The 54596-nt window shown below is 73.8% G+C and carries 57 protein-coding genes and 1 pseudogene (2 of these 58 only partly in view); 28 read left to right on the top strand and 30 right to left on the bottom strand.

Annotation, left to right across the window (positions count from 1 at the left end; all coding sequences use genetic code 11):
- On the bottom strand, window positions 1-903 hold the 5' portion of the coding sequence (locus E5083_RS28260) for a mycothione reductase (protein WP_135788507.1). 465 nt of this gene lie to the left of the window's left edge; 903 of the gene's 1368 nt are visible here — the first part of the coding sequence; it begins with the start codon at window positions 901-903; the stop codon falls past the left edge of the window.
- A gap of 37 nt (window positions 904-940) precedes the next feature.
- Entirely contained in the window at window positions 941-2314 is a 1374-nt protein-coding gene (locus tag E5083_RS28255; protein ID WP_135788506.1) for an NAD-dependent succinate-semialdehyde dehydrogenase, read from the bottom strand.
- A gap of 171 nt (window positions 2315-2485) precedes the next feature.
- Between E5083_RS28255 and E5083_RS28250 the strand changes: the two genes are divergently transcribed.
- Window positions 2486-3703, top strand: a complete 1218-nt coding sequence (locus tag E5083_RS28250) for a PP2C family protein-serine/threonine phosphatase (protein WP_135788505.1) — start codon at window positions 2486-2488, stop codon at window positions 3701-3703.
- Window positions 3704-3780: 77 nt separating this feature from the next.
- Window positions 3781-4068, top strand: a complete 288-nt coding sequence (locus E5083_RS28245; protein ID WP_135788504.1) for a hypothetical protein — start codon at window positions 3781-3783, stop codon at window positions 4066-4068.
- Between the two features lie 36 nt (window positions 4069-4104).
- Here E5083_RS28245 and E5083_RS28240 read toward each other — a convergent pair whose 3' ends face one another.
- Complete coding sequence (locus E5083_RS28240; protein ID WP_135788503.1) at window positions 4105-5259, bottom strand: glutathione-independent formaldehyde dehydrogenase; 1155 nt, start codon at window positions 5257-5259, stop codon at window positions 4105-4107.
- A 435-nt stretch (window positions 5260-5694) separates the two neighbouring features.
- Between E5083_RS28240 and asnB the strand changes: the two genes are divergently transcribed.
- The 12 genes from asnB (at window position 5695) to E5083_RS28185 (ending at window position 15584) form a co-directional block, all read left to right on the top strand.
- Window positions 5695-7536, top strand: coding sequence for an asparagine synthase (glutamine-hydrolyzing) (gene asnB / locus E5083_RS28235; protein WP_135788502.1), 1842 nt, complete (start codon window positions 5695-5697; stop codon window positions 7534-7536).
- 286 nt (window positions 7537-7822) lie between these two features.
- Complete coding sequence (locus tag E5083_RS28230; protein WP_135788501.1) at window positions 7823-8719, top strand: glycoside hydrolase family 19 protein; 897 nt, start codon at window positions 7823-7825, stop codon at window positions 8717-8719.
- 173 nt (window positions 8720-8892) lie between these two features.
- On the top strand, window positions 8893-9558 hold the full coding sequence (locus E5083_RS28225; RefSeq protein ID WP_135788500.1) for a HemK2/MTQ2 family protein methyltransferase: 666 nt from the start codon (window positions 8893-8895) through the stop codon (window positions 9556-9558).
- Window positions 9559-9673: 115 nt separating this feature from the next.
- On the top strand, window positions 9674-9859 hold the full coding sequence (locus E5083_RS28220) for a CDGSH iron-sulfur domain-containing protein (RefSeq protein WP_244317677.1): 186 nt from the start codon (window positions 9674-9676) through the stop codon (window positions 9857-9859).
- Entirely contained in the window at window positions 9856-10866 is a 1011-nt protein-coding gene (locus tag E5083_RS28215; RefSeq protein ID WP_135788499.1) for an iron-containing redox enzyme family protein, read from the top strand. Before E5083_RS28220 ends, E5083_RS28215 begins: the two co-directional genes overlap by 4 nt.
- The gene (locus tag E5083_RS28210) at window positions 10863-11735 is read left to right on the top strand and encodes an SDR family oxidoreductase (RefSeq protein WP_135788498.1); all 873 of its coding nucleotides are present in this window, start codon (window positions 10863-10865) and stop codon (window positions 11733-11735) included. Before E5083_RS28215 ends, E5083_RS28210 begins: the two co-directional genes overlap by 4 nt.
- 91 nt (window positions 11736-11826) lie before the next feature.
- Window positions 11827-12003, top strand: coding sequence for a hypothetical protein (locus E5083_RS31890; protein WP_244317676.1), 177 nt, complete (start codon window positions 11827-11829; stop codon window positions 12001-12003).
- Window positions 12000-12461 (top strand): MrpF/PhaF family protein, encoded by a 462-nt coding sequence (locus E5083_RS28205; RefSeq protein ID WP_425276758.1) that lies wholly within the window; start codon window positions 12000-12002, stop codon window positions 12459-12461. Before E5083_RS31890 ends, E5083_RS28205 begins: the two co-directional genes overlap by 4 nt.
- Entirely contained in the window at window positions 12454-12708 is a 255-nt protein-coding gene (locus tag E5083_RS28200) for a DUF4040 domain-containing protein (protein ID WP_135788496.1), read from the top strand. Before E5083_RS28205 ends, E5083_RS28200 begins: the two co-directional genes overlap by 8 nt.
- On the top strand, window positions 12705-13445 hold the full coding sequence (locus tag E5083_RS28195) for an MnhB domain-containing protein (RefSeq protein WP_135788495.1): 741 nt from the start codon (window positions 12705-12707) through the stop codon (window positions 13443-13445). Before E5083_RS28200 ends, E5083_RS28195 begins: the two co-directional genes overlap by 4 nt.
- Window positions 13446-13479: 34 nt before the next feature.
- Window positions 13480-13827, top strand: coding sequence for a sodium:proton antiporter (locus tag E5083_RS28190; protein ID WP_135788494.1), 348 nt, complete (start codon window positions 13480-13482; stop codon window positions 13825-13827).
- Entirely contained in the window at window positions 13824-15584 is a 1761-nt protein-coding gene (locus E5083_RS28185; protein ID WP_135788493.1) for a complex I subunit 5 family protein, read from the top strand. Before E5083_RS28190 ends, E5083_RS28185 begins: the two co-directional genes overlap by 4 nt.
- Window positions 15585-15591: 7 nt before the next feature.
- Here E5083_RS28185 and E5083_RS31885 read toward each other — a convergent pair whose 3' ends face one another.
- Together E5083_RS31885 and E5083_RS28175 are read right to left on the bottom strand one after the other, a co-directional pair.
- Window positions 15592-16302: a hypothetical protein gene (locus E5083_RS31885; protein WP_244317675.1), complete on the bottom strand. Its 711-nt coding sequence runs from the start codon at window positions 16300-16302 to the stop codon at window positions 15592-15594.
- A 45-nt stretch (window positions 16303-16347) separates the two neighbouring features.
- The gene (locus tag E5083_RS28175; protein ID WP_135788492.1) at window positions 16348-16926 is read right to left on the bottom strand and encodes a hypothetical protein; all 579 of its coding nucleotides are present in this window, start codon (window positions 16924-16926) and stop codon (window positions 16348-16350) included.
- Between the two features lie 247 nt (window positions 16927-17173).
- On the opposite strand from E5083_RS28175, the gene E5083_RS28170 reads away from it, so the two are divergent.
- Window positions 17174-17509 (top strand): DUF6343 family protein, encoded by a 336-nt coding sequence (locus E5083_RS28170; protein WP_135788491.1) that lies wholly within the window; start codon window positions 17174-17176, stop codon window positions 17507-17509.
- A 12-nt stretch (window positions 17510-17521) separates the two neighbouring features.
- Window positions 17522-17632 (top strand): annotated as a pseudogene (locus E5083_RS31880) (UdgX family uracil-DNA binding protein); the annotation flags it as partial.
- A gap of 9 nt (window positions 17633-17641) precedes the next feature.
- Here E5083_RS31880 and E5083_RS28160 read toward each other — a convergent pair.
- Complete coding sequence (locus E5083_RS28160; protein WP_135788490.1) at window positions 17642-18829, bottom strand: zinc-dependent alcohol dehydrogenase; 1188 nt, start codon at window positions 18827-18829, stop codon at window positions 17642-17644.
- Between the two features lie 134 nt (window positions 18830-18963).
- Here E5083_RS28160 and E5083_RS28155 point away from each other — a divergent pair, with 134 nt between their 5' ends.
- Both E5083_RS28155 and E5083_RS28150 read left to right on the top strand, forming a co-directional pair.
- The gene (locus tag E5083_RS28155; RefSeq protein WP_135788489.1) at window positions 18964-19986 is read left to right on the top strand and encodes an NAD-dependent epimerase/dehydratase family protein; all 1023 of its coding nucleotides are present in this window, start codon (window positions 18964-18966) and stop codon (window positions 19984-19986) included.
- Between the two features lie 25 nt (window positions 19987-20011).
- Window positions 20012-20794, top strand: coding sequence for an Fpg/Nei family DNA glycosylase (locus E5083_RS28150; protein WP_135788488.1), 783 nt, complete (start codon window positions 20012-20014; stop codon window positions 20792-20794).
- 33 nt (window positions 20795-20827) lie between these two features.
- On the opposite strand, the gene E5083_RS28145 is transcribed toward E5083_RS28150, so the two are convergent.
- Window positions 20828-21040: a hypothetical protein gene (locus E5083_RS28145; protein ID WP_135788487.1), complete on the bottom strand. Its 213-nt coding sequence runs from the start codon at window positions 21038-21040 to the stop codon at window positions 20828-20830.
- Between the two features lie 180 nt (window positions 21041-21220).
- Here E5083_RS28145 and E5083_RS28140 point away from each other — a divergent pair, with 180 nt between their 5' ends.
- Genes E5083_RS28140 through fdh form a run of 3 tightly spaced genes read left to right on the top strand, consistent with a single transcriptional unit; the run spans window position 21221 to window position 26405 of the window.
- Window positions 21221-22183 carry a 4Fe-4S dicluster domain-containing protein gene (locus tag E5083_RS28140; RefSeq protein WP_135788542.1) on the top strand — a complete coding sequence of 321 codons (963 nt, stop codon included), beginning with the start codon at window positions 21221-21223 and terminating at the stop codon, window positions 22181-22183.
- Window positions 22180-23142 carry an NrfD/PsrC family molybdoenzyme membrane anchor subunit gene (nrfD, locus tag E5083_RS28135; protein WP_135788486.1) on the top strand — a complete coding sequence of 321 codons (963 nt, stop codon included), beginning with the start codon at window positions 22180-22182 and terminating at the stop codon, window positions 23140-23142. The genes E5083_RS28140 and nrfD overlap by 4 nt, the downstream gene beginning before the upstream one ends.
- Window positions 23143-23144: 2 nt before the next feature.
- Window positions 23145-26405 (top strand): formate dehydrogenase, encoded by a 3261-nt coding sequence (gene fdh / locus E5083_RS28130; RefSeq protein WP_135788485.1) that lies wholly within the window; start codon window positions 23145-23147, stop codon window positions 26403-26405.
- Window positions 26406-26421: 16 nt separating this feature from the next.
- Here the strand turns inward: fdh and E5083_RS28125 are convergent, their stop codons facing one another.
- The 13 genes from E5083_RS28125 to E5083_RS28065 form a co-directional block, all read right to left on the bottom strand.
- The gene (locus tag E5083_RS28125) at window positions 26422-27330 is read right to left on the bottom strand and encodes a glycosyltransferase family 2 protein (protein WP_135788484.1); all 909 of its coding nucleotides are present in this window, start codon (window positions 27328-27330) and stop codon (window positions 26422-26424) included.
- The gene (locus E5083_RS28120) at window positions 27327-28268 is read right to left on the bottom strand and encodes a glycosyltransferase family 2 protein (RefSeq protein WP_135788483.1); all 942 of its coding nucleotides are present in this window, start codon (window positions 28266-28268) and stop codon (window positions 27327-27329) included. The genes E5083_RS28125 and E5083_RS28120 overlap by 4 nt, the downstream gene beginning before the upstream one ends.
- The gene (locus E5083_RS28115) at window positions 28246-29262 is read right to left on the bottom strand and encodes a glycosyltransferase family 9 protein (protein WP_135788482.1); all 1017 of its coding nucleotides are present in this window, start codon (window positions 29260-29262) and stop codon (window positions 28246-28248) included. The genes E5083_RS28120 and E5083_RS28115 overlap by 23 nt, the downstream gene beginning before the upstream one ends.
- Window positions 29259-30686 (bottom strand): PfkB family carbohydrate kinase, encoded by a 1428-nt coding sequence (locus tag E5083_RS28110; protein WP_135788481.1) that lies wholly within the window; start codon window positions 30684-30686, stop codon window positions 29259-29261. Before E5083_RS28110 ends, E5083_RS28115 begins: the two co-directional genes overlap by 4 nt.
- Window positions 30683-31318 carry a D-sedoheptulose-7-phosphate isomerase gene (locus E5083_RS28105; protein ID WP_135788480.1) on the bottom strand — a complete coding sequence of 212 codons (636 nt, stop codon included), beginning with the start codon at window positions 31316-31318 and terminating at the stop codon, window positions 30683-30685. Before E5083_RS28105 ends, E5083_RS28110 begins: the two co-directional genes overlap by 4 nt.
- The gene (locus E5083_RS28100) at window positions 31315-32547 is read right to left on the bottom strand and encodes a glycosyltransferase (protein ID WP_135788479.1); all 1233 of its coding nucleotides are present in this window, start codon (window positions 32545-32547) and stop codon (window positions 31315-31317) included. Before E5083_RS28100 ends, E5083_RS28105 begins: the two co-directional genes overlap by 4 nt.
- Window positions 32544-33506 (bottom strand): glycosyltransferase, encoded by a 963-nt coding sequence (locus E5083_RS28095; protein WP_135788478.1) that lies wholly within the window; start codon window positions 33504-33506, stop codon window positions 32544-32546. Before E5083_RS28095 ends, E5083_RS28100 begins: the two co-directional genes overlap by 4 nt.
- Before the next feature lie 12 nt (window positions 33507-33518).
- A complete protein-coding gene (locus tag E5083_RS28090; RefSeq protein WP_135788477.1) occupies window positions 33519-34526 on the bottom strand; it encodes a glycosyltransferase family 9 protein in 1008 nt (335 codons plus the stop codon).
- The gene (locus E5083_RS28085) at window positions 34523-35068 is read right to left on the bottom strand and encodes a D-glycero-alpha-D-manno-heptose-1,7-bisphosphate 7-phosphatase (RefSeq protein ID WP_135788476.1); all 546 of its coding nucleotides are present in this window, start codon (window positions 35066-35068) and stop codon (window positions 34523-34525) included. The genes E5083_RS28090 and E5083_RS28085 overlap by 4 nt, the downstream gene beginning before the upstream one ends.
- Window positions 35065-36060 (bottom strand): glycosyltransferase family 2 protein, encoded by a 996-nt coding sequence (locus tag E5083_RS28080; protein WP_135788475.1) that lies wholly within the window; start codon window positions 36058-36060, stop codon window positions 35065-35067. The genes E5083_RS28085 and E5083_RS28080 overlap by 4 nt, the downstream gene beginning before the upstream one ends.
- Entirely contained in the window at window positions 36057-37691 is a 1635-nt protein-coding gene (locus E5083_RS28075) for a carbamoyltransferase family protein (RefSeq protein ID WP_135788474.1), read from the bottom strand. The genes E5083_RS28080 and E5083_RS28075 overlap by 4 nt, the downstream gene beginning before the upstream one ends.
- Before the next feature lie 39 nt (window positions 37692-37730).
- On the bottom strand, window positions 37731-38792 hold the full coding sequence (locus E5083_RS28070) for an NAD-dependent epimerase/dehydratase family protein (RefSeq protein WP_135788473.1): 1062 nt from the start codon (window positions 38790-38792) through the stop codon (window positions 37731-37733).
- A 383-nt stretch (window positions 38793-39175) separates the two neighbouring features.
- On the bottom strand, window positions 39176-39358 hold the full coding sequence (locus E5083_RS28065; protein WP_135788472.1) for a hypothetical protein: 183 nt from the start codon (window positions 39356-39358) through the stop codon (window positions 39176-39178).
- 120 nt (window positions 39359-39478) lie between these two features.
- Between E5083_RS28065 and E5083_RS28060 the strand changes: the two genes are divergently transcribed.
- The 3 genes from E5083_RS28060 to E5083_RS28050 all read left to right on the top strand — a co-directional run bounded on the left by E5083_RS28060 (window position 39479) and on the right by E5083_RS28050 (window position 41628).
- Complete coding sequence (locus E5083_RS28060; RefSeq protein ID WP_135788541.1) at window positions 39479-40963, top strand: aminotransferase class I/II-fold pyridoxal phosphate-dependent enzyme; 1485 nt, start codon at window positions 39479-39481, stop codon at window positions 40961-40963.
- A gap of 75 nt (window positions 40964-41038) precedes the next feature.
- Window positions 41039-41410 (top strand): DUF3040 domain-containing protein, encoded by a 372-nt coding sequence (locus tag E5083_RS28055; protein WP_167513647.1) that lies wholly within the window; start codon window positions 41039-41041, stop codon window positions 41408-41410.
- Window positions 41411-41424: 14 nt separating this feature from the next.
- Complete coding sequence (locus E5083_RS28050) at window positions 41425-41628, top strand: hypothetical protein (RefSeq protein ID WP_135788470.1); 204 nt, start codon at window positions 41425-41427, stop codon at window positions 41626-41628.
- Window positions 41629-41681: 53 nt separating this feature from the next.
- Here E5083_RS28050 and E5083_RS28045 read toward each other — a convergent pair whose 3' ends face one another.
- Window positions 41682-42101: a CBS domain-containing protein gene (locus E5083_RS28045; RefSeq protein WP_135788469.1), complete on the bottom strand. Its 420-nt coding sequence runs from the start codon at window positions 42099-42101 to the stop codon at window positions 41682-41684.
- Window positions 42102-42217: 116 nt separating this feature from the next.
- Here E5083_RS28045 and E5083_RS28040 point away from each other — a divergent pair, with 116 nt between their 5' ends.
- The gene (locus E5083_RS28040; protein WP_135788468.1) at window positions 42218-42754 is read left to right on the top strand and encodes a cysteine hydrolase family protein; all 537 of its coding nucleotides are present in this window, start codon (window positions 42218-42220) and stop codon (window positions 42752-42754) included.
- 82 nt (window positions 42755-42836) lie between these two features.
- Window positions 42837-43883: a PucR family transcriptional regulator gene (locus tag E5083_RS28035; protein WP_135788540.1), complete on the top strand. Its 1047-nt coding sequence runs from the start codon at window positions 42837-42839 to the stop codon at window positions 43881-43883.
- Window positions 43884-43925: 42 nt separating this feature from the next.
- Here E5083_RS28035 and E5083_RS28030 read toward each other — a convergent pair whose 3' ends face one another.
- A complete protein-coding gene (locus E5083_RS28030; RefSeq protein WP_135788467.1) occupies window positions 43926-45449 on the bottom strand; it encodes a flotillin family protein in 1524 nt (507 codons plus the stop codon).
- 75 nt (window positions 45450-45524) lie between these two features.
- Entirely contained in the window at window positions 45525-46034 is a 510-nt protein-coding gene (locus E5083_RS28025; protein ID WP_135788466.1) for an NfeD family protein, read from the bottom strand.
- A gap of 261 nt (window positions 46035-46295) precedes the next feature.
- Here E5083_RS28025 and E5083_RS28020 point away from each other — a divergent pair, with 261 nt between their 5' ends.
- Both E5083_RS28020 and E5083_RS28015 read left to right on the top strand, forming a co-directional pair.
- The gene (locus tag E5083_RS28020; protein ID WP_135788465.1) at window positions 46296-46763 is read left to right on the top strand and encodes an SRPBCC family protein; all 468 of its coding nucleotides are present in this window, start codon (window positions 46296-46298) and stop codon (window positions 46761-46763) included.
- Window positions 46756-48387: a phytoene desaturase family protein gene (locus E5083_RS28015; protein WP_135788464.1), complete on the top strand. Its 1632-nt coding sequence runs from the start codon at window positions 46756-46758 to the stop codon at window positions 48385-48387. The genes E5083_RS28020 and E5083_RS28015 overlap by 8 nt, the downstream gene beginning before the upstream one ends.
- 30 nt (window positions 48388-48417) lie before the next feature.
- On the opposite strand, the gene E5083_RS28010 is transcribed toward E5083_RS28015, so the two are convergent.
- From E5083_RS28010 to E5083_RS27980, 7 genes are all read right to left on the bottom strand, one after another.
- Window positions 48418-48969 carry a type 1 glutamine amidotransferase domain-containing protein gene (locus tag E5083_RS28010; RefSeq protein ID WP_135788463.1) on the bottom strand — a complete coding sequence of 184 codons (552 nt, stop codon included), beginning with the start codon at window positions 48967-48969 and terminating at the stop codon, window positions 48418-48420.
- A gap of 104 nt (window positions 48970-49073) precedes the next feature.
- Window positions 49074-49922 carry an STM4011 family radical SAM protein gene (locus E5083_RS28005; RefSeq protein ID WP_135788462.1) on the bottom strand — a complete coding sequence of 283 codons (849 nt, stop codon included), beginning with the start codon at window positions 49920-49922 and terminating at the stop codon, window positions 49074-49076.
- 10 nt (window positions 49923-49932) lie between these two features.
- Window positions 49933-51273 (bottom strand): STM4012 family radical SAM protein, encoded by a 1341-nt coding sequence (locus E5083_RS28000; RefSeq protein ID WP_135788461.1) that lies wholly within the window; start codon window positions 51271-51273, stop codon window positions 49933-49935.
- Window positions 51270-52082, bottom strand: coding sequence for an STM4013/SEN3800 family hydrolase (locus E5083_RS27995; RefSeq protein WP_208754176.1), 813 nt, complete (start codon window positions 52080-52082; stop codon window positions 51270-51272). The genes E5083_RS28000 and E5083_RS27995 overlap by 4 nt, the downstream gene beginning before the upstream one ends.
- 46 nt (window positions 52083-52128) lie before the next feature.
- Complete coding sequence (locus tag E5083_RS27990) at window positions 52129-53274, bottom strand: STM4014 family protein (protein ID WP_135788459.1); 1146 nt, start codon at window positions 53272-53274, stop codon at window positions 52129-52131.
- 10 nt (window positions 53275-53284) lie between these two features.
- Window positions 53285-54241 carry an STM4015 family protein gene (locus tag E5083_RS27985; RefSeq protein ID WP_135788458.1) on the bottom strand — a complete coding sequence of 319 codons (957 nt, stop codon included), beginning with the start codon at window positions 54239-54241 and terminating at the stop codon, window positions 53285-53287.
- 103 nt (window positions 54242-54344) lie between these two features.
- Window positions 54345-54596 carry the 3' portion of a DUF1330 domain-containing protein gene (locus E5083_RS27980; RefSeq protein ID WP_135788457.1) on the bottom strand. It continues 96 nt past the right edge of the window, so only the last 252 of its 348 coding nucleotides appear in the window; its start codon lies off the right edge, out of view — the gene reads right to left on this strand; its stop codon occupies window positions 54345-54347.

The raw sequence follows: 54596 nt of genomic DNA, 5'->3' as shown, positions 1-54596 counted from the left end.
GAGCGCCCATACGCCCTCGGCGCTGGTGCGCAGGTGCTCGTCCACGGTGATCCGGCCGTCCTCGGCGTCGATCCCGGCCGCGTCCAGACCGAGGCGGTCCCCGTTGGGACGGCGCCCGACCGCCACCAGCAGCGTGTCGGCGCGCAGTTCGGTGCCGTCGTCCAGGGTGAGCCGCAGGTCACCCGGCTCCCCCGAGACCTCGGTCAGCTCCCGGCCGAGGCGCAGGTCCCACTGGTCGCGCACGATGTCGGTGAACGCCTCGGAGACCGCTTCGTCCTGCTGGGCCAGCAGCCGGTCCTGCTGCTCGACCACGGTGACGTGGCTGCCCACCGAGTGGAAGACATGGGCGAGTTCGGCCGCGATGTATCCGCCGCCGAGCACGACCAGCCGCTCCGGCGGGCTGTCGAGCCGCATCACCGTGTCCGAGGTCTCGTACGGCAGCCCGGAGTCCGCGACCACCGGGGGTACGACCGGCCGCCCACCCGCCGCGACCACGATCCGGTCGGCACACAGCTCCACCGGGCCACTCGCGGTCTCCACGCCGATCCGGCGCTCGCCGGTGAAGCGGGCCCGGCCCCGGTACACGGTGACGTTCTCCGAGGCCCGCCGCCCCTCCTCGCCCTCCTTGGCGGTGGTGTCGAGGCGGCCGAACACCCGGTCGCGGGCGTCGGTCCAGCGCACCCGGCGCAGCTCGGCGTCGATGTCGTGGCGGTGGGCCTCGCGGACGGCGTCGGCCACGTCGGCGGTGGCGGCGAGCATCTTGCTCGGGATGCAGCCCGCGTTGAGGCAGGTGCCGCCGAAGGGGCCCTCGGCGACGACGGCGACGTCCAGGTGGGCGAAGCGGTCGTCGACGAGGGTGTTGCCGGTCCCGGCTCCGATGACGATCAGGTCATGACTGCGCATGCCGGGAACGTGTCCCGCGGGCCGGGGTTCATGCCGGTCAGCGGGTGATGCGGACCAGCTTGTGGTTGGCGAACTCCTCCATGCCGAAGCGGCCCAGTTCGCGGCCGAAGCCGGACCGCTTGACGCCGCCGAAGGGCAGCTCGGCGGCGGTGCCGGCCGGGCCGCCGAGGAACACCATGCCGGTGGCGAGGCGCTGGGCCACCCGCTCGGCCTGCTCGTCGTCGTCGGTCTGCACCGAGGCGCTCAGCCCGTACGGCGAGTTGTTGGCGAACTCGACCGCCTCGTCCTCGGAGCCCACCTTGAACAGCAGCGCGACCGGGCCGAACAGCTCCTCCTTGTAGGCGCGCATGTCGGGCGTGATGCCGGCGAGCACCGTCGGCTCGTACCAGGCGCCCGGCCGGTCCATGCGGCGGCCGCCGGCCAGCACGGTCGCGCCCTTGGAGACGGCGTCCTGGACCTGCTCGTCCAGGGTTTCCACGGCCTTCTCCGAGGAGAGCGGGCCCATGAAGGTGCCGGGGTCGGTGGGGTCGCCGGGGACGATGCGGCGGATCGCCTCGGTGTACTGCTCGGCGAAGTCGTCGTAGTGCTCGTCCAGGGCGATGATCCGCTTGGAGGCGTTGCACGCCTGGCCCGCGTTGAGCATGCGGCCCTGGAGGGTGTTCTTCACGACGCGGGACATGTCCGAGACGCCCAGGATCAGATACGGGTCGGAGCCGCCCAGCTCCAGCACGACCTTCTTCAGGTTCCGGCCCGCGATCTCGGCCACGGCCGCGCCCGCCCGCTCGGAGCCGGTGAGGGAGACGCCCTGGATGCGGTCGTCGGCGATCACGTCCGCGATCTGGTCGTTGGTGGCGAAGATGTTGATGTACGCCCCCTTCGGCAGCCCGGCGTCCTGGAAGATCCGCTCCATCTCCAGCGCCGACTCCGGACACTGTGGGGCGTGCTTGAGCAGGATCGCGTTGCCCAGCATCAGGTTGGGCGCGGCGAACCGGGCGACCTGGTAGTACGGGAAGTTCCACGGCATGATCCCGAGCAGGGTGCCGACGGCCTCCTTGCGGATGACGGCGCGGCCGCCGGAGGCCACGTCCAGCTCCTCCTCCTTCAGGAATTCCTCGCCGTGGTCGGCGTAGTACCGGTAGATCGAGACGACGATGTCGATCTCGCCGAGGCCCTGCTTCACCGGCTTGCCCATCTCGCGGGTGATGATCGCGGCGAGCTGGTCCTTGCGCTCCTCGTAGAGGTCGGCCACCCGGTGCAGTACGGCCGCGCGCTCCTCGGGCGGCCGGGCGGCCCACTCGCGCTGGGCGGTGTCGGCGGCTTCGAGCGCCTCGCGCAGTTCGGCGTCGGTCGCGGTCGGGTACTCCCGCTCGGTCTCGCCGGTGGCGGGGTTGACGATTCGGTAGTGCTCCATGACGTCCTCTCGTTCTCCGGTCCGGAAAGCCGCGGGGCGGGTGGCGGCGGCCGGGCATTACCGGACGGTACGGCCAACCGGCTACCCGTGGGCAGGCCCGGAACACACATCCCCCGCACCCCAATATGTGCCGATGATCCACACAAGGGCGATTCCGACTACTCTGGAGCGATGGCGATCGACTACGCGGCGGTGTTCCAGGCTCTGCCGGGCGCGGTCGCGCTGATCGGTGCCGATCTGGTCTTCGCCGACGCCAACCTGGCCTTCCTGACGCAGGCGGGCCGCAGCCGCGATCAGGTGGTCGGCCGGTATCTCTTCGACGCCTTCCCCGACAACCCGGCGGACCCCGGCGCCTCCGGCGCGCGGAATCTGGAGGCGTCCCTGCGCCGGGTGCTGCTGAACCGCGAGCCCGACACCATGGCGCTGCAACGGTACGACGTGGAGTCCGCCGACCAGCCGGGCCGCTGGGAGGAGCGGTACTGGAGCCCGGTCAACGCGCCGGTGTTCGCGCCGGACGGGCAGATCGCCGTACTGATCCACCGGGTGGAGGAGGTCACCGAGCTGCTGCGGGTCACCGGACGTACGGGCGGTGAGCGCAATCTGGAGGCCGAGCTGTACAGCCGGATGCGGGAGCTGCACCAGGTCAACGAGCGGCTCCGCAAGGCGCACGCCCGTGAGCGCGAGGTCGCCCTCGCTCTCCAGCGCGCCATGCTCCCGGTGCCGGCCCCGGTCGACCACCACCGGGTCGCCGTCCGCTACCGGCCCGCCGTCGGCTCGCTGAACGTCTGCGGGGACTGGTACGACCTGGCCAAGCTGGTCGACGGGGACCGGATCGCCGTCGCGGTGGGCGATGTCGTGGGCCACGGACTGGAGGCCGCCGGGGTGATGGGCCAGCTCCGCAGCGCGCTGTCCGCCACCTCACGGGTCGTCAAGGGTCCCGCGCAGGCCCTCGAAGTCCTCGGCCGCTACGCCCACTCCCTGGAGGGCGCCCAGTCCACGAGCGCGGTGACCGTCTTCGTCGACTGGGACCGCCACACGCTCACCTACTCCAGCGCCGGACACCCGCCGCCCGTGCTTCTGCGCGGTGCCGGGGGCGCGGAGCTGCTCGATCAGGCGACCGATCCGCCGCTGGACGCCGCTTTCGAGCCGCGTCCCCGCCCGGAGGCCACCGTCGGCTTCAGTGGGGGCGACACCCTGGTGCTGTACACCGACGGTCTCATCGAGCGGCGGCACCTGGACATCGACATCGGGCTGGACCGGCTCGTCGAGTCCCTGGAGAGCAACCGGGACATCACCTCGCCCGAGGCGCTGGCCGACGCCGTTCTGTCCGAGATGCTCCCCGCCGAGGGCGTGACGGACGACACCGCTCTGGTCGTCGTATGCCTCTGACCAGGGCGAAGTTGCCGGACGACAAGAGTGTGCGATCAAGGGGTCGTGCGAGGCGGGATCGGGGGTACAGGGGCCGCATGGCAGCGAAGACCGATCACTCCCGAATCCTGCGAGCCGTACGGCAGTTGCGCCGGGTGCGTGCCTTCTACGCGACCGGCGTGGCCCTGTGGCTCACCGCCGCGATCTGGACGGGCTGGATGCATCCCGGCAGCCGCCAGATGTGGGTCTCCTTGCTCCTGCTCGTGCTGTTCGCCGGGCTGCTGGTCACGGCGACCCTCTGGCTCCAGCGGCTGCGTACCTCGGACGAGGACGCTCCGGCCCACCACGCGGCGCGCGGGCGGAAGATCACCGCCCAGCACGCCTGAGGGGCGGGCCGGAGCCCCGGTTCACGCAGCCCCGGTTCACGCCGCGAGGTCGTGGCCGGGGTGCAGTACCACCTTGGTGTAGCCCTCGATCCGCTTGTCGAACTTGTCGTACGCCCGCGGGGCGTCGTCCAGCGGCAGTTCGTGGGAGACCACGAAGCTGGGCCGGGCCCGGCCGGAGGCGATCAGGTCGCGCAACTGTCGGTTGTACTTCTTGACGTTGCACTGGCCGGTGCCCATCTTCTGGCCCTTCTCGAACATCTTGCCGATGGAGACCAGGAGTTGGCCGTGCTTGGCGTGTTCGTCCGGCCCGCCGGGGTCGGACGGCACGTACAGGCCCGGTATGCCGAGCCGGCCGGTGGGACGGACCGTCTCCACCAGTTGGTTGAGGACGATCGCGGGTTCCTCGTGACCGCTCTCGTCGCCCTTCTGCGCCTGGTAGCCGACGGCGTCGATGCCCTTGTCAGTGCCCTCGCCGTTGGTCTGGGCCTTGATCTGCTCGGCCGGGTCACCCTTCGTGAAGTCGATCGGGATGGCCCCGATCTCCTCGGCCTTGGCGAGCCGTTCGGGCACCCGGTCCACCACGAACACCTTGGACGCGCCGCGCAGCAGCGCCGAGTAGGCGGCCATCAGACCCACCGGCCCGGCCCCGTACACCGCGACCGTCTCGCCGGGTGAGACCTGGGCGAGTTCGCAGCCGTGGTAGCCGGTCGGGAAGATGTCGGCCAGCAGGATGTAGTCGGTCTCGTTCTCGTCACCCTCGGGCAGCTTCAGGCAGTTGAAGTCGGCGAAGGGCACCCGCAGCCGCTCCGCCTGGCCGCCCGTGTACGGTCCCATGGACACATAGCCGTACGCGCCGCCCGCGAAGCCGGGGTTCACCGTCAGGCAGAACCCGGTCTCGCCGGCGAGACAGTTCTTGCAGAACCCGCACGCGACGTTGAACGGCATCACGACGCGGTCCCCCACGGACAGCGAGGTCACGCCGTCGCCGACCTCCTCGATCACGCCCAGGTTCTCGTGGCCGAACACGATGCCCGGCTCGGCCGCCGTGCGCCCCTCGTACATGTGCAGGTCGGAGCCGCAGATCGCGGACGAGGTGATGCGGACGATCACGTCGTTGGGGTGCTGGATCTGCGGATCGTCGACTTCTGTCACCGTGACGCTGAAGGGCCCTTCGTAGACAACGGCTTTCACCTGTGTCACCTCCGCGTCTCGTACGCGTCTTGAGCTGGATGACGGCGACGGGGCGGGCCGGTGCCGGACGCGCCTGAGGGCGTGGCCGTGCCGGGGCCCGTGGCCCTCGCTTCACCGCCGTTGCTTCCAGGTAACGCCCCCGCGGCGGGCGCTGCAACCCACCCGGGGATTGGCGAAGTTTTTGCCTGTGGCCGGTTCGCGGTGCCGCCGCCCTGCTCACCCGGCACGCACCGGTTTTCACTTCGGCAAAGTGCGGCCGAAACCGGCGGTGGTTCGTGTCGTGGAGGTTACGGGGCCGTTGACCGGCGCCGCTGCCGGGCGGAGGCTCGTCATATAGGTGCTCGATACAACTGGTTTGGCGACCGGGCCCGGTGCTCGCGGGAAACCGCAGCTCAGCGACGGGTCGGCGGGTGCGCCGGAGGCAGGAGACAGCGCATGTGCGGCATCACCGGCTGGGTGTCCTTCGACCGTGATCTCGGCGCCGAGGACTCCGTATTGGATGCGATGACCGAGACGATGGCCTGCCGGGGCCCGGACGACCGGGGCGTGTGGGCGGAGGGGCCCGCCGCCCTCGGGCACCGCCGGCTCGCCATCATCGACCTGCCCGGCGGACGCCAGCCGATGTCGGTGCGCACGCCCCAGGGGAGCGTCGCGCTGGTGTACTCGGGAGAGGCGTACAACTTCACCGAACTGCGCCGCGAACTCACCGACCGGGGACACCGGTTCACCACCGACTCGGACACCGAGGTGGTGCTGCGCGGCTACCTGGAGTGGGGCGACACGGTGGCCGAGCGGTTGAACGGCATGTACGCGTTCGCCGTCTGGGACGGGCGGCACGACAAGCTGGTGATGATCCGCGACCGGATGGGCATCAAGCCGTTCTACTACCACCCGACCGCCGACGGCGTCCTCTTCGGTTCCGAGCCCAAGGCGATCCTCGCCAACCCGCTGGTCCGCCCCCGCGTCACGCTGGACGGGCTGCGGGAGCTGTTCACCATGGTCAAGACGCCGGGCCACGCGGTGTGGGACGGCATGCGGGAGGTCGAGCCGGGCACCGTCGTCACCGTCGACCGCTCCGGCCCGCGCACCCGCGTGTACTGGCGGCTTCAGACCCGTCCGCACACCGACGACCGGGACACGACGATCGCCACCGTGCGCACGCTGCTGGACGACATCGTGCGCCGTCAGCTCGTCGCGGACGTGCCGCGCTGCACCCTGCTCTCCGGGGGCCTCGACTCCTCCGCCATGACCGCGCTGGCCGCCGGGCAGCTCGCGGAGCGCGGCGAGAAGGTACGCAGCTTCGCGGTCGACTTCGCCGGGCAGGCGGACAACTTCGTCGCGGACGAGCTGCGCGGGACCCCCGACACCCCCTTCGTCCACGACGTGGCCCGGCTCGCCGGGACCGACCACCAGGACATCGTCCTGGACGTGCAGTCCCTCGCCGACCCGGCCGCCCGCGAGAAGGTGATCCGCGCCCGTGACCTGCCCGCCGGGTTCGGTGACATGGACGCCTCCCTCCTGCTGCTCTTCCGCGCCATCCGGGACCAGTCCACGGTGGCCCTGTCGGGCGAGTCGGCGGACGAAGTGTTCGGCGGGTATCTCCAGTTCTTCGACGAGGAGGCCCGGCACGCGGACACCTTCCCCTGGCTGGTGAGCTTCGGCCGCCACTTCGGCGACGACACGGGCGTGCTGCGTCCCGAGCTGACGGACGCGCTGGATCTGGAGGGGTACGTCGCGGACGGGTTCCGTACGGCCGCCGCCGGGGTCGAACGGCTCGGCGGCGAGAGCGACTTCGAGTTCCGCATGCGGCGGATGTCCCACCTGCACCTCACCCGGTTCGTGCGCATCCTGCTCGACCGGAAGGACCGGATGAGCATGGCGGTCGGGCTGGAGGTGCGGGTGCCGTTCTGCGACCACCGGCTCGTGGAGTACGTCTACAACACGCCCTGGGCGCTGAAGTCGTTCGACGGCCGCGAGAAGAGCCTCCTCCGCGAGGCCACGGCGGACGTCCTGCCCCGCTCGGTCTACGACCGCGTCAAGAGTCCCTACCCCTCCACCCAGGACCCCGGCTACGGCCGCGCCCTGCAGACCCAGGTCAAGGACCTGCTGTCCAAGCCGTCCCACCGCGTCTTCGACCTCCTGGACCGCGAGAAGGTGCGCCGGATCGCGGACAGCGAGTCCCTGGCCGGCACTCAGGCGGCCCGCAGGGGTCTGGAACGGACACTCGACCTCGCAACCTGGCTGGACCTGTACGCACCCGAGGTGAACATCGGCTGAGACCCGCGGCAGGGGTGCGGAGGGCAGCGACCATGCCCTCCGCACCCTTTTGTCTGCCGCCGTCCGACCTCCCGACTCCCGCTTCGCACAAGGAAGTTGACCGAACTTCGCCCCTCCCTGGCGCATCCTCTTGACTGGTACAGACCAATGCGTTTGAGTGTGGCCTCACACCCCCCATCACGGCCGCCCCCCACGCCTTCGCCGGTGTCTCCGGCATGCCCGCAGTGAGCGCGCCCGCGTTCCGCCCTGCGCTGGAACGGCCGTGGCACATCTAGGAGTTGATTCAGTGTCGAGACGGCACATCTCCGCCGCGCTGGCCGCGCTCGCCCTCGCCGTGGCACCCGTGCTGCTGCCGGCACCGGCCGCTTCCGCCGCTCCGGCGGCCTCCTGTTCGAGCTACCCGAACTGGGTGGCCGGCAAGTCGTACCGGGCCGGTGACATCGTCCGGTACACCGACGGCAAGGCGTACATCGCCGAGCACGACAACCCGGGCTACGACCCGATCATCAGCACCTGGTACTGGGACCCGTACAACTGCGACGGCGGCGGGACCACGCCCGTCGGCAACTTCGTGGTCAGCGAGGCCCAGTTCAACCAGATGTTCCCGAACCGGAACTCGTTCTACTCCTACAGCGGGCTGGTGAACGCGCTCGGCGCGTACCCCGGCTTCGCCAACACCGGCAGCGACTCGGTGAAGAAGCAGGAGGCCGCGGCCTTCCTCGCCAACGTGAACCACGAGACCGGCGGTCTGGTCTACGTGGTCGAGCAGAACACCGCGAACTACCCGACGTACTGCGACTGGAGCCAGTCGTACGGCTGCCCGGCCGGGCAGGCGGCGTACTACGGGCGCGGTCCGATCCAGCTGAGCTGGAACTTCAACTACAAGGCGGCCGGCGACGCGCTCGGCATCGACCTGCTGCACAACCCGAACCTGGTGCAGAACGACAGCGCCGTCGCCTGGAAGACCGGCCTCTGGTACTGGAACACCCAGTCCGGACCGGGCTCCATGACCCCGCACAACGCCATGGTGAACCAGGCGGGCTTCGGGCAGACCATCCGCAGCATCAACGGCTCCCTGGAGTGCGACGGCCGCAACCCCGCCCAGGTGCAGAGCCGCGTCGACGCCTACCAGCGCTTCGCGCAGATCCTCGGCGTCTCCCCCGGCGGCAACCTCTACTGCTGACCCGAGCGACGCCTGCGAGCGCGCCACGGCCACCCCGGTCGTGGCGCGCTCGTGCGTCACCGGCCGCCTCCGCACGCTCACGCCGGGCCACGCCCGGCTCCCCGAGGTGTGGCGATCGCTACGCAGGGCACTCAGACACGGCACGTGGAACGACCAGCGCCCTGGAGGCCGACATGGGACCACTGGCAGCCCTGCCGACACCGCCGGGCGTGTACACCCCGCAGCACGACACCGATCTCATCGCCCGCGTCATGGAGAAGGAACACCTGGACACCGGCTCGGCCGTGCTCGACCTGTGCACCGGCAGCGGTGCGCTGGCCGTACGGGCCGCCGCGCGCGGGGCGCGGGTCACCGCGGTCGACATCTCCTGGCGGGCCCTGGCCACCGCCTGGTGCAACGCGCTGCTCGCCGGGCAGAGCATCACGGTGCGCCACGGCGACCTGGTCTCGGCCGTGCCGGGCCGCCGCTACGACCTGGTGGTGAGCAACCCGCCCTACGTCCCCGCGCCCGCCCCACGCCCGCCGAGCCGGGGTTCGGCCCGCGCCTGGGACGCCGGGCCGGACGGGCGGGTCTTCGTGGACCGGATCTGCGACGCCGGCGCCGGTGTGCTGAACCGGGGCGGTGTCCTGCTCCTGGTGCACTCCGCGCTGTGCGGCACCGCGCCGACCCTGGACCGGCTCACCGCCGCGGGGCTGGACGCCACCGTGGTGGACCGGGCCACGGTGCCCTTCGGTCCCGTGCTGCGCGAGCGCCGTTCCTGGCTGCACAGCCGGGGCATGCTGCGCGACCGGCACGAGGACGAGGAGGAGCTGGTGGTGGTCCGCGCCGTGCGCCGTTGACCCGGACGGCCCGTTTCGGCGGCTTGCAGCGGGTACTCGTGCAGGACGGACCCCCGTACCCGAGCCGAGAGGACGGTGGTCGGCCGTGGGCCGAGAAGCCGAGGACGCGACGAGCGTGACGATCACGCCCGACGGCCCGCTGCTCCTGCCCGGCCCGGTCGAGGTGACCCTGCCGGACGGCACGGTCGTCACCTCACGGCGCTTCACGGTCGCGCTCTGCACCTGCCGCCGCAGCCGGATCTACCCCTGGTGCGACACCAGCCACCGCCGCCGGACGAAGAACGCGAAGGAGACCCGGTGACCGCGCCCGCCCTCCCCCAGCCGCGCGGCGACCTGTCCGCCGCCGTCATCACCGCGCTGAGCGGCGGTGACACCGCGCCGGACAGCACGCTCCCGCCCACCGTCGACCCGTACGGCGACGACCTCCAGCTCGCCCTGTACGTGCTCTACGAGCTGCACTACCGGGGTTTCGAGGGCGTGCCCGACGAGCTGGAGTGGGACCCCGGTCTGCTGGCGGTGCGCCGCGCGCTGGAGCGGCCGTTCCTCGCGGCCCTGCGCCGGGACGTGCCGCCGGGCACGAGCGCCCAGGAGGCGCTGGACGCGCTGCTGGTCGAGCCGGTCGGGCACGACGACAGCAGCGTCAGCCACCACCTCCAGCGCGACGGCGAGCTGTGGCAGCTCACCGAGTACGCGGCTCTGCGCTCGCTGTACCACCTGAAGGAAGCCGACCCGCACGCCTGGGTCATCCCGAGGCTGCGCGGCCGGGCCAAGGCGGGCATGGTGGCCGTCGAGTTCGACGAGTTCGGCGCCGGCCGCCCCGAGGAGATCCACGCGCGGCTCTACGCCGACCTGATGGACGACCTCGGCCTGGACACCACCTACGGCCACTATCTCGACCGGGCGCCGGCCGTCGCGCTGGCCACGGTCAACCTGATGTCCCTCTTCGGGCTGCACCGCGCGCTGCGGGGCGCCCTGGTGGGGCACTTCGCCACCGTCGAGGTGACCTCGTCGCCGGGTTCCCGCCGGATGGCCGCCGCCCTGCGCCGTACCGGCGCGGGGAAGGCCGCGCAGCGGTTCTACGACGAGCACGTGGAGGCGGACGCCGTGCACGAGCAGGTGGTCCGCCGGGACGTGGTCGGCGGGCTGCTGGCCGACGAGCCGCATCTTGAGGCCGACATCGCCTTCGGCGTGCACGCCACCGGTCTGCTGGAGGACCGGTTCGGCGCGCAGGTGCTGAAGGCGTGGCGGCAACAGCACAGCGCCCTGCGGACCCTCCCGCAGGACGGAACGGAAAGGAAGCCCTCGTGACCGAGAATCCCCTCCACCGGCATCCCCGCCCCGAGTTCCCGGAGCAGGGGCAGGAACATCCGGGCTGGACCGGCCCGATGGACCCCCCGCCCGACCACGGCGAGGAGTCGTACGAGGGCAGCGGCCTGCTGACCGACCGCAAGGCGGTCATCACCGGCGGAGACTCCGGCATCGGCCGCGCGGTGGCGCTCGCCTACGCGCGGGAGGGCGCCGACGTGCTCTTCACGTACCTGCCCGAGGAGGGCGACGACGCCGCCGAGACCAGCCGGCTGATCGAGGAGGCCGGCCGCAAGGCGGTGGCGGTGCCCTGTGACATCCGGGACGAGGAGCAGTGCCGCCGGCTGATCGAGCGGGCGGTGGACGAGTTCGGGCGCGTCGACATCCTGGTGAACAACGCCGCCTACCAGATGTCCCAGCCGGACGGCATCGAGTCGATCACCACCGAGCAGTTCGACCGGGTGGTGCGCACCAACCTCTACGGCATGTTCTGGCTGAGCAAGATGGCGCTGCCGCACATCCCGGCGGGCGGCTGCATCATCAACACCACGTCGGTGCAGGCGTACAAGCCGAGTCCGCATCTGCTGGACTACGCGATGACCAAGGGCGCGATCGTCACCTTCACCCAGGGGCTGGCGCAGATGGTCGCCGAGGACGGCATCCGGGTCAACGCCGTGGCGCCGGGCCCGGTGTGGACGCCGCTGATCCCGGCGACGATGCCGGACACGGTCGAGTTCGGCAAGCAGTCCCCGCTCGGCCGCCCGGCCCAGCCGGCCGAAATGGCCCCCGCCTACGTCTTCCTGGCCTCCTCGCACGCCAGCTTCATCACGGCGGAGATCCTCAACGCGACGGGCGGCACGCCGCTGCCCTGACCGGGCCGGACTCGGTGGTTACATGGCGGAGGCATCCGGGCGCGGCACTCAGCACGCGCCCGGAATCATGACCGGTCGCGGAGGTGTGCGGGTGAGGGCGGGAGCCGTGGTGGCCGTCGAGTTCCTCGGCTGGTGGGCAGTGCTCGCGCTGCTGTGGCTGGTGCTCATCGGCCCGGTGGACGCCCTGGAACTGCTGGTCGGCGGCGCGGCCGCCGCGCTGAGCGCGCTCGCGGCCTGCGCGGCCCGGCGGGCGGTGAGCGGCCGGTGACCGGACTGCCCTGGCTCGCCGCCGCGTTCGCCCTGCTGGTGCTGGGGCTCGTCCCGGCACTGGCCGGAGCCGCGACCGGCCCGCTGCGGCGCCGGGTCGCCGCGCAGAACACGGCCACGCTCGTCGTCTGCCTGGCCTTCCTGCTGCTGGCGCAGGGGTACGGACGGCCGTCGTACGTGGATCTGGCGCTGGTCCTCGCCCTGGTGGGGCCTGCCGGGACGCTCGTGTACGTCCGGCTGCTCGCGGCGGACCTGGAGCGCGATCCGCCGCGCGTGCGGGGTGCCGCCCTGGCGTCCGGGGTCCTCACGGTGGCGGTCGTCGTGCCGCTGTGCGTGGCCACGGGGCCGGGGCGGGCCCTGGTCAAGCTCCTCGTGGTCGGGGCGCTGCTGGTGGGGGGCAATGTCGTCGCGTCCGTCGCGCTCGGCGGCGGGGAACCGAAGGAGGCGGAGCGTGGCTGACGCCCTGGTGGTGCTGAGCCTGGTGCTGGTGGCGGGATCGGCCACGGCGGCCGTGCTGACGCGGGACCCGGTCCGGCAGTGTCTGGTGCTGTCGCTGCTGGGGCTGGCGCTCGCCGTGCTGTTCACCGTGCTCCAGGCGCCCGACGTGGCGCTGTCCCAGGTAGCGGTGGGGGCGGCGCTGACGCCGCTGCTGATCCTGCTGACGGCGCGCAAGGTGCGGCGGCGCGGCCGGGACCGCGCCGAGTGAGCCGCCGGCTGCGGGCCTGGGTGCTGGCGGCCGGGCTGCTCGGGCTCGCCGCGCTGCTGACCCTCGCGTGTCTGCGGCTGCCCGGCTTCGGCGGCTCCGCGCACCCCTACGGCGACCGCGCCACCCGCGCCGCGCTGGCCCGGCACACCTCCAACGTGGTGGCCGCCGTCAACTTCGACCAACGGGCCTTCGACACGCTCGGCGAGGAGAGCATCCTCTTCGCGGCGGTCCTCGGCACGGTCGTCCTGCTCCGCCAGACCCGCGACGAACGCGAGGTGCGCCCCGCCCCGGTACGGGTGGCGCGCACCGTGCGCCGTTACGCGCTCCTCGCCCTGCCGGTCACCCTGCTGGTCGGCCTCTATGTCGTCGCGCACGGCCAGTTGAGCCCCGGCGGCGGCTTCCAGGGCGGTGTGGTGCTGGCGACGGCGCTGCACCTGCTGTACATCGCGGTGGACTACCGCGCGCTGGAGCGGCTCCGGCCGGTGGGGCTGTACGAGATCACGGACGCGGTCGCCGAGGGCTGCTTCCTGGTGACGGGGCTGGCGGGCCTGTTCGCGGGCGGGGCGTTCCTGGCCAACTTCCTTCCCCGCGGCACGTTCAACACGCTCGCCTCGGGCGGCACCGTGCCCCTGCTGAACGCGGCGATCGGCATGGAGGTCGCCAGCGCGGTGGTCGTCCTGCTCGCCCGCTTCCTGGACCAGGCCGTGGAGATCGAGCCCGACGGCGACACCAAGTGACGCACACGATGAACATGGAGGTGGACGAAGTCCGATGACGGTCCTGCCCTACCTGGTCGCCGCCTATCTCCTGCTGGTCGGCGCGCTGGGCCTCGCCACCAGCCGCAACCTCATCCACGCGGTGGGCTGTCTGACGGTGTGCCAGTCCTCCACCTACGTACTGCTGCTCTCCGTCGGCTACCGGCGCGGCGGCACCGCGCCCGTCCACTCCGACCTGGCACCCGGCTCCCGCCCGCTGGTCGACCCGGTGGTGCAGGCGCTGTGCCTGACCGATGTGGTGGTGGGCGCCACGGTGACCGCGCTGCTGCTGGCCCTGGTGATCCAGGTCGGCAAACGGCACGGCACGGTGGTCCCGGACGAGCTGTCCGGGCTGCGCGGGTGAACCAGCTCCTGCCGCTGATCGTGGCCCTCCCGCTCACCGGCGCCGCGCTGCTGGTCGCCGCCGGGCGCGGGCTGCCCCGGCCGGTCGCGGAGGGGGTGGGCGTCGGCTTCGCCTCGGCCACGGCGGCGCTGGTGCTGTGGCTGCTGCTGGGGCCCGCGCCGCCGGAGACGGAGTGGGTGGGCGGCTGGTCCCCGGCGCACGGCACGAGTGTCGGCATCGTGCTGCGGGCGGGCCCGCTCCCGCTCGGGCTGGCGGCGGCGGTGTCGCTGCTCGTGGTGGCCGTACTCGCCTATTCCTGGCGGTACTTCGAGGAGCCGCCGCACCGGCACTCGGGGACCTTTCCGGCGCTGGTGCTGCTGTTCCTGGCGGGCATGGCCGGGTTCGTGCTCACCGGGGACCTGTTCAACGCGTTCGTGTTCTTCGAGCTGATGAGCGTGGTGGCGTACGCGCTGACCGGCTACCGGGTCGAGGACCCGAAGGCGGTGCAGGGCGCGCTGACCTTCGGTGTCGTCAACTCCCTCGGCGCCTACCTGCTGTTGCTCGGCATCGGCCTGCTGTACGCCCGTACCGGGGAGCTGGGGATGTCGGCGATCGGGCGGCGGCTGGACGCCCAGGGGGGTGCCGATGCGCTGGTGCTGGCCGCGTTCGTGCTGGTCCTCACCGGGCTGCTGATCAAGGCGGCCGCCGTGCCGTTCCACTTCTGGCTGCCGGACGCGCACGCGGTCGCCCCGACCCCGGTGTGCATGCTGCTGTCCGGGGTGATGGTAGAGCTGGGCGTGTACGGCGTGGGGCGCGTGTACTGGCTGGTGTTCGCCGGGCCCGGTGGCATTCCGGCGCCGGACGCGCGGCGGGCCCTGGTGGCGCTGGGGGTGCTCACCGCGCTGGTGGGGGCCCTGATGTGCTGGCTCCAGCGGCATGTGAAGCGGCTGCTGGCCTACTCGACGGTCGCGCACACCGGGCTGTTCCTGGCCGGCGTCGGCCTGCTCACGCCCCGGTCGACGGCCGGTGCCGCGGTGTACGTCCTGGGTCATGTGGGCGTGAAGGCGGCCCTGTTCGCGCTGACCGGCGTCCTGCTGTCGCGGTACGGCAGTGTGGACGAGCACGAACTGTACGGCCGGGCGCGGGAGTTGCCCGTGGTGGCGGGGCTCTTCACGGTGGGCGGGCTGGCGCTGGCCGGGCTGCCGCCGTTCGGCACCGGCCTCGGCAAGGCGGCCACGGAGGAGGCGGCGGGCGGTGCCCTCACCGTGGTCTTCGTGGCCGTGTCCGCCGTGACCGGCGGGGCGGTGCTGCGGGTGGCCGCGCGGGTCTTCGGCGGCCTGGGCAACCGGCCTGGCGAGGAACCGCCGAGCGAGACGGCGTACGAGACGAAGGGCGGGGGCGAGGAGCCGGAGACGGCGGGGCTGCTGCGGCGGGTCCCCGACACCATGCTGGCCGTGCCCGCCGTGCTGCTGGCCGGTGCGCTGGTGGTCGGCGTGGTGCCGGCGGTGGCACGGGCCGTGGGGCGGGCGGTGGACGAGGCGCTGCACGCCTCGGCACCGCTGCCGCCCCACTGGACCGCGCCGGGTGTCTCGCTGGACCTGCTGTCCGCGTCCCTCGCCCTCGCCCTGGCGGCGTGGGCGCTCGAGCGGCCGGTGTCGGCGCGGCTGCGGACCTGGACCGGGCCGCTGCGCCGCCTGCACTCCGGGCACATCGGCGACTACGTCGCCTGGCTGCTGCTCGGCACCGTGCTGCTCGCCCTGCTGGCGCTGCCGGGGTGAACCGGGCTCAGGCGTCCAGGAGTTGGTTGAAGAAGGTGCGGTACTGCTGGAGCGCCACCCGGAGCCCCTCGGTCTCGACCTGTTCGCCGCGGCTCCACTGGCCCTCGAGTTCCTTCTTGTGGTCGGCGAAGGTCGCGGCCAGCGACTGGATGACGTCGGCGACCAGCGCGTCCGCCGAACGGACCGCGTCCTTGGGGTCGTCGACGAAGGTGCCCTGGATCTTGGACCAGCGCTCGCGGTAGTTCTGCGCCTCCTGGTGGGCGATCAGGGGGTCGGCGCCCTCGTCCACCGAGCGCGGCTGCCCGCCGCCCTGCCGCTGGTCGCCCTCCGGGCGCCGGTCGCGGTCGGCCACCGAGGTGCGCTCCTGAGTGCCGGTCGGCTCGCCCGTGGCGGTCCGGTCGGGCACGTTCTGCCGCTCGCCGGGGACGCCCCGCGCGTCGTCGGAGACGGCCGACGCCTCACCGGGGTAGGCCGGCGGGGGCGTGTCGGAGGAGCGCTCGGGCCCCCGCTCGTCCGCGCGGTCGGGGCGCGCCCCGGACAGCGGGCCGGAGCGGGCGTCCGGCGGGGCGTCGTGGCCGGTGTCGGACGGTGCGTCCGTACGCGGCTCGGACAGGGGGCCGGAGCGGGCGTCGGGACGGCTGTCCCGGCCGGGGCGGGCCAGGTCCTCCGTGGTCAACTCACCCTCGCCGGGGCCGCTGTTGGTGTGCCGGTCTGACATGACAACCTCGTTTCCGCTGGTGCCGTGGTGGAAGTGCGCGCCGGGTCAGGCCGCGTCGTGCCCGGTGCTCTCGTGGTGCGGGGGACGGCCGCTGCCCAGCAGGTCGTCGAAGAGGGTGCGGTAGCGCACCATGGCGCCGCGCAGCTCCTCGGTGGTCGCCTCGCCGTTCTCGTTGCGCAGGCTCACCTCGTGGGCGTCGCGGTAGTGCTCCAGGGTCTGCGCGTGCTCGACGGACAGGTCCCTGAGCTGCTGCTCGAAGCCCTCGGTGGGGTAGCCGCGGTCGCGCATGAGCTGGGTGACCAGGCGGTCGGCGTCGTCGACGCTCTGCGCGGGGTGGTCGACGAACCGCTCCTGCGTGCCCCGCCACTCGGTGGCGTAGCGGTCCCGCTCCTCGGGGGACAGCTCCTTGAGGTCGAGGTCGCGGTGCCGCTTCTCGCGGGCCTGCAGTTCGCGCTCGGCCTCCCGCCTGCTCTCGCCGGACTGCACGGCCCGGTCGTACTCGGGGCCGAACTTCTCCTGGAGGCGGCGGCTGCGGCGGCGCTTCACGAGCCACACTCCCGCGGCGATCAGGATCAGGATGACCACGATGGGAATCACAATGGCGAGCAGCGTTGCGGTGGACATCGCCTCTCCTGCTGGGTGAGTCGGATGGAGGGGCGGCCGGGTTCGACGGCCTGCCGGTTACTCCGCCCGAGTACCCCGGCCCCGTTCCCGCACACCGCCCCGGCCTGGTGCGCAGGGGGGTGATTGCCGGGGCGCGGGGGCGGGTACGCGGAGTCGGCACCGGGCAGCCCGGCGTCCGTCGTGCGGCGGGCCGCCTCCCTCCTCGGAGTCCTTGACGGCTCCTCGCGACCTGGACGGGGATGAGGGCATGAGCCGACGACACACTCAGGACGACACGGCGCGCGTGCCGCGCGCGCGTTCGGGCACCATCGGCCGCCGCCGGGAACGTACCGGCACCGAACCGGTCACCGCCCGCAGCGCGCTGAAGCTGCGCCTGGTGCTCAGCGTCATCGGGCTGCTGGTCTTCGTGCTCGGTACGGTCCTCTTCGCCGTCTGGGCGGGCGCGGTGCGGCCCCACGACGTGCCGGACCCCACCCAGCTCACGGTCCTGGCCGTCATCTGCGGTGTCCTCGCGCTGTTCGCCGCCGTGGACCTCGTCGTGGTCCTGCTACGCCTCGCGCGCGAACGCGCCCGCCGGACATGAGCGGGAGCGCGGCTGCCGGCCGAACTGCGGCTGGTGGCACCGGAGGTGGTGGTGGCGCTCGGCGTCACGGCGGGCAAGGCGCTGCTCGGCTCCGGGTTCCGGGTCACCGAGCAGCGCGTCGCGGGGCGCGCCTCACCAGGGTTCCAGGACCGCCTTGATCATGCCGTCCTTCTTCGCCTGGAACGTCTCGTACGCCTGCGGGCCCTGCTCCAGCGGGAGGGTGTGAGTGGCGAAGGTGTCCACGCCCAGCGGGTCCTCGTCGGTGAGCAGCGGGAGGATGTCGTCGACCCAGCGGTGCACGTTGGCCTGGCCCATGCGGAGCTGGATCTGCTTGTCGAACAGGGTCAGCATCGGCATCGGGTCGGCCATGCCGCCGTACACGCCGGACAGCGAGATGGTGCCGCCCCGGCGGACGATGTCGATGGCCAGGTGCAGCGCGCCGAGCCGGTCCACGCCCGCCTTCTCCATGAGGCGCTGGGCGAGGGCGTCGGGTAGCAGACCGGTGGCCCACTGGGCGGCCTTGGCGACGGGTGCGCCGTGCGCCTCCATGCCGACGGCGTCGATGACGGCGTCCGGGCCGCGTCCGTCGGTGACGTCGCGGATGGCGTCGGCCAGGCCGTCGCCGTACTCGGCGAGGTCGTAGACGGTGATGCCGTGTTCGCGGGCGCGGGCGAGGCGTTCGGGGACGAGGTCGACGCCGATGACCTTCTCGACGCCCCGGTGCCGGGCGATGCGGCAGGCCATCTCGCCGATCGGGCCGAGGCCGAGCACCACCAGGCTGCCGCCGGGCTGCACATCGGCGTACTCGACGGCCTGCCAGGCGGTGGGCAGTACGTCGGAGAGGTAGAGGAAGCGCTGGTCGGGCGGACCGTCGGGGATCTTGACGGGGAGCTGGTCGCCGAACGGCACCCGGAGGAACTGCGCCTGACCGCCGGGGACCTGGCCGTACAGCTTGGTGTAGCCGAACAGGGAGGCGCCCATGCCCTGGTCGCGGACCTGGGTGGTCTCGCACTGGGAGTGCAGGCCCTGCCCGCACATGTGGCACTGGCCGCAGGAGACGTTGAAGGGCACCACCACGCGGTCGCCGGGGGCGAGGGAGGTCACCTCGGAGCCGGTCTCCTCCACGATGCCCATGGGCTCGTGGCCGAGGATGTCGCCGGCGTCGAGGAACGGGCCGAGGACTTCGTACAGATGCAGATCCGATCCGCAGATCCCGCTGGACGTCACACGCACGATGACGTCGGTGGGGTCCTGGAGCTGCGGGTCGGGGACGGTGTCGACCCGGACGTCCCTCCTGCCCTGCCAGGTGAGAGCGCGCATGTCTCCTCCAATGTTCGTAGGTACTGCGGCTCGCTCCCGTGCCGGGTACCCGGCACTCCGGTACTTACCCGGCGCATGACGGGCCGTGCCACGGGTACCCGGCGGGCCCTCGACCTCCAGGGAAGGCGGCTGTCATGACCGGCACGGCGAACGGCGGGCTCCGGGTGGTGGTGACCGGCGCCACCGGCAATGTCGGTACGAGCGTCGTGGAGGCGCTGCGCGGGCGTCCCGAGGTGGCGTCGGTGACCGGCGTGGCGCGCAGGGCCCCCGACTGGCAGCCGGAGGGCACGGCCTGGGTGGCGGCCGACGTGGACCCGGACGGTGCCGACCTCGTGTCCCTCTTCCGGGGCGCGGACGCGGTGGTGCATCTGGCGTGGAAGTTCCAGCCCACCCACGACCCGGTGACGACCTGGCGGACCAACGTCCTCGGCAGCATCCGGGTGTTCGAGGCGGCGGCGGAGGCGGGAGTGCCCGCGCTGGTGCACGCCTCGTCGGTCGGCGCCTACGCGCCGGGCCCCAAGGACCGCGAGGTGGACGAGTCCTGGCCCACTCACGGCTGGCCGCAGGCCGCGTACTGCCGGGAAAAGTCCTATCTGGAGCGGTACTTGGACGCCTATGAGCTGAAGCATCCTGAGACGCGGGTGGTGCGGATGCGGCCGGGGTTCCTCTTCAAGCGGGAGGCGGCCTCGGAGCAGCGGCGGATCTTCGCCGGGTCCTGGCTGCCCACCCAGTGGGTGCGGCCGCCGTTCGTGCCGGTGATCCCGGATCTGCCGGGGCTGAAGTTCCAGGCGGTGCACACCGACGACGCGGCCGCCGCGTTCACCGAGGCGGTGCTCCGCCCGGTGCGCGGCGCCTTCAACCTGGCCGCCGACCCGCCCGTGGACGCGGCCACGCTGGCCGGGCTGTTGGAGGCGCGCCCGCTGCGCGTCCCGCTGCCGCCGCTGCGGGCCGCGCTGTCGGCCGTCTGGCGGCTGCGGCTGGTGCCCGCCTCGCCGGACCTCTTCGACGCGGTACTGCGGCTGCCGCTGCTGGACTCCGCCCGCGCGCGGACCGAGCTGGACTGGGAGCCCCGGTACACGGCCGTGGAGGCGATCGGCGAGTTCCTGGAAGGGCTGAGGGAGCACGTGGGCATGGACACCGCGCCGCTCGCCTCGTGAACCCGGACCACTGAAGGAGGCGGGCATGCCGGAGCTGCCCGATGTCGAAGCGTTCCGCGGAGTGCTGCGCTCCTGCGGTCAGGGGCACCCTGTGGAGAAGGTGGATGTCCGGGACGCGGGCGTGCTGCGCGGGGTCAGCGCGCGGCGGCTGCGCAGCGGGGTGGAGGGCCACCGGTTCGCGGAGCCGCGCCGCCACGGCAAGCTGCTGATCGCCCCGCTGGACGACGGGCCGGCGGTGGTCTGGCACTTCGGGATGACCGGCGAGCTGGTGGCCGCCTCCGCCGACGATCCCCCGCACGACCACGACCGGGTCGTGCTGACCCTCGACGGCGGCCGTCAGCTCCGCTACCGCGACCAGCGCAAGCTCCAGGGCATCCGGTTCGCCGAGGACCGGGAGGCGGTGGCCGAGCTGGAGGCGGACCTCGGCCCGGACGCGCTCGACCTGGACCGTACGGAGTTCGTGGAGCTGCTGGCCGGGCGGCGGGGCGCGGTCAAGAGCGTGCTGATGGACCAGTCCCTCATCTCGGGCCTGGGCAACCTGCTCAGCGACGAGATCCTGTGGCGGGCCGGTATCGCCCCCGAGCGCCCGGCGAAGAGCCTCGGCGAGGGCGAGGCGCGGGGCGTGTACACGGCGATGCGGCGCGTGCTGGCGTCCGCCGTGCGCGCCGGGCGGGTGCCGCCGCGCCGTACGTGGCTCACCGGGCGCCGGGACGACGCGTCCCCGGCCTGCCCGCGCTGCGGCACGGAGCTGCGCTCGGGGCGCGTCTCCGGCCGCCGCACGCTGTGGTGCCCGAACTGCCAGCACTGATTCTCGGGGGGGGCGTCAGCGTCTTGGGGGGCGTCAGCCGGAGGGCTCGTCGGGCACGGGCTGGTCCGGGCGCACCCCGGCGGACTCCGGCGCGCCGCGCGGGCCGGCGCCCGCCTCATCGGTGTCGGGCACCTCGCGGGCGTCGTCCTTCGCGGGAGCGTCCCAGCGGTCGTTGTCGTCACTCGCCTGCTGGTCGGGCAGGTCCCTCGGGACGCGCCGGGCGTGGGGGTCGCGGTGCTCCGTCATGGCTTCTCCTCGTCTGCCGGTGCTGGTCGGGCGGTCCGTCGCGGGTACCCCGTGGCCCTCCGGGCATGCGGGGCCGGGGGGGGCCGGATGCTCCGAGCCGGCCGTTTCGGAGCGCGCTGCCCGGGCACACGTGCCACGCTCGGGAACGTGGGCCACCAGGAGACCGAGGAGGGCTGTCGCATGGTGCGGGACGACGACGGCACACGGCCGGGCGGCGATCTGCTGTCCGGGCCGGAGCCGGACCTGGCCGCCGCCGACGGCTATCCCGACGCCCCGCCGCGCGTGGGCTTCTTCACCGACACCTCCGTCTGCATCGGCTGCAAGGCATGCGAGGTCGCCTGCAAGGAGTGGAACGCCATCCCGGAGGACGGGCTGGAGCTGACGGGCATGTCGTACGACAACACCCGACGGCTCGGCGCCGACACCTGGCGCCACGTGGCCTTCATCGAGCAGCGCGTCCCGGCCGGCCGGGAGAGCGCCGGGGACGACGACGTGTTCGCCGCCGCCGCGCGCCTCGGCACCGACTCCCCCGGCCCGCGCGACGCCCTGCCCCCGGTCGCCCCCGAGGGCCCGGCCGGGATGCGCTGGCTGATGTCGTCGGACGTGTGCAAGCACTGCACCCACGCGGCCTGTCTGGACGTGTGTCCCACGGGCGCGCTGTTCCACACCGAGTTCGGCACGGTGGTGGTCCAGGAGGACATCTGCAACGGCTGCGGCTACTGCGTGCCCGCCTGCCCGTACGGCGTGATCGACCAGCGCCCCGACGACGGCCGTGCCTGGAAGTGCACCCTCTGCTACGACCGGCTCGGCGTCGGCACGGAACCGGCCTGCGCCAAGGCGTGCCCCACCGACTCCATCCAGTTCGGCCCGCTGGACGAACTGCGCGAGCGCGCCGCCACCCGCGTGGCGGGCCTGCACGCGGCCGGGGTGAGCGACGCCCGGCTGTACGGCGAGGACCCGGAGAACGGGGTCGGCGGCGACGGCGCGTTCTTCCTGCTGCTCGACGAGCCGGAGGTGTACGGACTGCCGCCGGACCCGGTGGTGACCACCAGGGACCTGCCGGACATGTGGCGGCACGCGGCGCTGGCAGCGGCCACGCTCGGCGCGCTCGTCGCCGCCGGATTCGCCGGGAGCCGGCGATGAGCGGCCCGGCCCTGCCCCGCGCCTCCCGCCGACGGCGCCGCCGACGCGGTCAGGACGGCCAACCGGTCGTGCCGGACGCCGAGTTCAGTTCGTACTACGGCCTGCCCGTGCTGAACAAGCCGACCTGGGAGGCGCTGGACATCGCCGGGTATCTGTACCTGGGCGGGCTGGCCGGCGGGTCCTCGCTGCTGGCGGCGGGGGCCGAGCTGACCGGGCGGCCGGTGCTGGCGCGGCGGGCACGGCTGGGCGCGGCCGGGGCGATCTCGCTCTCGCTGGCCGCGCTCGTCCACGATCTGGGGCGCCCGGCCCGCTTCCTGAACATGCTCCGGGTCTTCAAGCCGACCTCGCCGATGAGCGTGGGCTCCTGGCTGCTCGCCGGGTACGCGCCGCTGACGATGGTGGCGGCGGCCACCGACACGGTCCGCCGGTTCCGGCCCCTCGGGGTCGCGGCGACGGCGGGGGCCGCCGTGCTGGCGCCGGCCGTCGCCACGTACACGGCGGTGCTGATCGCGGACACGGCGGTGCCCTCCTGGCACGAGGGGTACCGCGAGCTGCCGTTCGTGTTCGCCGGTTCCGGCGCCTCGGCGGCGGCCGGTCTGGCGCTGCTCACCGTCCCGTGGGCCGAGGCGGGCCCGGCGCGGCGCGTGGCCGTGCTGGGCGCGGCGCTGGAACTGGGCTACTTCCGGCGGCAGAAACGCCGTATGGGCCTGGCCGCCGAGCCCTTCGAGCTGGGCGGCGCGCGCCGCCTGCTGCGCGCGGCGGAGGCGCTGACGGCGGGCGGTGCCGCGCTGGCGCTGCTGACCGGGCGGGTACGCGACCGGCGTCCGGCCGCCGTCGCCGGGGCGGCCCTGCTGGCCGGGTCGGCGGCCCTGCGGTTCGGGGTGTTCCGGGCCGGGGTGGCGTCGGCCGAGGACCCGAAGTACACGGTCGTGCCGCAGCGGGAACGGCTGGGGAGGTAGGCATGGGCGTACGCACCTGGATCGACTCGTGGCCGGTCTACCGTCAGCTCACCGGTACGGACCCGCTCGGGCGGGGCGCGGCGGCCAAGAGCCCGCGCAGCGCGGGCCTGGACCCCCGGGTGGCGACCGCCGACCGGGTGGTGAAGTCCGTCTGCCCGTACTGCGCGGTGGGCTGCGGCCAGAACGTGTACGTGGAGAACGGTGAGGTCACCCAGATCGAGGGCGACCCCGACTCCCCCATCTCGCGCGGCCGGCTCTGCCCCAAGGGCGCGGCCAGCCTTCAGCTCACCACGGGGGACGCCCGCGAGCACCACGTCCTGTACCGGCGTCCGCACGGCACCGGGTGGGAGCGGCTGGAGCTGGGCACGGCGATGGACATGATCGCCGACCGGGTGATCGCGGCCCGGCGCGCGGGCTGGCAGTGGGAGGCCGGGGGACGGCGCACCCGGCGCACGCTGGGCCTGGCGAGCCTCGGTGGGGCGACGCTGGACAACGAGGAGAACTACCTCATCAAGAAGTTGTTCACCGCCCTGGGTGCCATTCAGATCGAGAACCAGGCGCGTGTTTGACACTCCTCCACGGTTCCCGGTCTGGGAACCTCGTTCGGCCGCGGCGGCGCGACCACCTTCCAGCAGGACCTCCAGAACTCCGACTGTGTCGTCATCCAGGGCTCGAACATGGCCGAGTGCCATCCGGTCGGGTTCCAGTGGGTGATGGAGGCCAAGGCGCGCGGCGCCAAGGTGATCCATGTCGACCCGCGCTTCACCCGTACCAGCGCGCTGGCGGACCTGCACGTACCGCTGCGCGCGGGCTCGGACATCGCGTTCCTCGGCGGGATCGTCAACCATGTGCTGAGCGAGGACAAGTACTTCCGCGACTATGTGGTGGCCTACACCAACGCGCCGGTGATCCTGCGCGAGGGCTTCCGCGACACCGAGGACCTGGACGGTGTCTTCTCCGGGCTGGACCCGGACAGCCGCACCTACGACCAGAGCACCTGGCAGTACGAGGGCATGGAGGTGCGGGCGCCGGCCGGGGAGCGCGACCGGGAGGAGAGCGCGGACGGCGGCTCGATGAGCGAGGCCGCGCGCGGCGAGTCGCACGGCTCGGGCGGTGCCCCGCTCGGTGAGGGCGAGCCCGAGCGGGACGAGACGCTCACCCATCCGCGCTGTGTCCTCCAGGTCCTCAAGCGGCACTACGCCCGCTACACCCCCGAGATGGTGGAGCGGGTCTGCGGGGTCCCGCAGGACACGTTCCGCGAGGTGTGCGAGCTGGTCACGGAGAACTCCGGGCGCGAGCGGACCACGGCGTTCGCCTACGCGGTCGGCTGGACCCAGCACACGGTGGGCGTGCAGTACATCCGTACCGCCGCCGTGCTGCAGAGCCTGCTGGGCAACATCGGCCGGCCCGGCGGCGGCATCCTCGCGCTGCGCGGGCACGCCTCCATCCAGGGCTCGACGGACATCCCGACCCTGTTCAACCTGCTGCCCGGCTACATCCCGATGCCCCACGCCCACCAGCGCCAGGACCTCGACGCCTTCGTGGAGGCGGAGTCCGCCCACAAGGGCTACTGGGGCAACATGCGCTCCTACCTGGTCAGTCTGCTCAAGGCGTACTGGGGGGACGCGGCCACCGCGGAGAACGACTTCTGCTTCGACCACCTGCCCCGGCTGACCGGCTCCCACTCCACGTACGAGACGACGCTGGCGCAGTTGGACGGCACCTGCCGGGGCTACTTCCTGCTGGGCGAGAACCCCGCCGTGGGCAATGCCGACGCCAAGATGATGCGGCTGGGCATGGCGGCCCTGGAGTGGCTGGTGGTGCGGGACTTCTCGCTGATCGAGTCGGCCACCTGGTGGCAGGACGGCCCCGAGATCGAGACCGGGGAGCTGCGCACCGAGGACATCGGCACCGAGGTGTTCTTCCTCCCGGCCGCCGCGCACACCGAGAAGGCGGGCAGCTTCACCAACACCCAGCGGCTGCTCCAGTGGCACCACCAGGCGGTCGAGCCGCCCGGCGAGGCGCGCAGCGACCTGTGGTTCACCTACCATCTCGGCCGGCTGATCCGGGAGAAACTCGCGGCGTCCACCGACGAGATGGACCGGCCGCTGCTGGACCTGGTCTGGGACTATCCGACCGGGGGCCCGCTCGCCGAACCGGACGCGGAGGCCGTGCTCGCCGAGATCAACGGCCGTACGGCGGACGGCACTCCGCTCTCCTCGTACGAACAGCTCGCGGACGACGGCTCGACGGCGTGCGGCTGCTGGATCTACTGCGGGGTGTATGCCGACGGCGTCAACCAGGCCGCCCGCCGCAAGCCCGGCGGCGAGCAGAGCTGGGTGGCGCCCGAGTGGGCGTGGGCGTGGCCCGCCAACCGGCGCATCCTCTACAACCGCGCCTCGGCGGACCCCGACGGCCGGCCGTGGAGCGAGCGCAAGGCGCTGGTGTGGTGGGACCCGGACAAGGGCGAGGCCGGTGAGTGGAGCGGGCACGACGTGCCGGACTTCAAGAAGGACAAGGCGCCCGACCACGAGCCGCCCCCGGACGCCAAGGGACCGGAGGCCCTCTCCGGCCGGGACCCGTTCATCATGCAGGCCGACGGAAAGGCATGGCTGTACGTCCCGGCCGGGCTGACGGACGGCCCGCTGCCCACCCACTACGAGCCGCAGGACTCCCCCGTCCCGAACCTGCTGTACCAGCAACAGCGCAACCCGGTACGGCAGTTGCTCCCCTCGGTCCCGGACAACCGGTACCAGCCGAGCGGCGGCGCGCCCGGCACGGAGGTGTACCCGTACGTGGCCACCACCTACCGGCTCACCGAGCACCACACGGCGGGCGGCATGTCCCGCCGGCTGCCGTACCTGGCCGAGCTGCAGCCCGCGTTCTTCTGCGAGGTGTCCCCGGAACTGGCCGCCGAACGCGGTCTCGAGCACCTGGGCTGGGCGACGATCGTCAGCGCGCGGGGTGTGATCGAGGCGCGGGTGCTGGTCACCGAGCGGATGGCGCCGCTGACCGTGAACGGACGCCCGCTGCACCAGGTGGGCCTGCCCTACCACTGGGGTCCGAACGGCTATACCACCGGTGACTCGGCCAACGAGCTGCTGCATCTGTCGCTGGACCCGAACACCCACATCCAGGAGGCGAAGACGTTCGCCGTGGACATCCGGCCGGGGAGGCGTCCGCGCGGCCCGGCGTCGGTGGAGCTGGTGCGGGCCTACCGGGCGCGGGCGGGCATCGATGCGGAGACGGGCACGGAACTCTGACGAGGGCGTGGCCCGGCTACCCCACGTACCTGCGGGCGGTCGAGCCCCGGCGGGCCCGCTGGAGGGTGCTCAGCCGGCGCTCCAGGTCGGGCGGGACGGGGTCGCGCTGCCGGAGCACCCAGGGCACCCCGGCCAGCGCCCGGCCGACGGCGCGCAGCGAGGCGGCGTCCCTGGGCACCGTGGCCAGCAGGGCACCGGTGCGGAACAGCGCGGGCAGCAGGGGGCGCCGCAGCCAGGTGAACCACAGGGTGTTGCGCAGCCCGAGCACCCGGCGCTCGGTGCTGTCCCGCCGTACGGACGCCTCGTGATGGGCGGTCAGGTCGTCCAGGTAGCTCAGCCACCAGCCCTGGCGCTGCAGGTCGGTGGCGAGCAGCTCCTCCTCGCCGCCGAGCCACAGCCCCGGATGGAAGCCGCCCGCGCCCCGGAAGGCGTCGGCACGCAGCACGGTGGCCGCTGCCAGGAACGAACCCAGGGCCGGGCCGGGCAGCCAGTCGGGGCCGGGGATCGGCGAGTCCCGCAGCTCCGCCGTGACGGGGTCCTCGGCGCCGGAGGGTTCCATGACGATGCGGGCGGTGACGGCGGCGAGCCCCGGCCGGGCGTCGAGCGTGTCCGCCGCCCGGCGCAGACTGCCGGGCTCCCACCAGGAGTCGTCGTCGCAGAAGGCGACGTAGGGGGTGCGGACCTCGCGCACGGCGAGGTTGCGGCCGACGGCGCCCAGGTTGCGGCCGGGCTCCAGCAGCCGCGTCGCGGGGAAGTCCCGGCGGACCGCCTCGGCCGTGCCGTCGGCCGAGCCGTTGTCGGTGACGATCACCTCGGGCGCCTCCGGCAGCTTCGCCAACTCGCCGAGGGTGCGCAGCAGTTCGTCCCGCCGGTTGCGGGTGATGACCACCACGGTCGTGCGGGTGTCCGGTCCTGCTGTGGTCATGCCGGTCCCTCCCTTCGGGCGCGTGCGGCCCGGTCGGTGTCGATGAGCCGGGCCGCCCGTTCGACGGCGGGGGGCAGCGGGTGGCGGCGGGCCAGGGCGGCGGGCAGCCGGGCGAGGAGTTCGCGCAGCGCGGGCGCGGCTCCGGGGCGGCCGATGGCGGCGGCCACCGCCAGGCGGGCGCTGGCCGCGAGGGCGCGGGACAGCGGGCGGCGCAGCCAGAGGGTGAGCACCTCGTTGCGCCACAGCCGGGGGTTGCGGCCGTGGCGCCCTGCCGGGGCGGGGTGGTGACGGGCCGTCAGGGAGGGGTCGTAGGCGACGCCCCAGCCTTCGGCGGCGAGGTCGTAGGCGAGCAGGGTCTCCTCGCCGCCGAAGAAGAGCAGCGGATGGAAGCCGCCGGCCACGCGGAAGGCGTCCCTGCGGACCACGCAGGCGCAGGCGAGGAAGCCGAGGACCGGGCGCCCTGGCAGGTCCGGTTCGGGCGGCAGCGGGGAGGCGGCCAGCACGGTGTTGAGGGGGTCCTCGGTGCCGTCGGGGCCGACCAGGGTGCGGGCGACGACCAGGCCGAGCCGGGGGTGGGCGTCCAGCAGGTCGGCGGCGCGGCGCAGGGCGCCGGGTTCCCACCAGGAGTCGTCGTCGCTGAAGGCTACGTAGGGGGTGTTGGCGCGGTCCACGGCGAGGTTGCGGCCCAGCGCCCCGGTGTTGGCACGGGGGCGCAGCAGCCGGGCGGCGCCGGGGTGGTCGCGGACGGCGCGGAGGGAGGCGTCGCCGGTGCTGTTGTCGACGACGATCACCGGTGGCCGTTCGGGCAGCGCGGCCAGGGCGTCGAGGGTGCGGACGAGGCTGGCGCAGCGGTCGCGGGTGATCACGGCGACGGTGACCCGGTCCTCGGCGGTGTCCGGGCGCGTGGCCGACGGGTCAGAGGTGGAGGGCACCGGCATCGACGCCGTCTCCTCTCGGCGGTCCGGTGGGCGGGGTGGGCGGCAGCAGGGCGAGCGCGGCGACGACGGCTTCCTCGGCGCCGATCCTGAGCAGGCCGGGGTCGGTGACCGTGCCGTGCGGGTCGCCGGGCGGGCCGGGCCGCCACAGGGCGCGGTGGCGCGGCAGCGGGGGCGGCCCCCACAGGGCGGGCGGTACGGGCCCGAAGAGCGTCACCGAGGGGGTGCCGTGGGCCGCCGCGAGGTGGGCGATCCCGGTGTCGCCGCTGACGACCAGCGCGGCGTGGGCGACGAGCGCGGAGAGGGCGCCGAAGGGCAGCCCGCCGGTGAGCAGGTCCCCGGCGGGCACTCCCCCGCTGTCGGCGACGTCCTGGACGAGCCGGTCCTCGCCGGGCCCGCCCGTGACGACCACCCGGTGTCCGAGGTCGCGCAGCCGCCGGGCGACGGCGCCGAAGCGTTCGGCGGGCCAGCGCCGGGCGACGGCGTCGGCGCCGGGATGGACGACGACGGCGCCCGGTGCCGGTGCGGGCCCGGACGGCGGGGGCAGCCGCAGGTCGGCCGGGTCGGCGGGGACGCCGTACGCGGCCAGGAAGCGGCACCAGCGCGCCCGTTCGTGCTCGTCGGCCCGCCAGGCCGGGGGCGGCCGCGAGCCGGGGCCCCGGTGGGCGTGGGCCAGCAGCCGCCGGGGATGGAGCGCGGCGAGGGCGTCCCGGCTCTCGGGACCGTTGCCGTGCAGGTCGATCGCGAGGTCGGGGGCCGGGCCGGCCCAGTGGGTCAGCGTCGGGACGGCGCGGCCGGGTGCCTCGGCGGGCAGTACGGCGTCGATGGTGCCGGTGGCCAGGGCCGCGTCGGTGAGCGCGGGGGGCAGGGCGAGGACGACCCGGTGGGCGGGGAAGGCCCGGCGGATACCGCGCAGCGCGGGCACCCCGGCCAGCAGGTCGCCCAGGCCCAGGGCGCGCAGCACCAGCACGGTGGGGCGGTCGGGCGCAGGGGTCATCGGCGCGCTCCCTCGGTGCCGCCCGGCGCGTGGGCGGCGCGTTCGGCGATGCCGCTGGTGGAGCGCCCGTCGAGGTACGGGAAGAGCACGACCTGGCCGTCCCAGCTCGCCACCAAAGATGCCTCGGGGAGGTCGGTACGGGCGTAGTCGCCGCCCTTGGCCCAGATGTGGGGGCGGAGCCGGGCGAGGAGGAGTTCGGGGGTGTCCTCGTCGAAGACGGCCACCGCGTCGACGCACTCCAGCGCGCGCAGCACCCGTACCCGGTCGGCGAGCGGGACGAGCGGGCGGCCGTCGCCCTTGCGGCGGCGTACCGAGGCGTCGGAGTTGACGCACACCACCAGGCAGTCGCCGGTGCGGCGGGCCGCCTGGAGCAGGGCCACATGGCCGGCGTGCAGCAGGTCGAAGCAGCCGCCGGCCGCGACGACGGTCCCGCCCGCCGCCCGTACCCGCGCGGCGGTGCGCAGCGCCTCGTCGGTGGGGGCGCCGACGGCCGCCGGGGGCGCGGGTTCGGGGGCCCGGCCGGCGTCCAGGGTGCGGACGCCGCCCTCGGCGACGTACCGGGTGGCCGCGTGCACCGCGCCGCGCACGGCGGCCTCGGTGAGCTGGCCGTCGGCGAGCAGTCCGGCGGCCGTCGCGGCGAAGCGGTCGCCCGCGCCGCAGGCGTCGCCCTGGGCGGTGACCGGCGAGGGGACCATGAGCGGGGTGCCGCCGTGCGAGAGGAGCGCGCCGCGCCCGCTCATCGTCACGGCCACGGACGCGGCCCGCCAGTCCCCGACGAGCTGGTGCGCGTCCTGGGCGGCGACCCGGAGTTCGTCGTCGGGGTCCCCCGCCGGGCCGCCGCCGCTGCGGGCGGCGAAGGTGTGCGCCTCGGCGGCGGACGGGGTGGCCAGGCGGACGCCGGGGACGGGCGGGCGGCCGCGCGGGTGCGGGTCCCAGACGACGGGCATCCGGGCGGCGGCCTCGGTGAGCGCGGCCCGCAGGACGTCGGCGCAGCCGCGCCCGTAGTCGGCCACCAGGACGGCGCTCGCGGCGGCGACGGCCCGACGGGCCTCGGCGGTCGCCTCCTCGGCCCGCCCCTCGCCGTCGTCCAGGCGCAGCAGGGGCCTGCCCTCGGCGAGGACGCGGGTCTTGGTGGACAGGGTGCCGTCCAGCGGCAGCGCCAGCAGGCGGACCCGGTCGCCGAGCGCGGCGCGGAGTTCGGCGCTGGAGGGGTCGTCGCCCAGGGCGGTGACCAGCGTGACGTCCCGGCCGTCCGCGGCGGCGAGCCAGGCGGCCAGCGCCGCCCCGCCGGGCCGGGTGGCGCGGCGGACGTCGCTGACGACGGGTACCGGCGCGTCGGGCGCGAGCCGTTCGACGCGGCCGAACAGGTCGTGGTCGAGGAGGGCGTCCCCCACGACGAGGAGCGGGGCGGCCGGGCTGGTCATGGGCGTTCCTTCCCGGTCACCGCCCAATGCTGCCGGGCCGGTGACCGCCGTGGGCGCGCGGTGTGGCGTTCGATCGCGCTGTCGAAGGACTCGCAGAGCATGTGCACGGCGACCAGGTGCAGTTCCTGCACGGTGGCGGTGCTGTCCGCCCGGACGCACAGGGCGTCGTCGGCGGCGGCCTGGAGGGGGTTGGGGGCGGGGCCGGTCAGCGCCCAGACGGTCATGCCGAGGCGGCGGGCCTCGGTGGCGGCGACGAGCAGGTTGGCGCTGGCGCCGCTGGTGGACAGCAGCATCAGCAGGTCGCCGGCGCGGCCGTGGGCGCCGACCTGGCGGGCGAAGATCTCCTGCACGCCGTAGTCGTTGGCGATGGCGGTGGTGGCGGAGGTGTCGGCGTGCAGGGCGAGCGCGGAGAACGGCGGCCGGTCGGCGCGGTAACGGCCCACCAGTTCGGCCGTCAGGTGCTGGGCCTGGGCGGCGCTGCCGCCGTTGCCCGCGACCAGGAGCCGGGAGCCGTCGGCGAGATGGGCGGCGAGGGTGCCGCCCCACCGGTGGACGCGGGCGGCGTCCTTGCGGAAGACGGTGAGCGCCGTCATCAGGTCGTCGCAGTGCGTGGTGTCGGTGGCGGTGTTCATCGGACGACTCCGGAGAGCGAGGGGACGGACGACACCGCGCCGTAGACGCGGCTGACCCCGTCGGCGACGCGGTCCCAGGTGTAGCGCTCCAGCACGCGCCGCCGCCCCTCGGCGCCGTAGCGGGCCAGCCGGGCGGGGTCGGCGAGGAGTTCGCGGACGACGGCGCCGATCGCGGCCTCGTCGCCGTCGCCGGGCGGGACCAGCACGCCGGTGCGGCCGTCGACGACGGTGTCGAGCTGTCCGCCGACCGCGGTGGCGACGAGCGGGGTCCCGCAGGCCATGGCCTCGACGGGGACGATGCCGAACGGCTCGTAGCGGGGCAGGGAGAGGACCAGGTCGGCGTCGGACATCAGCGCGGGCATGTCCTCGCGGCCGACCCCGCCGAGCAGGGTGACCCGGTCGGCCACGCCGTACTCCCCGGCGAGGGCCAGCAGCCGTTCCGCCTCGGGCTCGGCGAAGAGCAGGGCCGGTTCTGGGCCGCCCGCGACGAGCAGTTCGGCGTCGGGGATGTGGGCCAGGGCGCGGATCGTACGGTCGAAGCCCTTGCGCGGGACCAGCCGGCCCACGGTGAGCAGGCGGTGTCTGTCGGAGCGTGCCGACCCAGGGCGCGGGGCGAACTGGTCGGGGTCGACGCCGCAGGGCACGACGTGCATGCGCTCGCGGGGCAGCCCCATGGCCTCCAGTTCCGCCACCTCGTCGGCGCAGGTGGCGATGATCGCGTCGCAGGCCCGGCCGACGGCCGTCTCCGTGGCGATGCGGTCGGCGGGGCTGGTGTCGGCGGCTCCCTGGTGCCGTCGCTTCACGGTGCCCAGGGCGTGGTAGGTCTGGGCCACCGGCACGCCGAGTTCGCGGGCTCCGGCGAGGGCGGCGGTGCCGGACATCCAGAAGTGGGCGTGCACCACGTCGGGGCGCCGCTCGGCCCACTCCCGGCCCAGCCAGGCGCCGAACGCGGGCATGTAGGGCGGGAGTTCGTCCTTGGGCACGGGTGCGGCCGGTCCGGCGGGGACATGGACCACTTCGATGCCGTCGGCGGTGCGCACCCGGTCCGGCAGCCGGGGCGAGTCACGGCGGGTGTACACGGTCACGTGGTGGCCCCGGCGGGCCAGCACTCCGGCGAGCTGGGCGACATAGACGTTCTGGCCGCCCGCGTCCGGGCCGCCGAGCGCGGCCAGGGGGCTGGCGTGTTCGGAGACCATGGCGACGCGGGCCGGGGTGTGGTGCTGAGTCATCGGGTGACCTCCTTGATCAGGCGTTCCCAGTCGTCCAGGAACCGCCGTTCTCCGTAGCGGGCCAGCGCGGCCGACCGGGCCGCCTCGCCGGTCCGCCGCGCCTGGCCGGGGTCGGCGAGGAAGGCGCGTACGGCGGAGCCGAGCACCTCCAGGCGGTTGGAGACGACCCCGGCGCCCTCGGGCACCGCCTCGCGCACCTCGGTGGTGTCGAGCGCGACCACCGGCATGCCGAGGAACATGGCCTCCAGCAGGGACAGCCCCAGCGAGGTCCAGCGGATCGGGTGTACGTACAGCCGGCAGCGGGCCATCGCGGAGTGCAGGTCGCCCTGGGCGAGGTCCCGGCTGCGGCAGCGTTCGGGCGGCAGGCCGAGGTGCCCGGCGAGCCCCTCGGTGCGCATGCCGAAGACGTCCAACGGCGCCCAGGCCGCGAAGTGGGGCAGCAGGTCCGTGCCGGTCGTACGGCCCCTGCGCACGGGCTCGTTGACGACGACCGCGGCGCGCGGGTCCTCCCCCGTCCAGCGGTGGCCGGGGTCGATGATGCCGTGCTCGATCACCGTCGTCGGTGCGCGGCCGTTGTCCCACATCAGGCGGTTGAAGTGGGTGACGTGCACGACGGATATGTCGGACCGGCCGGCCAGGGGGTGCAGGGTGTCGACCGCCGTCTCGTGGGGGCTGTTGTGCTCGACGTACACGGCGGGCACGTCGATGCCGGGGCGGCGGCCGGTCCAGCGGTGGGCCAGTTCGAGTTCGTGCGGGCGCTGGAGCACCATCAGGTCGATGTCGGCGTCCCGCAGGTGCTCCGGGGTGCGTTCCAGCACGGTGCCGGGCCACTGCCAGGTGCGGGCGCGGCCGAGTCCGTCGGGGCCTCGGTCCCCGGTGACCGGGACGAGGAAGGTGGCGCGGCCCTGCACGAACGCCGTCAGCCATGAGCCGTGCACATGCCATACCAGGATGTTCATGGTTCTCCCTCCTCACATCGCGGGCTGGAGCAGCTTCTGGACGGCACTGAGCACGTCGTGCGCCGTCACCTCGTCCAGGCAGGGATGGCCGGGCACCGGGCACTGCCGCGCCCTGCTCTCCGCGCAGGGCGCGTCCTGCCGCCCGAGGAGCACGCTGGGCGCCCCGTACGGCCCCCAGCGCTCGGCCGGGACCACCGGGGCGAACAGCGACACGACCGGTGTCCCGACGGCGGCCGCCAGATGGGCCGGGCCGGTGTTCCCGCACACCATCGCGTCGGCCATCCGCAGCACGCCGGACAGGGTGCGCGGGTCGGTGCGGCCGCCCAGGTCGATCGCGGTGCCGCCGCTCACCCGCCGGGTCAGCTCGCCCTCGTCGGGTCCGCCCGTGACGACCACCCGGTGCCCGGCGTCGGTGAGCAGGGCGACGGCCTCGGCGCACCGCCCGGGGCTCCAGGCGCGCGCCGGTGCGCTGGCGCCGGGGTGGACGACGACGTAGGGGCCGTTGCCGGTGAGGGCGGCCGTGTCGGGAGGCGGGAGCACGCGCAGCCGCCCGTCGTCGCCGGGGCGCGGGGTGAACCCCATGGCGAGCGCGGTGTCGAGCGCGGCCTCGGCCTCGTGCCGCCCCGGCAGCCGCCGGTGCCGTACGTCGAGCAGCCGGCCGGGGTGATCGGTGCTGTCGGCGCCGGTGCGGGCGACCCCGGCCAGGCGCAGCAGCAGCGCGGTGGGCAGCGGGCTCTGGTGGAAGGAGGTGAGGATCAGCGCGTCGTCCGCGCCGACCGCCCGCAGGCGGTCCAACAGGTCCTCGATGTCGGCCACTTGGACGTCGGGCGGGTCGAAGCCCTCCCAGGGCGCCTCCCAGACCAGCACCTCGTCGACGCCGGGCAGCAGGTGGGCGGCCGGTGCCCCGCGCGGGCCGCAGAGCAGGGCGACGTGCTCGTGGTGGGCCGCGACCGCGCGCACGGCGGGCCCGGCGAGCAGCACGTCCCCGAAGCTGTCGAGCCGTACGACCAGTGCCGTCATGTCCGCCCACCCCCGTCCGGAGGCAGCAGGGACCGTACGGCGGTGAGCAGGTCGGCGGCGGTGTCGGGTTCCGCCGCGACCTCCTCGGGCCGGGTGGCCGCGTTGGCGACGAGGATGGCCCGGGCCCCGGCGGCCCGGCCGGCCCGCAGATCGGCGGCGATGTCACCGATGACCACGCAGTCCCCCGGTGCCTGGCCGAGGGCCTCCGCGGCCTGGAACACCAGTCCCGGCCGGGGTTTGCGGCAGTCGCAGCCCGCGTCGGGGGTGTGCGGGCAGTAGACCCAGACGCCGAGACCGCCGAGCAGTTCGTCGGCGCGGGCGTTGACGCGGCGCACGGCGGCGTCGGAGATCAGGCCCCGGCCGACGCCCGACTGGTTGCTCACCACACCGGTGGCGATCCCGGCGCCGCGCAGCAGGTCCACGGCCCGCCGCGCGCCGGGCAGCAGCCGGACCCGGCCGGGGTCCCCGTTGTAGGGGACGTCGGCGACGAGGGTGCCGTCGCGGTCGAAGAGGACGGCGGCGGGGGTGTCCCGGCGGTTCATGGCACCCTCCTGAGCGGTGCGGCGTTGCGGTGCCGTATCCGGCCGGAGAGCCGGTGGCCGACGGCGAGCGGGGGGATGACGACGCTGGTCGCGGCCATGGTCGCGGTCTCGCGCGGGGTGCGCGGGCCGGGCAGGATGCGGGCGAGGGCGAACTCGGCCGTGCCCGCCGCCCACACGGCCCCGGCGAGGACGGCGGCCCGGCGCCGCCCGGCGAGCGCGAGGACGGGCGCGGCGAGCCCGGCGGCCGTGACCAGCGCGTGCAGCGGCAGCCGGCCACGGGGCGCCTCGGCGCGGGCCCACCAGTCCCGGCCGTGCAGCCGGTTCATCAGCGCGTCGTCGGCGTTGCCGCGCTGGGCACGCACCGAGACCCAGGGGTCGGCGGCCCGCACCGGATGCCGGGTGGTGCGCACGCCCCGGTGCAGCGTCCAGCCCGCCGCCAGCACGCGCAGCGCGAGGTCGGCGTCCTCCCGGAAGGCGCGGCGGAACCGCTCGTCGAAGCCGCCGGCGGCGGCGAGCGCGGCCGTCCGGTACGCCATGTCGGCGGTGGCCCAGGCGGCCCCCTCAAGCCCGGCGGTGCCGCGCTCGAAGTCGGTGGGCCTGCGCCCGGCCGGGAGCGGCACGGTCAGCCGGCCCTGGACGCCCCCGGTGGCCCTTCCGGCCCGCGCGAGGTCGTCGGCGAGCCGGCGGGACCAGTCGGGCAGCACCTGGACGTCGTCGTCAAGGAAGACGGTCCAGGGCGAACGCACCGTGCGCCACCCGGTGTTGCGGGCGGCGGCCGGACCCCGGCCCCCGGTGCCGAGCACGCGCACCCGGTCCCGCAGCACACCTGCGGCGGCGAGCGGCAGCGGGGCGGCGGGGTCGGGACGGTCGTCCACGACGACGATCTCCTCGGGCGGGTGCCCGGCGGCCCCGGCCAGCGCGCGCAGGCAGTCCGCGAGGCAGGCGCGGCCGATCGTCGGGACGACGACGCTGTAGGCGGGGGCGGCCGTCATACGAAGACCTCCGCGCGCCGGACGGCGAAGGGCCCGAGAGCCAGCAGGTCCACGGGGGCCGACCCGAAGCACTCCAGCGCGTCGCGCGGATCGTCCACCATCGGCCGTCCGGCGGTGTTGAGGCTGGTGTTGACCACCACCGGCAGCCCGGTGCGCCGCTCGAACCCCTCGATCATGCGGGCCACCAGGGGTTCCTCCGCCCGGTCCACGGTCTGGATGCGCGCGGTACCGTCCACGTGCACCACGGCCGGGATGCGCGCCCGCCACGCCTCGGCGACCGCGTGCACGAAGAGCATGTACGGGCTGGGCAGCGGCCCGTCGAAGAGTCCGGCGGCGCGTTCGGCCAGCACCATCGGCGCGACGGGCCGGAACTCCTCGCGCCCCTTGACCGCGTTGAGGCGTTCGAGGTTGGCGGCGCGGCCGGGATGGGCAAGCAGCGACCGGTGCCCCAGCGCGCGCGGTCCGTACTCGCTGCGCCCCTGGAACCAGGCCACGATGCCGTCGCGGGCGAGTTCCTCCGCGACCGTCTCCGCGATGTCCTCGGGCTCCTCGTACGGTACGGCGGCCCGCTCCAGCCAGGCGCGCAGCTCGGGCACGCTCCACTCCCGGCCGAGCGCGGCGGTCGGCATCGCCTCCACCGGCTCCTGGAGGTGGGCGACGTGCAGGGCGGCGCCGAGCGCGGTACCGGCGTCCCCGGCGGCGGGCTGCACCCAGACGGTGTCGAAGGGGCCCTCGCGGTGCAGCCGGGTGTTGGCCACGCAGTTGAGGGCGACGCCCCCGGCGAGGGTCAGTACCCGGTCGCCGGTGCGCTCGTGCAGCCACCCGGCGAGGCCGAGCAGCACCTCCTCCAGGCATGCCTGGGCGCTGGCGGCCAGGTCGGCGTGCTCCTCGGTCCACGGTTCCCCGGCGGGCCGGGGCGGCGCGAGTTCGGCCCAGGGCACCGAGCGGGCCCGGAACCGTCCCTCGCCGTCCGTGCCGACGTAGCGGCGCAGTTCGTCGAGGAAGCGGGGCTTGCCGTAGGAGGCGAGCGCCATCACCTTGAACTCGTCGCTGCTGCGCAGGAATCCGAGGTGTTCGGTGAGTTCCTCGTAGAACAGGCCCATCGAGTCGGGCAGGGACTGCGCGGCCAGTACGTCGAGGCGGCGGCCGGTGTAGCGGCCGGCCAGGTGGGAGCCGCATTCGCCGCGGCCGTCCAGCACCAGGACGGCACAGTCCGGGTAGGGGGACGCCTGTCCGGCGGAGGCCGCGTGGGCCACGTGGTGGGGGACGAAGCGCACCTTCTCCGGGTCGAGTCCGGGCAGCGCCTCGGCCAGGAAACCGGGAGCCTCGCGGGCGTACTCCTGCCGCAGCCGGTCCCAGGGGTCGTTCAGGCCCAACTGGTCTGCGGGGAGCGCCAGTTCGGGGTCATAGGAGTAGGCGACGGCGTCCAGCCCGGAGGGGTCGAGCCCGGCGCGGTCCAGGCACCAGCGGGCGGACAGCTCGGGCAGTTCCCAGGCCGAGAAGGGCACCGGGCGCTTGCCGTGCTTGCGCCGGCTGAACCGCTCCTCCTCCGCCGCCGCCACGACACGGCCGTCCACGATCAGGGCGGCGGCCGGGTCGTGGAAGAGGGAGTTGATGCCGAGGACGCGCATGCGGTGCCTCCGTCGATCTGGGGGGATGGGGCGCGGGCGCTACGAGGGCAGGCGGCTCGGCGCGGGATGCCCGTACGGCTCCGGGTGGTCGCCGTTGGGCGACGCGGGCGGCCGGGCGGGCGCCGGTGCGCCGAAGCGGGCGGCGGCGAAGTGGTCGATGGTCCGCCGGATGCCCTCCTCCCAGGGCACCTGCGGGGTCCAGCCGAGCAGTTCGCGCGCCAGGGTGGTGTCGGGGCGGCGGCGCTGCGGGTCGTCGGCGGGGCGGTCCACGTACTCGATCCGGGAGCGGGAGCGGGCGAGTTCCACCACGCGCAGCGCGATGTCGCGGACGGTCACCTCGTCGGTGCCGCCGATGTTGACCGGCCGTACCGACCGGCTGGCCGCGACCAGCAGGATGCCGTCCACCGTGTCGTCGACGTAGCACAGCGACCGGGTCTGGCTGCCGTCACCGGCCACCGGCAGCGGCTCCCCCGCCAGGGCCCGGCAGACGAAGACGGGCACCGCCCGGCCGTCCAGCGGGCGCATGCGCGGGCCGTAGGTGTTGAACAGGCGCACGATGCCCGCGTCCGCGCCGTGGGCGCCCACATGGGCGGTGACCAGCGCCTCGGAGAACCGTTTGGACTCGTCGTAGACGCTGCGCGGGCCGACCGGGTTGACGTTGCCCCAGTAGTCCTCGCGCTGGGGGTGCACCAGGGGGTCGCCGTACACCTCGGAGGTGGAGGCCAGCAGGAAGCGGGCGCCGTCGCGCTCCGCCACGGCCAGCATGTTGCGGGTGCCGAGGCTCCCGCAGTCCAGGGTCTGAAGCGGCAGCCGGAGATAGTCGGCCGGGGAGGCGGGGCAGGCGAAGTGCAGGACCAGGTCGTAGGGGCCCGGCAGCCGGTCCGGGGCGCCGTCGGCGCACACGTCCTGCTCGTAGTACCGGAAGCCGGGGCGGCCGACGAGATGCGCGACGTTGGCGCGGGAGCCGGACGACAGGTTGTCGACGCAGTCGACCGCGACGCCCTGCTCGATGAGGTGCTCGCACAGATGGCTGCCGAGGAAACCGGCACCGCCGGTCACCACGGCGCGCCGCCAGGGTGTGGAAGGCGTGGCATCAGTCATGGGAGTCCTCGGTCCCGCGCCGAGTCGCACCGGTCCGTACGCCAGGGGGCGGGACCGTCACCGGGGAGGGGAGACGCGCGCTCGCACGGGGAGGTGGGGGGGAGCTGCGGATGTGAAGTGATCGCAGGAGCGATGCGGAACGTGGCGCGCTCCGCGGTCCGCCGCTCGGGGCGGCACTGTCACGGGGTTCCCAGGCCGGCAGAGTTCACACGTTGATTCCTGCTGCGGTGTCGCGCGGCCCTTCCGCCGGCGGCGGGCGCCCGGAATTCCCGAAATCCGCGCACGGGCGGGCCCGGCGGCGAAGCCACGTTCATCTCGTGAAACGTACTGCGTGAGACGTCGTGCTCGCCGCCGGGCCCGTGCCCTGGTTCAGTCGCCCTGCTTCAGTCGCCCTGGGATTCCCGCTGGGCCTCCGTGTTCGGGGTGATCGCGTCCGCCCCCTCGCCCTCGTGCCGCCGCTCCTCCGCACGCTTCTTCGGCGTCTCGGGCTTCTCGGCGTCGGCGATCTCCCGCAGCGTCTCCCCCACCGCGGTGGTGGGACGCTTCGTACGGTCGTCGTCGGACATGGTGTCTCCCTCTGTGCTCGGCGTCGTACCTCGTGCCGTCCGCTCGGGTACCCGGAGCCGCCCCGGATGTGCCTCCCCGATGCGGGCATGACCGGCGGACGATCGGGCACTCCGGGACACATGGCCTTCGACCACGAGGAAGCACCCGTACTCGACGCACTGTCCGACTACCACGCGGCGAAGGAGCTGGGCTTCACCCCGCCCGGCCACAAGCAGGCACGCGGAGCCGATCCGCGGGCGGTGGCCGTGCTGGGCGAGGCGGTGTTCGCCGGGGACGTGCTGGCCAGCGGCGGCCTGGACAGCAGGCTCAGCGGCGGCCGCGTCCTTGAGCGGGCCGAGGCGCTGATGGCGGACGCGGTCCACGCCGAGCACACCTTCTTCTCCACCTGCGGCAGCTCGCTGTCGGTCAAGGCGGCGATGCTGGCCGTGACCCGCCCGCACCGCAAGCTGCTCGTCGGTCGGGACGCCCACAAGTCGGTGATCGCCGGGCTGATCCTCTCCGGGGTGTGCCCGGTGTGGGTCGAGCCCCAGTGGGACGCGGAGCGGCACCTGGCCCACCCGCCGTCCTCCGACGCCTACGAGCGGGCCTTCACCGAGCATCCCGAGGCCGACGGCGCCCTGGTCACCAGCCCGACACCGTACGGCGCGGCGGCCGACCTGCGCGCCATCGCCGAGGTCTGCCACCGCCGGGGCAAGCCGCTCATCGTCGACGAGGCGTGGGGCGCGCATCTGCCGTTCCACGACGACCTGCCGAGCTGGGCCATGGACGCCGGGGCGGACGTCTGTGTCACCAGCATCCACAAGATGGGCAGCGGGCTCGAGCAGGGGTCGGTCTTCCACCTCCAGGGCGATCTCATCGACCCGGCCGAGCTGGCCTCCCGCGCCGACCTTCTCGGCACCACCAGCCCCAGCGTGCTGCTGTACGCGGGGATGGACGCCTGGCGGCGGCAGATGGTGCAGCACGGGGAGGAGCTGATCGGCCGCGCCCTCGGACTCGCCCGCCGGGTCCGGGAGGAGATCGAGTCCATCGACGGCATCCATGTCAACGACGCCGACGACTTCTGCGGTCCCGGTCTCGCCGCCGACTTCGATCCGCTGCCCTCCGTCATGGACATCGGCGCCCTGGGCACGACCGGGTACCGGGCCGGTGACTGGATTCGCGAGCACCACCACATCGACCTGCACCTCTTCGACCACCGGCGGATCAGCGCCCAGTTCACCCACGCCGACGACGCCGAGACGGCGGACCGGCTGCTGACGGCGCTGAAGGACCTGGTGCGGCACGCCGACAGCCTGCACGACGCGCCCGGAGTGGACGTGCCCGAGCCGCACGAACTCCGCATGGACCAGGCCGCGCTGCCGCGCGACGCCTACTTCGACGACCACACCGACGTACCGGTGGAGCAGGCGGCGGGGCGCATCGCCGCCGAGATGATCACGCCGTACCCGCCGGGCATCCCGGCCGTGCTGCCGGGCGAACGGCTCACCGAGCCCGTGCTGCGCTATCTCGTCACCGGCGTCCGTGCGGGCATGAACCTCCCGGACGCGGCCGACCCCGGCCTGAAGACCGTACGGGTGGTCGCGGAACACGGCACAGGAGATTGAACTTTTCACGTTTCAGGACAAAGCAGACGGATACCCGCACGCAGTCGTACCAACAGCTCAGAGGAAGTGTTCACGGTGGGCGCACCGAGCCTTACCCCGCAGGAATTGCGCAGTCTGGCCGAGATAGAGCAGGGCTTGAACGAGGACGAGGGGCTCGCCCGGCGGCTGAGCACCATGCGCGTCTCCAGCCGGCCGGCGACCTGGGCGCGGCGGGCGCGGCGCCGGGCGCTCGCGCTGTGGGTGACCCTCGGCGCGGTGGTGACCCTGACGCTCCTCGGCCTCGACATCGTCCTGCGGCAGTCGTATCTGACCTGGGCGATCGCGGGCGTGTGGCTGCTCACCGTGGCCGGGCTCGTGGGTCTGGTGGTGCGGGCGTGCCGTCGCTGGGAGGCGGCGGAGCGGGCCGGCCGGAAGACGCCGTGGCCGATAGATCCGACGCAGGTGTGAGGGGGGACCGGAAGATGCCGGAAGAACGGAACAGCGAGGAACCGGGAGAAACGAATCTGCCCCGCCCTCGGCGCCGGCTCACGGAGGAGGAGTTCCGTGAGCTGATGCGGGAGGCCCGGCAGGAGGCGCGCCGGCTGCGGTACGGCCGGCCGCCCGAGGAGGATTCGGCGGTGGCGCTGCGCACCCAGCACGCCGAGTTCGGCGCCGCCGCCCACTGACGCCCTTCGCCCGGCGGCCGCGTCGAGGGCCGCCGGGCGAAGACCTACGTCCGTCAGTTGTTCGGCTCGGCCGCGCTGATGTCGCCGAGGGCCGAGGTCTCGTCCCGCTCGATGGCCAGGTCGCCGAGCGCGATGATGCCCACCGCCTCGTCGCCCTCCACCACGGGCAGCCGGCGGACGGCGTGCTCGCGCATCAACTCCACGGCGTGGTCGATGCTTTCGTCCGGCCCGATGGTGACCAGGTCGTCCGAGGCGGCCTGGATCACGGTCGTCTGGTCCGGGTCCACGCCCTCGGCGAAGGCGCGTACCACCAGATCGCGGTCGCTCACCAGGCACTTCAACTCGCCGCCCTCGGTCACCAGGACGGTGCCCACGTCCTCGTCGCGCATCAGCCGGGCCACGGACGCCACCGACGCCTGCGGTTCCACGGTCACGAGTTCGCTGGTCATGATGTCGCGCACATGCTGGGCCATCACGGGCCTCCCTTCTCGTCGCTTCGTGCAAGGCGTCTGCCGGGTACCCCACGGCGCGGCTTCACACCATTTCCGGGAGGCGGGTACTCGGCCGGAGACAGGCAGAGAGGAGCGAGATGGACGCCCCCGCACTGATCGTGATCGACATGATCAACACGTACGAGCACCAGGACGCCGAGCTGCTGGTGCCCTCGGCCGAGCGGGTGGTGCCCGTGGTGGCCGACCTGATCGCCCGCGCGCGGGCGGCGGACGCGCCGGTGATCTACGCCAACGACCACTTCGGCCAGTGGCGCTCCCACCACGGCGAACTGGTCGACACCGCACTGGCCGGCCCGCACCGCGAACTCGTCGAGCCGGTCCGGCCGGACGACGACTCGATGTTCGTGGTGAAGGCCCGCCACTCCATCTTCTACGAGACGCCGATGACGTATCTGCTGTGGCAACTGGGCGTGCGGCACGTGGTGCTGTGCGGCCAGGTCACCGAACAGTGCGTGCTGTACTCCGCGCTGGACGCCCACATCCGCCATCTGGAGGTCACGGTGCCCCCGGACGCCGTCGCCTCCATCCACCCCCATCTGGAGTCGGCCGCGCTGGAGATGATGGAGCGCAACATGGGCGCCCGGCTCGTCCCGGCCAAGGAGATCGACTTCTAGGCCGGACCCCCGGCTGCGGATACGCTCCCCCGGACGGACCACGTCGGGGAGAGCGGGAGGGCACGGGGTGACCGAGCTGGACATGGCCGAGTACCTGGGCGGATACGCACGGATGCTGGCCGAGGTCTCCCGCACCGGGCGCCGCCCCACCCGTACGGAACTGGGCGAGCGGCGCGCCCTGGGCGAACGGGCCGCCGAGGCGGGGCACAGTCTCCGGGCGCTGGTGCGCGGCCACCTGGCGGCCACCCGTACCGCGTGGCCCGACGGCACCCCGGCGCGCTCGGTGGGCGGGGTGCTGGCCGCCGTCGAGCAGGCGGTGGACGCCTTCGCCGAGGGGTACGAGCGGGCCCAGCGGCTCGCCGTACGGCAGGAGGAGGCGGCACGGCGGGAGTTCATCGACGACCTGCTGTACGGCCGCAGCGACCTGGGCCGGCTGGCCGAGCGCGCCGAGCGGTTCGGCCTGGTCCTGTCCCACGCACACGCGGTCGCGGTCGCGGAGGGCCTCCAGGCGTACGTCGACACCGCCCCGGTGACCCGGCAGGTGGAGTCGGCGCTGCTCACCCGGTTCAGTGAGCGGCGCGTCCTGCTGACCACGAAGAACGGCAAGCTGATCTGCATAGCCCCCGGCGACCAGGAGGAGGTGCTCGTCCACTTCGCCGAGCAGGTGCGCGCCACCCCGGACTGCGGCCGCGTCGCCATCGGCCGCCCCCGGCAGGGCGCGGGCGGCGTGGTGCAGTCGTACGAGGAGGCGCTGAGCACGCTGGAGCTGGCGGAACGGCTGACGCTGCCCGAGCCGGTGGTGCGCGCGGCGGATCTGCTGGTGTACCCGGTGCTGCTGCGGGACCGGCAGGCGATGGCCGACCTGGTGCTCAGCGCGCTGGGCCCGCTGCGGGAGGCGCGCGGAGGCGCGGAGCCGCTGCTCGGGACGCTGGAGGCGTACTTCGACTCGGGGTGCCGGGGCGCGGAGGCCGCGCGGCGGCTGGCGCTGAGCGTGCGGGCGCTGACGTACCGGCTGGAGCGCATCCACCAGCTCACCGGCAACAACCCGGCCGACCCGGTGCACCGGTACACCTTGCAGACGGCCGTCATCGGGGCCCGGCTGCTGGGATGGCCCGCGCGGGAACTGTGAAGGGGGCCCGCCACCGAGGCGGGCCCCCTTCGCCGACCCGGCTCAGCCGGTGATCTCGACCTTGCCGTTGTCCTGGGCGGGGCGCTCCACGTTCGCGGTGGCGCGCTGGGTGACGCCCTTGAGGAGCTGGGTGAGGTCGACTCCGGTGGTGGAGCCGAGCAGTTCCAGGCCCTGGGCCACGTTGTCGGCGACCGCGCGGGGAATCCGGCCGGCGCCGTCGGTGGAGATGACCGTCATCTTGTCCACGGCGCTGAGCGGCTCGGACGCCTTGGCGACGACCTCGGGCAGCACGGAGACCAGCATCTGGAGGACGGCCGCGTCGCCGTACTGCTCGTACGCGTCCGCCTTCTTGCGCATGGCCTCGGCCTCGGCGGCGCCCTTGGCGGTGATGGCCGCGGCCTCCGCGTCGCCCTCCAGCCGGACCGCCTCGGCGGCCGCCGCACGGCGGGACCGCTCGGCCTCGCCCTGCTTGAGACCCTCGATGGCGTCGGCCTCGGCCAGCGCGCCACGGCGCTGCTTCTCGCCCTCACCGGTGAGCCGGGCCCGCTCCGCCTCGGCCTCGGCCGCCGCGATGGCCGCCAGCCGCTCCGCCTCGGCCTGCTTGACGCGGGCGACCCTGCGGGCCTCCGCCTCCTGCTCGGCGGCGTAGCGCTTGGCGTCGGCGGGCTTGCGGACCTGGGTGTCGAGCTGACGGTCGGTCAGCGCGGCCTGGCGCTCGGCGACCCGCTCCTGTTCGAGGAGGATCTCCTGCTGGCGGGCGGCCTCGGCCAGCGGTCCGGCCGCGGCGGCGCGGGCGGCGGCCTCGTCGGTCTCGGCCTTGATCTCCGCCTGCTTCAGCGCGAACGTCCGCTGGGCGACGGCGATCTCCTCCGCGGCCTTGAGCCGGGCCTGCTCGGCGGCCCGCTGGGCGACGGCCTCCGCGATGTCGGCCTCCTGCTTGGCGCGGGCGGCCTCCGGGCGGCCGAGGTCCTCCAGGTAGGAGCCCTCGGTGGTGATGTCCTGGATCTGGAACGCGTCCAGCACGAGCCCCTGCCCGGACAGGCTGGCCTCGGCCTCCTCGGCGACCTGCCCGGCGAAGGCGGCGCGGTCGCGGATGACGTCCTCGACGGACATCCGGCCGACGATGGCGCGCAGCGCGCCGGAGAGCACTTCCTGGGTGAAGCCGACGATGCCGTCCTGCTGCCTCAGGAACCGCTGGGCGGCGGCGCGGATGGAGTCCTCGGTGCCGCCGACCTTGACGATGGCGACGCCGTCCAGGTTGGCCTTCACCCCGCGCAGGGTGACCGCGCCGCGCACCGCGACCGGGATGTGCCGCGAGGACAGGTCGAGGGTGAACCGCTGCTGCACGAACGGCACGACGAACACGCCACCGCCGACGACGACCTTCTGGCCGCTGTTGTCGGTGAAGACCCGCCCGGTCTCCGGGTCGGTGGACTTCTTGCCCCGGCGCCCGGTGACGATGAACGCCTCGCTCGGCCCGGCCACCTTGTAGCGGCTGACCACGGTGAGCGCCAGCAGCACCAGGAGCACGACGACTCCGGCCACGGCGATGAACACAGGACTCATATCAAGGCCCCCATACGTTAAGACACTGAAACGTGACACCCCGTCAGGGGCGTTGAAGAAGCCGGTGGGTACGGCTCAGCGCTCCACCGGACGCACCACGACCGAGGTCGGCGACGGCACCGCCTCGACCCACACCTCGCTGCCGCGCGCCACCGGCACCGCGCTGCGGGCGGCGAACTTGACGGTCTGCCCGCCGAGCCGGACGAGGATCTCCCCGAAGCCGCCGGCCGGGATGGCCGTCACCACGTTGCCCGAGGTGCCGATCAGGTCGTTCCCGGTCGGGGTGGCGTCCGTCTGGTCGCGCAGCAGCAGCCGGCTCAGCCGGTAGGTCAGCCACGCCGTGCCCACCCCCGCCACCGCGCCGATCGCGGTGGCCCCCACCGGGGCGACGCCGAGACCCTCGTGGGCGATGACTCCGCCGAAGCCGGTCATCGACAGGAACCCCGCGATGACCGGCAGCGACAGCCACCCGTCGAGCGCGCCCCCCAGCGCGCCGTCGAACAGGCCGTCCAGCAGCCCGTCGAAGATCAGCGACAGGACGAGCAGCACGACCCCCGTGATGCCGATTCCAAGAAACCAGGCCATCCGCGCCGTCCCCCTTCCGCCCGCCGCTGATCTCCGGCTTGGCGGAATGGTCACACAGTGTCTTGGTCATTTCATTGCCAGTTTCCGGCAGTTTTTACGCTTCTTTTATGCCGCCTTGACGCCGGACGAGGCCGCCGCCCCGAGGGCCGTTCGCGTCATCCGTTCGGGGCGGGGACGCGTGATCCGTGGTCACCGGGTTACTCGTGCGGCAGTGCGCGGGCGCTCCCGGCCCGCGCCGGGTGCTGCGCGAAGGAGGAAACCGTGGCCATCCGGTACCAGCTCATCCGGCGTCCGCCGGCCGCCGTCTGGAAGGTGCTCGAACAGCCTTCCTGCTACGCGGACTGGGTCGTGGGCACCCACGAGACCGCACCCCGCGACGGCGACTGGCCGGAGCTGGGCTCGTCCCTCGCCTTCAACCTCAAGATCGGCCCGCGCCGCGTCGACGGCTACACCGTGGTGCGCCGCTACGAGCCACCCCGGTACCTCGAACTGGAGGCCAAGGTTCCCATCGGCAGCGCCCGCATCGCCATCGACGTACGCGACTGGGGCGGTGAGTCCCTCGTCATCGTGGACGAGCACCCGCTGCGCGGGCTGGGCGGCACGCTGCACAACGTCGTGCTCGACACCGTGATCCAGTTCCGGCACCGGGACATGCTGAGCCGGCTGGCCAAGCTGGTCGAGCGGCAGAGCCCGCGCACCGCCGACGCCGGGGAGGCGGGCCATGGCTGACGCGGTGATCATCGGCTCCGGGCCGAACGGGCTGGTCGCGGCCAACCTGCTGGCCGACCAGGGCTGGAGCGTGGAGGTGCTGGAGGCCCAGGACCGGCCCGGCGGCGCCGTGTACAGCGACCGGGGGGTCCACCCCGACTTCGTCAACGACGTCTTCAGCTCCTTCTACCCCCTGGCCGCCGCCTCCCCGGTGATCGACGGGCTCCGGCTGGAGGAGCACGGGCTGCGCTGGACGCACGCCCCGCACGTGCTGGCCCACCCGCTGGCCGACGACCGCTGCGCGCTGATCGACCGGGACGTCAACGTCACCGCCGAGGTCCTGGAGAAGCTCTGCCCCGGCGACGGCCGCGCCTGGCGCGCCCAGTACGCGACCTGGGACCGGGTCGGCTCCGACCTGCTCCAGGCGCTGTTCAGCACGATGCCGCCGGTCCGGGCGCTGGCCGGGCTCGGTCTGAAGCTGCGTGGCGGCGGCGCCCTGCGCCTGGCCCGCTCCATGCTGCTGCCGGTGCGCCGCCTCGGCGAGGAGGAGTTCGACGGCGAGGGAGCCAGGCTGCTGCTCGCGGGCAACGCCCTGCACGCGGACCTGGGTCCGGAGTCGGCGATCGGCGGCGGCTTCGGCTGGATCATGTCGATGCTCGGCCAGCAGTTCGGCTTCCCCGTGCCGGTGGGCGGCGCGGTCGGCCTCACGGACGCACTGGTCAGCCGACTTGAGCGGCGGGGCGGTGTGATCCGCTACGGGGAGCCGGTGACGGAGATCGTGGTGGAGCGCGGCCGGGCCGTCGCGGTCCGTACGGCAAGCGGCGACACGGTCCCGGCCCGGCGCGCCGTGCTCGCGGACGTCTCCGCGCCCGTCCTCTACAACCAGTTGGTCGCCCCCGAGCATCTGCCCTCACAGGTTCTCGAGGACATGCGGCGCTTCCAGTGGGACTTCGCCACCTTCAAGGTCGACTGGGCGCTGGACTCCACCATCCCGTGGCGGGCCGGGGCGGCGGCCGGCGCGGGCACCGTACATCTGGCGGACAGCGTGGACGACCTCACCCGGTTCGCCGCCCAGATCGCCATGGGCCAGATCCCCGACAACCCGTTCCTGCTGGTCGGGCAGATGACCACCGCCGACCCGACCCGGTCGCCCGCGGGCACCGAGTCCGCCTGGGCCTACACCCATCTGCCGCGCGACGTGCGCGGCGACGCCGGGGACGCCGGGCTCACCGGCTCGTGGGACGCGGCCGAGCGGGAGGTCATGGCGGACCGGATGGAGCAGCGGATCGAGCAGTTCGCGCCCGGATTCCGCGCCCGGATTCTGAGCCGGCGCGTGCTGTCGCCGCTCACCCTCCAGTCGAAGGACGCCAATCTCAGCGTGGGCGCCCTCAACGGCGGCACCACCGCCCTGCACCAGCAGGCCGTCTTCCGGCCCATCCCCGGCACCGGCCGCCCCGAGACACCGGTCCGGGGGCTGTATCTGGCCTCCTCCTCCGCGCATCCCGGCGGCGGGGTGCACGGCGCTCCCGGTGCCAACGCGGCGCGGGCCGCGCTCGGCATCCGCCGGTCCTTCGCGGAGGTGATGTCCCTGGTGCAGCGGACCCTGACACGCGGAAGCGGGGCGGCCGCGGTGGGAAACCGCTGACCGCCCCGCTCCGCGCGGGCCCCTGGGGGCTCAGCCCTCCAGGCTGCGGATGATCGCGGAGGAGAAGGCGTCGAGATCACCGGGGTTGCGCGAGGTGATCAGGGTGTGGCCGCCCTCGGTGTCGACCACGACCTCCTGGTCCGTCCAGTTGGCGCCCGCGTTGACCAGGTCTTCCATCAGCGTCTGGTAGGAGGTCATGTCGCGGCCTTCGGTGAGTTCGCTGTTCACCAGCAGCCAGGGGCCGTGGCAGACCGACGCCACCGGCTTGCCCTCCCGGGCGAACGCGGTGACCAGGCGCTGTGCGTCCTCGTCGATGCGCAACTGGTCGGCGTTGAGGGTGCCGCCGGGCACCACCACCGCGTCGTAGCCGTCCGACGTCGCCTCCGCGAGCGTGGTGTCCGGCTCGACCTTGTCGCCGGGGTCCTTGTCGAGGACGAGGGTGGCGATGGCCTCCGGCTTCTGAGCCGCGATCACGACGCGGGCACCCGCCTCGCGCAGGGCGGCCACCGGCTTCGTCAGTTCGTCTTGTTCCGTCCCGTAGTTCGTCGTGAGAACGAGGACGCTCTTGCCGTCGAGAGCCATGGGTTCGTACTCCTCCCGTCTCCCCCTGTTTCCCGGTGCGGAAGTCGCCCGTGGCGGCGTCCGGTGCCGGTCTTACCTGCACCGGCTGCCCCTTTGGCCCCGGTTCATTCGACGCCGGCCGGAATCCTTTCCAGCACCCCGCCCGCGAACACGTCGTACAGCGGCAGGGTCTCCAGATGGACGTATCCGATGTGGCAGTCGCAGCTCGTCAGCGGGCAGGGGCGGGGGCGCAGCGCGGCCCGGTAGGAGCCGTCGTAGAGGTTGCCGAGTTCCGCCGGGACGAAGTGGCAGCGGCGGACCGTGCCGTCACCGTCCACCGAGATCACGGACTCCCCGGTACGGCACGGCAGCCCGGCACTGGCGTGCGGATGCCGGCTGTACGGGAAGAGCGGGTCGATCCCGGTCCACACCCCGGCCTCCGCGTCGTCGTAGGTGTGCCCCTCGGCCGCGTTCACCCACAGGTACACCCGCTCCGGCAGCTCGGCCCGCAGCCGCCGGGCCGCGTCGAGGTGCTCGGGCAGCCCGACGATGCCGACGCTGTAGCGGACGCCGAGCCGGTCCAGCTCCCGGCACTTGCCGAGGAACCGGTCGTAGGGCGTCTGGCCGGGGTGGTACGTGCACCAGAGCGCCAGGGTGTCGCGGTCGGCGTCGGCCAGCCAGTCGGTGCGGCAGCTCAGGTTGGTCTGGATGGCGACGCGGCGGATGTGCGGGAGGTGGGAGAGGTCGGTCAGGGCGCGCCGGTACCAGGACCGCACCAGCCCCTCGCCCCAGGGCGTGAACAGCGCCGAGAGCCGGTCCTCGGTACGGCCGGCGGCCCAGCCGGCGAACCGCTCCAGGCTCGCCCGGTCGGCCCGCAACTGCTCCCGGCTGTCCCGGCGCTTGGCGAAGGGGCAGTACGGACAGTCGTAGTCACAGGAGGCCAGCGGGCCCCGGTACAGGATGGTCAGGTCCATGACGGGCGGCTCACTTGCGCTCGTAGGCGGCCATCGCGGCCCGCACGGCCGGGGAGAACAGCTCGGGGCCGAGCGCGTCGGAGTGGGCCAGCCCCTCCGGGGTCAGCCGCAGCACCGGGCCGGACTCCAGCCAGCCCAGGTCCGCGAACCGCGCCAGCTCGGCCGGGAAGTCCTCGGCCGGTGCACGTCCGCCGAACCGGGCCCGGTAGTCGGCGACCGCCATTCCGTCCGCCTGGAGCAGCGACTGCAGCAGATGGCGGCGGCGCGGCTCGTCCCCGCTCATCCGGCGCCCGTACTCGGCGTGCGCGAAGTCGGCGGCGGGGCGGGTGACGTAGTCGTCGATGATGTCGCGGATCTCGTGCATGCCGACGGCGTAGTCGAAGGAGTAGTGCAGCCCGGCGGTGTACGAGCGGGCCCCGCAGCCCAGGCCGATCATGCCGTCGGTCTGGCAGGCGTAGTCGTCGGCGCCCTCGGCCGGGGCGTCGGCGCGGCGGAACATCCGCATGGACCGCTGCTCGTAGCCGTGCGCGAGGAGATGGTCGCGGCCGGCGCGGTACAGGCGCAGCCGCTGCTCGTCCCACTCCGGGTCGGCGGCGTCGCCGCGCCGGCCGAGGCCGGTCAGCGGGCGTATGTAGAGCGGGTAGAGGTACAGCTCCTCGGGCCGCCAGGCCAGGGCGGCGTCCAGCGAGCGCAGCCAGGTCCGCTCGGTCTGTCCGTCGATGCCGTAGATCAGGTCGATGTTGAGCACGGGTATCCCCACCTCCCGCACCCGCCCGAGCGCCGCCTCCACATCGGCCCGGCGCTGCGGGCGTACGGCGGCCCGCGCCTCGGTGTCGTCGAAGCTCTGCACGCCGAGGCTGAGGCGGGTGGCGCCGCGCTCGGCCAGGACTTCGAGCCGGTCCGCGGTGGCCGTGGCCGGGGACGCCTCCACCGAGAGCGGGACGGCGCGCAGGTCGGCGCCCATCCGGTGCTCGGCGATGTCGCAGAGCCGGGTCAGCTCGGCGGCGGTGAGGAAGGTCGGCGTGCCTCCCCCGAAGGCGGCCGTGGCGAACCGGACCGGCGCCCGCTCCCCCAGCGCCTCCCGCACCGCGCCCGCCTGCCGCTCCAGCGCGTCGAGATAGGCCCCGGTGAAACCGTCCGGGGCGCCGATGCGGGTGAACAGGTTGCAGAACCCGCAGCGCACCTCGCAGAACGGGATGTGCAGATAGAGCGACAGCGCGTCCTTGGGCTCACCCGCCCAGAGGTCCTTCAGCAACGGCCGGTCGTCGAGCTTCCGGTACGCGGTCTTGTGCGGGTAGGCGTACACGTAACTCTGGTACGGGGCCGGGGCGGTCGCGGTGGCCGTGGTCATCGGGTGGCCCCCTGGTCGAGCAGGAAGTGGGCGTAGGGGACGGTCCACACCGACTCGTGGCCGATGCGGTGGCCGGTCCAGCCGTCGTCGCCGTAGGCGGTGCCGTGGTCGGAGCAGACGAGGGCGAAACAGGGCCGGCGGCTGCTCATGGCGGTGAACAGGCGGCCGATGTGCCGGTCCACGTACTCCAGCGCGGCGGCGTGGGTGGCGCGGGAGTCGCCGTCCTCTTTGCGCGCGCCGGGCAGATGGAACCAGTTGGGCTGGTGCAGCGCCGAGACGTTGACGAAGAGGAACAGCGGCTGCTCCGGTGCCGTCCGGGCGGCGATCTCCTCGGCGCGGGCCACCTGGGACTCGAAGGAGGCCGGGGAGGTGACCCCGAACTCCGGCTCCCAGTGCGACTCCTCGAAGAGGCCGGGCAGCACCGAGCCGAGCGCGCCCTGCTTGTTGAAGAAGCCCACTCCTCCGACGCACGCCGTGCGGTAGCCCGCCTTGGCGAGGCCGGAGACCAGATCGGGGGTGTCGTAGACGAAGGTGCCGTCGGCCGTGGTCTCGCTGCCCGCGAAGTCGGCGGCGAACAGGCGCGGATGGCGCCCGGGTTCGGCCGGGGTGGGCAGGAAGCCCGCGAACATCGCCTGGTGGGAGGCGTAGGTGAAGCTGCCCGGCGCGTGCCGCTTCTCCCAGCGGCCGCCGGGGAGACGGCGGGCGAAGTTCGGGATGCGGCCGGCCTCGGCGAGTTCGGCGGCCACGTCGTACCGGAGGGTGTCGAGGGTGACCAGCAGGATGTCGTGGCTGCCGACGATCCGGTTCATGTCCGGTACGCCGGGGGCCGCTTCGGGCAGTCGGGCGGTGGCCGGGTCAGACGCTGACATGGGTGGTTCCTGTTCTGTGCGGGTGGTGCGGGCCGGGCCGCCCGGTGAGCGGGGCCCGGCGCAGTGCGGCGGCGACCTGCGCCGCGTAGGTGTCGAGGCCCTCGGCGCCGCCGCCGGGCAGGCCGGTGAGCCGGGGCAGCAGATCGCCGAAGGCGTTGACCTCGCCGACGAAGGCGCGGCGCCAGCCGACGGCGGGCAGCAGGTCGACGCCGACGCAGAGGGTGTCCGGGAAGCAGCCCGCGGCCCGCTCGCAGATCCCGAGCACCTCCGGCCAGCGCAGGCCCGCGCTCTCAGCGGCCTGCCGGGCCCCGGACAGATCGCCCCGGCGGCCGCCGAGGTGGAGGTTGGTGAGCGGTCCGACGCTGGTGCGGACCACGGCGTGGGTGGCGCGGCCGTCCACCACGACCACCCTGAGGTCGGCGGCGCGGCCGTCCTGGGACGCCTTGGGCACCCAGCGCTCCAGGTGCAGCCCGTCCGGGGCGAGCGCGTCGACGATCGCGGCGATGTCCCGCTCCCGCTGGTAGCGGCGCACCTTGAGGGAGTTGAACAGCCGCCCCCCGGGGTCGAGTTCGACAGAGGTGGTGGCCCTGATCCGGCCTCCCCCGGCCGAGTCGACGGCGAGCACCCCGGAGGCCGACGAGCCGTGCGCGGGCTTGACGAACAGCCGGGGCATCCGGTGCTCCCGCATCAGCGCCCGCACGTCGTCCCAGCCGCGCACCGGGGCACCGGCCGCGCCGGAGGTGGGTGACTCCGGCACCGGTACGCCCGCCGCCGCCAGGACCGCGTGACAGCGCCGCTTGTCGAACATGACCGCCACGTCCTCGGTACCGTCCAGCCGGATGCCCCCGCGTAGCGTGCCCAGGGCCGCCGTGAAGCGCCGGTACCAGCGGGCCGTGCCCTCCACGCGGGTCGGGTCGGGCATCCCCCGCAGCAGCAGGTCGACCTCCGTGTCCTCGCCGGGCGAGTCCACCCGGACGATCTCCTCGTCCCCGAACTCGGCGCCGCCCGCGCGCAGTACGTCCAGCCAGGGCACCACGCGGGGCGCGGGCAGCCCGGCGGCCCGGACGGCCTCCGCGAACAGGGTCACCCTGCGGCCGCCGGGGTTGCCGACCACCGCGAAACACCGGTTCATGGCAGGACGCTCACTCGCCGATGGCCACGAAGCGCTGCACGGTGCCGTCCTCGTTCTCGTACGAGTCCGCGTTGTCCTCGTCCAGGTCGAGCCGGACGCCCGCCGGTTCGAGCGTCTCGCGGAGGCGCTGCTGGAGGGGCTCGGTGATGTAGTGGTGGTGCAGGTCGAGGAAGGCGAGGTGGGTCAGCGACTGACCGGCGAGCAGTGCGGCGGCGCCCTCGTCGCCCAGGGTGCCCATGGAGAGGTCCAGCGTCTGAAGCCGGGCGACCACGGGCGCGGAGGCGACGGCGGCCGCGATCCCGTCCTGTATCTCGCTGTTGCGCAGCCCCAGATGACGCAGCGCGGGCAGCCGGGTGCCGGCGAGGATCGGCTCCAGGTCGGACACCGTGGTGTCGGCGCCGTACTCCGAGTCGCCGAGCCACAGTTCGAGGTGCTCCAGCGCGGGCAGGCCGCTGCCGCCGACGCCCCGGACGACCTCCACGGGCAGTCCGCCGGTCTCCACGACCAGCTTGCGCAGCGCGGTGTGCTCCAGCGCGGTGAACTCCAGCCCGGTGCCCCCGCGCACGCCGAACTCGGCCAGCTCCGGGAAGCCGGTGAGCAGTCCGGTGACGTCGGTCTGCTGAATCCAGGAGAGTTCGGCCTCCTCCATGACGAGGTCGCCGAGGAACAGCGCGCGCAGGGCGGGCAGCCGGTCACGGGCCGCGAGCAGGGCCGCTATCACGGCGGAGGAGTCCGTCTCGTACGCGTCCGTCCAGGCGCCGACGATCAGCGCCCGTACCCGTGTGGTGTCCACGGTGGCGAGGAAGCGGACGAAGGCGTCCTCCCACTCCTCGTCCGCGTCGTACACGTCCCCGGCGACCCGCCAGGCGACGGCGTCGGGCTCGGGCAGCTCGGCCTTCGCGCCGGGTCCGGGGAAGGCGAACGCGGGGAGGCCGTACAGCTCCTCCAAGTGGTGACCGATGGTCATGCGGGCTGCTCCTGACGTGCGATGGGCGCGAACGTGTGCGGTCCACGGCGTACGCAGGACTTTCTACCAACTCGCACTGACAACCGGTCACGCCTGTGGACAACTACTCGCCGGCCGGCGCCTCACGCAGCGTCTTCGCGGTGGTGGCCGGGTCGTACCCCTCGGGGACCCCGTCGACCAGGATGATGTCGCCCGCGATGTGCCGGGAGCGCAGCGGGGCGATCTCCCGGTAGGCGGGCGAGTCCCACCAGGCCCGCGCCTCGGTGATCCCGGGGAACCCGATGATCACGACATGCCCGGCCCACTCCCCCTCCTTCACCTCGTGCTGGGCGCCGTGCACGAGGAAGCGGCCGCC

The organism is Streptomyces bauhiniae, assembly GCF_004784475.1.
GTDB lineage: Bacteria > Actinomycetota > Actinomycetes > Streptomycetales > Streptomycetaceae > Streptomyces > Streptomyces seoulensis.
This window is presented reverse-complemented; position numbering and strand designations above follow the sequence as displayed.

Coding starts and splice junctions, on each gene's coding strand:
- E5083_RS28250 (WP_135788505.1), top strand. CDS start 2,486: ATGGCGATCGACTACGCGGCGGTGTTCCAGGCTCTGCCGGGCGCGGTC.
- E5083_RS28030 (WP_135788467.1), bottom strand. CDS start 45,449: ATGAGTCCTGTGTTCATCGCCGTGGCCGGAGTCGTCGTGCTCCTGGTG.
- E5083_RS28095 (WP_135788478.1), bottom strand. CDS start 33,506: ATGAACATCCTGGTATGGCATGTGCACGGCTCATGGCTGACGGCGTTC.
- E5083_RS28045 (WP_135788469.1), bottom strand. CDS start 42,101: ATGGCCCAGCATGTGCGCGACATCATGACCAGCGAACTCGTGACCGTG.
- E5083_RS28105 (WP_135788480.1), bottom strand. CDS start 31,318: ATGAACACCGCCACCGACACCACGCACTGCGACGACCTGATGACGGCG.
- E5083_RS28000 (WP_135788461.1), bottom strand. CDS start 51,273: ATGACCACGGCCACCGCGACCGCCCCGGCCCCGTACCAGAGTTACGTG.
- E5083_RS28125 (WP_135788484.1), bottom strand. CDS start 27,330: ATGACCACAGCAGGACCGGACACCCGCACGACCGTGGTGGTCATCACC.
- E5083_RS28255 (WP_135788506.1), bottom strand. CDS start 2,314: ATGGAGCACTACCGAATCGTCAACCCCGCCACCGGCGAGACCGAGCGG.
- E5083_RS27995 (WP_208754176.1), bottom strand. CDS start 52,082: ATGAACCGGATCGTCGGCAGCCACGACATCCTGCTGGTCACCCTCGAC.
- E5083_RS28005 (WP_135788462.1), bottom strand. CDS start 49,922: ATGGACCTGACCATCCTGTACCGGGGCCCGCTGGCCTCCTGTGACTAC.
- E5083_RS31885 (WP_244317675.1), bottom strand. CDS start 16,302: ATGTCAGACCGGCACACCAACAGCGGCCCCGGCGAGGGTGAGTTGACC.
- E5083_RS28100 (WP_135788479.1), bottom strand. CDS start 32,547: ATGACTCAGCACCACACCCCGGCCCGCGTCGCCATGGTCTCCGAACAC.
- E5083_RS28035 (WP_135788540.1), top strand. CDS start 42,837: ATGGCCGAGTACCTGGGCGGATACGCACGGATGCTGGCCGAGGTCTCC.
- nrfD (WP_135788486.1), top strand. CDS start 22,180: ATGAGCGGCCCGGCCCTGCCCCGCGCCTCCCGCCGACGGCGCCGCCGA.
- E5083_RS28145 (WP_135788487.1), bottom strand. CDS start 21,040: ATGACGGAGCACCGCGACCCCCACGCCCGGCGCGTCCCGAGGGACCTG.
- E5083_RS27985 (WP_135788458.1), bottom strand. CDS start 54,241: ATGACCATCGGTCACCACTTGGAGGAGCTGTACGGCCTCCCCGCGTTC.
- E5083_RS28080 (WP_135788475.1), bottom strand. CDS start 36,060: ATGACGGCCGCCCCCGCCTACAGCGTCGTCGTCCCGACGATCGGCCGC.
- E5083_RS28160 (WP_135788490.1), bottom strand. CDS start 18,829: ATGCGCGCTCTCACCTGGCAGGGCAGGAGGGACGTCCGGGTCGACACC.
- E5083_RS28140 (WP_135788542.1), top strand. CDS start 21,221: ATGGTGCGGGACGACGACGGCACACGGCCGGGCGGCGATCTGCTGTCC.
- E5083_RS28065 (WP_135788472.1), bottom strand. CDS start 39,358: ATGTCCGACGACGACCGTACGAAGCGTCCCACCACCGCGGTGGGGGAG.
- E5083_RS28050 (WP_135788470.1), top strand. CDS start 41,425: ATGCCGGAAGAACGGAACAGCGAGGAACCGGGAGAAACGAATCTGCCC.
- asnB (WP_135788502.1), top strand. CDS start 5,695: ATGTGCGGCATCACCGGCTGGGTGTCCTTCGACCGTGATCTCGGCGCC.
- E5083_RS28155 (WP_135788489.1), top strand. CDS start 18,964: ATGACCGGCACGGCGAACGGCGGGCTCCGGGTGGTGGTGACCGGCGCC.
- E5083_RS28040 (WP_135788468.1), top strand. CDS start 42,218: ATGGACGCCCCCGCACTGATCGTGATCGACATGATCAACACGTACGAG.
- E5083_RS28115 (WP_135788482.1), bottom strand. CDS start 29,262: ATGACCCCTGCGCCCGACCGCCCCACCGTGCTGGTGCTGCGCGCCCTG.
- E5083_RS28085 (WP_135788476.1), bottom strand. CDS start 35,068: ATGAACCGCCGGGACACCCCCGCCGCCGTCCTCTTCGACCGCGACGGC.
- E5083_RS28110 (WP_135788481.1), bottom strand. CDS start 30,686: ATGACCAGCCCGGCCGCCCCGCTCCTCGTCGTGGGGGACGCCCTCCTC.
- E5083_RS28090 (WP_135788477.1), bottom strand. CDS start 34,526: ATGACGGCACTGGTCGTACGGCTCGACAGCTTCGGGGACGTGCTGCTC.
- E5083_RS28025 (WP_135788466.1), bottom strand. CDS start 46,034: ATGGCCTGGTTTCTTGGAATCGGCATCACGGGGGTCGTGCTGCTCGTC.
- E5083_RS28060 (WP_135788541.1), top strand. CDS start 39,479: ATGGCCTTCGACCACGAGGAAGCACCCGTACTCGACGCACTGTCCGAC.
- E5083_RS28010 (WP_135788463.1), bottom strand. CDS start 48,969: ATGGCTCTCGACGGCAAGAGCGTCCTCGTTCTCACGACGAACTACGGG.
- E5083_RS28015 (WP_135788464.1), top strand. CDS start 46,756: ATGGCTGACGCGGTGATCATCGGCTCCGGGCCGAACGGGCTGGTCGCG.
- E5083_RS28190 (WP_135788494.1), top strand. CDS start 13,480: ATGACGGTCCTGCCCTACCTGGTCGCCGCCTATCTCCTGCTGGTCGGC.
- E5083_RS28075 (WP_135788474.1), bottom strand. CDS start 37,691: ATGCGCGTCCTCGGCATCAACTCCCTCTTCCACGACCCGGCCGCCGCC.
- E5083_RS28225 (WP_135788500.1), top strand. CDS start 8,893: ATGGGACCACTGGCAGCCCTGCCGACACCGCCGGGCGTGTACACCCCG.
- E5083_RS28245 (WP_135788504.1), top strand. CDS start 3,781: ATGGCAGCGAAGACCGATCACTCCCGAATCCTGCGAGCCGTACGGCAG.
- E5083_RS28150 (WP_135788488.1), top strand. CDS start 20,012: ATGCCGGAGCTGCCCGATGTCGAAGCGTTCCGCGGAGTGCTGCGCTCC.
- E5083_RS27990 (WP_135788459.1), bottom strand. CDS start 53,274: ATGAACCGGTGTTTCGCGGTGGTCGGCAACCCCGGCGGCCGCAGGGTG.
- E5083_RS28070 (WP_135788473.1), bottom strand. CDS start 38,792: ATGACTGATGCCACGCCTTCCACACCCTGGCGGCGCGCCGTGGTGACC.
- E5083_RS28170 (WP_135788491.1), top strand. CDS start 17,174: ATGAGCCGACGACACACTCAGGACGACACGGCGCGCGTGCCGCGCGCG.
- E5083_RS28120 (WP_135788483.1), bottom strand. CDS start 28,268: ATGCCGGTGCCCTCCACCTCTGACCCGTCGGCCACGCGCCCGGACACC.
- E5083_RS28175 (WP_135788492.1), bottom strand. CDS start 16,926: ATGTCCACCGCAACGCTGCTCGCCATTGTGATTCCCATCGTGGTCATC.